Source organism: Labilibaculum sp., assembly GCF_041595635.1.
In the GTDB taxonomy this organism is placed as follows: domain Bacteria; phylum Bacteroidota; class Bacteroidia; order Bacteroidales; family Marinifilaceae; genus Labilibaculum.
The window spans coordinates 1-57,671 of record NZ_JBFHJW010000017.1 but is presented as its reverse complement, the minus strand read 5'-3'; the positions used below and the strand labels follow the sequence as shown (position 1 = coordinate 57,671).

Sequence of the window (57,671 nt, the reverse complement as noted above, 5' to 3'; positions counted from 1 at the left end):
TATGCTTAGTAGAAATCCTTCCTCGAATGGTATCGTGGATTGAGATGGTTTGCTCAAAAATCTCTTTTAACATAAAATGATCGTAGCCACCTTTCTCAATTTGTTCAATATCTAAATCGAGCTTTTGAATGTGCGGAGTTAACTTATCATTCTGAATGGTTTTCAACACTAATTCGTCTCGGCTAATAATAGCCACATCATTGTCGTTCAGATAAATTACACTCTGCGTGTACTCAATAATTGGAGTTGCGTCCGAAGCCAAAAAATATTCGCCATTGCCGACTCCCACAACAAGAGGACTACCTTTTCGGGCTGCAATCAACTGATCTGGCTCATCTTCGCAAATCACAAGCAAACCATAGGCTCCAACTACTTTGGTTAAAGCCAAACGAACAGCTATTTCGGCTGAAACCTCACCTTTTAAATAGATATATTCAATAAGGTTCGCTAACACTTCTGTATCGGTTTCGCTTTGAAAGCAATAGCCCCTTTTGGAAAGCTTTTCCTTTAGTAATGAATAGTTTTCGATAATTCCGTTGTGGATGATCACAAATTTACCATTCATCGATTGATGAGGATGTGCATTTGCATCATTTGGTTCTCCGTGAGTAGCCCAACGTGTATGTCCTATTCCAATTGTCCCTGAAACATCACTCCCTTTGACATGATCTTCCAGATCTTTTACTTTTCCCTTGCATTTAAAAACCTGAGTTTGATTAGTACGAAGTGCAATTCCTGCAGAATCATACCCTCGATATTCCAATCTTTTCAGCCCATTAACAAGTATAGGATAAGCTTGTTTATCCCCAATGTAACCAACTATTCCACACATAAATAAAAATATTTCAGTTTCGGTACCACGCGAAACATATTAAAAAACAATTTAAGAAATAACAACATTAACCTCACTTTAAAAGTCTTAAGCTTTCAATAGTGCATCTCATTAAATTATCATAAATAAAGATAAAAATACGATAAGTTCAAATGCTCTCCAAACTTCTTAACTCATTTTAAGTAAAGGCACAAAAAAAGGTGTATGCGAGCAAAAGCTTACATACACCTTTAAAATATTTTATAGTTCGTAACTATTTCGCTACTAATTCATCGTAAAGATCAGAATACGCTGAAATATATTCATCTTTATTTTTATACTCCATAAAAGTTTTCCCAGAGGCTTTTGCATATGCAAGAACTTCTTCATTCACCTTAGGACTTCCCATGATAATAGCATCACATTGATCAATCGCTAATTTATGAAGAGAAACATAACTCGCATCTTCCAAAATACTTACATCCTCTTTACCAATTCCGTCAATGATTGATTTTTCTTGAAACTTATCGCTAAATTTAGTAGGAAATTCATCATCATAGATCGAAAAAATCACTTTTGTATCCATAAATAATGGATCTTCGTTAAAAGATTTTTTTAAATACAAAGGCACCAAACCAGTAAACCAACCCTGGCAATGTACAACATCTGGAGCCCATCTCAATTTTTTCACAGTTTCAAGCACACCTCTTGCAAAGAAAATGGCTCTTTCGTCATTATCCTCAAAACCATTTCCATCCTTATCAACAAGTACTTCTTTCCTATGAAAATAATCTTCATTATCAATAAAATAAACTTGCATACGAGCTGCTTGAATCGAAGCCACTTTAATAATCAATGGATGATCTGTATCATCAATTATTAAATTCATTCCCGAAAGACGGATTACTTCATGCAATTGATTTCTTCTTTCGTTGATACAGCCGTATCGAGGCATGAAAGTTCTGATTTCTTTTCCTTTTTCTTGGATCCCTTGAGGTAGATATCTACCAATTCCGGACATTTCGTTTTCTGGAAGATAAGGTGTGATTTCTTGAGAAACAAACAATACTTTTGTCTTTTCCATATAGTCGCTAATATATAATACAGATTATCTGCGCAAAATTAATAAAAATAATTAACATACATACCCGAAATCAAAGCATAAAGCACCTAAAATACAATTAAATGCAATTTTAATTTCTCAGATTTGTATTTATTTATTTTATTTGCACTCTCAAATAAAAATCAATTAGATTTTATAGAACTCAATAAAAAGAGATGGAAACAGTAAAACTTGTTGCTGACATTAAAGCAAAAATCAGCAAGTTTAAGGACGAAGGAAAAACAATAGGATTTGTTCCTACAATGGGTGCACTTCACAAGGGACACTTGTCTTTGACCGAAGCATCTGTGAAAAACAATGACATTACCGTGGTAAGCATTTTTGTTAACCCTACGCAGTTTAACAACCCGAATGACTTATCAACCTATCCGAGAACTCTCGAAGCAGATCTAGAACAACTTTCCCATTACAATCCAGACCTGATTTTCATTCCAGAGGTAAGCGAAATTTACCCTGAGCCTGATACCCGAAAATTTGATTTTGGCCTATTAGATAGAGTTATGGAAGGGAAAAATCGCCCAGGTCATTTCAATGGTGTAGCACAAGTGGTTAGTAAGCTTTTTGATATTGTAAATCCAGACAATGCTTATTTTGGGCAAAAAGATTTTCAGCAAGTTGCTGTTATTAAGCAGATGACTCAGGATCTTAAGTTAAACGTAAACATTGTATCCTGCCCAATAATAAGGGAAAAAGATGGTTTAGCTATGAGCTCAAGAAATCTTTTACTATCAGAAGAACAACGAAAAAATGCCTGCAAAATTTCTGAAACCTTATTTAAAGCTCGTAACTTAGCAGCGGAATTAAGCGTACACGAATTGAAGGATTGGGTTATTAAAGAAATAAATAAAAACTCATATCTTTCGGTAGAGTATTTTGAAATTGTTAACGACACAAGTCTTGAGGAAATAAAAGACTGGAAAGAACTAAACAATAAGGTTGGGTGTATTACAGTTCAAGTTGGAAAAATTCGCTTGATTGACAACATTACTTTTTAAATATTAGTTAGATACGATATGTACATTGAAGTTTGTAAATCGAAAATTCACAAAGCATCGGTAACTGGTGCTGATCTTCAGTATGTTGGAAGCATAACCATAGATGAAGATCTGATGAATGCTGCCAATATCATTGAAAATGAAAAAGTTCAAATTGTTAACGTAAACAATGGAGAGCGACTTGAAACTTATGTGATTCGAGGCGAAAGAGGCTCAGGAATCATCTGTTTGAATGGTCCTGCAGCTAGAAAATGTGCAGTTGGCGATGTTATTATTATCATCTCTTATGCATCTATGGAATTCGAAGAAGCTAAATCGTGGGAGCCAAGCTTGGTTTTTCCCGACACAGCGACCAATAAGTTAATTTAAATCACTCCATTCAATAAAATAGAGGGCTGTTCTAACCGATCAGCCCTTTTTTAATGGAATTAAGTCAAGGAGAAAGACCATTCAGGAAAATCCACATTCTATCATAAAAGCTGAACAATTTACGCGCGAATTTTGATACTTTGTTTCTGATCCTTTATACTTGTAACTTTAATCAAATCGAAAAATAAGCCCATGAATAAGCTTGATATTGTAAAAAATAAGATCATAACGAACAAAGAGGATGCCAGCAAAATACTACATACCTGGCGCTTCAAAGAAAATAAAATTGTTTTTACCAATGGTTGTTTTGATCTTGTTCACCAAGGTCATTTGAGTTATCTGGCTTCGGCTGCCTCCATGGGCAACAAACTAATTATCGGTATCAACACCGATGCTTCGGTTCAAAAATTAAAAGGTCCAAACCGACCAATTATTGATGAATATTCACGAGCTTTTCTTTTGGCATCCCTAGGTTTTGTAGATCTGGTTATCTTTTTTGAAGAGCAAACACCTTACGAATTAATAAAATTTGTACAACCAGATATTCTTGTTAAAGGCAGTGATTACAAGGCGGAAGACATTGTAGGCTATGATATTGTAAAAGCCAAAGGTGGAGAAATTAAAACTCTTGATTTTCTGGAAGGATTTTCATCAACAGGTATCATCAAAAAAATAATAAAAACCAGCACTAAATAACTATACGAACTTATGGCCAGTAAAGCAAAAACAAAAAGTGCCTGGTTTTGTCAATCTTGTGGAGTTGAATCTGCCAAATGGGTAGGCAAATGTCCATCGTGTGGAGAATGGAATTCCTTTGTTGAAGAAGTTGTTGTGAAATCAAAAGCTTCGCCAATTGTTGGATCTAACGGACTAGGTAAAAAAAATAAACCTCAAAAAATCTCCGAAATATCCTCTTCGGAAGAATCGAGATTCAATACAAAAAATGGTGAATTAAATCGGGTTTTAGGTGGTGGACTAGTTCCTGGTTCACTTATATTGATTGGTGGAGAACCTGGAATTGGCAAATCGACATTAGCCCTTCAAATTGCTCTCAATCTAAAAAATTATACCACTTTATATGTTTCTGGTGAGGAAAGTGCACAGCAAATAAAACTACGAGGCAATCGCATTAATTCTGATAATGAAAACTGTCTGATTGTAAGTGAAACATCTATGGAGAATATTTTTTCTCACATCAAAAACACCACTCCCGACATTATTGTTATCGATTCCATTCAAACACTTGCCACTGAAAGTATAGAATCGGCTCCTGGAAGCGTTTCCCAGATTCGGGAATGTACATCGCAACTGCTGAGCTTTGCCAAGTCATCCGCTACGCCAGTTATTCTCATTGGCCACATCACCAAAGATGGCAGCTTAGCAGGTCCTAAAATACTGGAACACATGGTCGATACCGTTCTCCAATTTGAAGGAGATCAGAATCATATGTATCGAATTTTACGATCGACTAAAAACAGGTTTGGGTCTACTTCAGAAATGGGAATTTACGAGATGCAACACACTGGACTTCGCGAAGTTTCTAATCCTTCAGAGCTTCTTCTTTCTCATGCAGATGAAAGCCTAAGCGGAGTGACAATTTCAGCTTCTATAGAGGGTATGCGACCTTTTCTGATAGAAATTCAGGCATTGGTTAGCTCTGCGGCCTATGGAACTCCTCAACGCTCATCAACAGGTTTCGATCTGCGTCGATTAAACATGCTATTGGCCGTTTTGGAAAAGCGAGCTGGCTTTAAACTTTCAACAAAGGATGTATTTTTAAATATTGCCGGAGGAATTAAAGTAAACGATCCAGCCATCGATTTGGCTGTTATTCTTGCTGTACTATCATCGAGTACAGATATTTCTATTCCTAAACAAGTATGTTTTGCTGGAGAAATTGGCCTGTCAGGAGAAATTAGACCTGTAAGTAGAATTGATCAACGAATTAGCGAAGCCGAAAAATTAGGATTCAAACAAATTATCATTCCAAAACACAATTCCAAAGGCCTCGACACCTCTAAGTTTACAATCAAAATTCATTTAGTAAGCAAAGTAGGGGAAGTCTTTCAACGTCTTTTCCGACAAAATAACAAGGCTGAAACCTAGGTTTCAGCCTTGAATAAACAGTTACTATGAATTTTGTTGATTCGAGTATGGCATTTCGAATCAGATAGCGTCGGAATAAGAAAGAAATAACTGAATCTTTCCGCTTTTTCCACCCGAAAGCTAAAATCCATGATCGTAGGCAGGTCTTCTGGCTTGCTCCAATTTTAAATCCCTTCCCATCCCGAAGAACAGTGGTTAAATTTTTAAAACATTGATTCGATAAACGAACCGGAGCTTACAGCTGCGGGGACAGCTCCTGCTTGAACAGGATTCCCTATTATTCCCTTTCGGAAACCTAAATCAATTGCAATTTTAAAAAAAATATCTGTATACTCCAATTAAAATTAACGATCATACTTAAAAGAAATCACTCTCATCAGATTCAATTAAGTCATTGTTTTTAGAACCATTAGAAGCATCATCACAATCCAAATTCAAATTAACCCCTCTTGGTTTTTCAAAATCACCTTGAGTAATTCCAAGGCTTTTGTCGGCATATACTTTCTGCATGTAAAGTGCCCAAATTGGCAGAGCCATATTCGCTCCCTGTCCTAGTCTAATACCTTCAAAGTGAATCGAACGATCTTCCGCTCCAACCCAAACTCCAGAAACTAGCTGAGGAGTAATTCCCATGAACCAACCATCGGAATGATTCTGCGTTGTCCCGGTTTTTCCACCCATTGGATTATTCAAACCATATTTATATCGTAATCGAACTCCTGTTCCTCTTTGCACAACTCCTTCTAATAAATTCGTCATTAAATAGGCGGTTCTTTCATCCATTACTTCCCGTTTTCGAGAAACCGATTGTGCCAATAAATTTCCCTTGTGATCTTCTATTTTGGTAATAAAACTTGGCTTGATGTAAACCCCTTTATTCACAAAAGTAGCATAGGCTCCAACCATCTCGTAAACCGATATTTCCGAAGTTCCTAAGTAAATCGATGGAACTGCATCTATTTTACTAATAACACCCATTTTATGAGCCATAGCTGCAACCGATTCAGGTGTAGTTTGTTTCAAAACCCAACCTGAGATATTATTCACCGAATTAGCCAATCCCCATTTTAAAGTTACCATCTCACCTTCGTATTTATCAGTCGAATTTTTCGATGCCCAAGGCGTTCCATCAGGCAAAATAAATGTTTGAGGAATATTCGGAACTTTATCACAAGGACTTAACCCCTCCTGCATGGCAAGTGTGTACAGAAATGGCTTAATGGTAGACCCTACCTGACGTTTTCCAACCGTTACCATATCGTACATAAAATGCTCATAATTAGGTCCTCCCACATAAGCTCGCACTTCTCCAGACTGTGGTTCAACAGACATAAACCCTGCACGTAAAAAGCCTTTCATATAAAGCATAGAATCGTTAGGACTCAAAATGGTATCTCGTTCCCCTTTCCAGGTGAATATTTTCATTTTTCGTGGTTGCTTAAACACCAAACGGATAGAATCCATACTCATTCCATTTTTCTTCAAAACACGATATCTTTCACTTCTTCTCATAGAAATATCAATGTTATTCTCTACATTTTCCTGAGATAAATCATCGGAAAATGGGGGATTCCTATGATGTTCTTTCTCACGATTAAATGCTTTTTGCAAATCTAGTCCCAAGTGCTCAACGACAGCCTCTTCGGCATATTTCTGCATTCGTGAATCAATGGTTGTATAAATTTTAAGTCCATCTTTGTAGATGTTATATGCAGTTCCATCAGCTTTTAAATTTTTATTGCACCATCCATAAAAAGGATTATCCTCCCACTCTGTAGAATCTTTTACAAATTGCTGATAAGCATATGATGGATAATTGTTAACTTCAGGCTTATGCGCCGTTAAGGAAGTGCGTAAGTATTCTCTAAAATACGGAGCCATTCCTCTTTTGTGATCTACCTTTTGGAAATCAATCTCCAATGGAAGACTTTTTATGGAATCAAATTCTACTGTTGACAAATAATTGTATTTTACCATTTGCGACAGTACAACATTTCTTCTGTTCAAAGTCAACTCAGGGCGTCGTAAAGGGTTAAAATAAGATGGATTCTTTGCCATTCCCACAAGCATTGCTGCCTGTTCAATTTTAAGTGAATCAGGTGTTGTATTAAAATATACATTAGCTGCAGATTTAACTCCAACTGCTAAATTTAAGAAATCAAACTTATTAAAATACATAGTCATGATTTCCTCCTTAGTATAGCTACGCTCTAATTTTACAGCAATCACCCATTCTCGAAATTTCCGAAATACAATATCAATCTTTTTCTCAAAGCTCTCCCGAGGAAACAACATTTTCGCCAACTGTTGAGAAATAGTACTTCCTCCCCCTGCACTTCGGTCGCCAGTTACCAATCCCTTAGCAACCCGCCCCAAACCGCGAATGTCAATTCCAGAGTGATCTTTATAACGAACATCCTCTGTCGCTATTAAAGCATCAACCAAATAAGGAGACAAATCAGAATATTCAACAAAAGAGCGATTCTCGAAATAAAATTTTCCGATTAAACTTCCATCCACAGTATAGACTTCTGTAGCCAAACTATTTTTAGGATTTTCCAGCTCTTCAAAAGAAGGCATGAAACCAAAAGTTCCATTTGAAACTCCTATAAAAAATAGAACCAGCGCAACTACACCAAGAACAAAAACAGACCAAAAAATAAGGAGATGTTTTTTAAACATTTGCAATTTCGATTTCTCTTCGATACCTCGAGTAAACTCAGTATTATTTTTTGACATTTTAAAACAATTCATTTAATTAAGTGGTGTAAAAATAGCAAATATTATTCGAACAAATAAGAGAGAGTCTTCATCTAATTATATTGAATTATTTTGGTTTCCGGAATCGTTTAATTTCAAAATAATCATCATAAAATTTTGAAGTTAGCCTCCATATTGTTTTACTTTGCAAAAATTTTAACCTAATCTTTCCAAAGTAAAGATACGCGTATGATAGAGAATTTAGTAATTGTCGAGTCCCCTGCGAAAGCAAAAACTATTGAAAAGTTTTTAGGGAAGGATTTCATTGTAAAGTCGAGTTTTGGACATATTAGAGACCTAGAAAAAAAGGACTTTGGAATTGACATTAAGAATAATTTCACGCCAAAATACATTGTATCTACCGATAAAAAAAAGGTAGTTGCTGAACTAAAGAAATTAGCTAAGGAGGCATCAACTGTATGGATCGCATCCGATGAGGATCGCGAGGGAGAAGCAATTGCATGGCATTTATACGAAGTGCTTAATCTTAAAAAAAAGAACACAAAACGAATTGTTTTTCATGAGATTACGAAAGATGCTATTCTAAATGCAATTAAAAATCCGAGAGAAATAGATGTAAATTTAGTGAATGCTCAGCAAGCACGACGAATTTTAGATCGATTAGTAGGTTTCGAGGTATCTCCCGTATTGTGGAAGAAAGTAAAACCACAATTGTCGGCAGGACGAGTACAATCCGTAGCCGTTCGATTAATTGTTGAACGTGAACGAGAAATTATGGATTTCACCTCCGAATCTTACTTTAAAGTGATTGCTCACTTCACAATAACAGATAATAAGGGCGATCAAAAAACACTAAAAGCAGAACTTCCAAAAAGATTCTCAACAAAAGAGGAAACTCTTGAATTTTTAAATAGCTGCAAAAATGCGGAGTATCGAGTTAATAACATCGAGAAAAAACCATCTACTCGTAAACCTGCTGCCCCATTCACCACTTCAACATTGCAACAGGAAGCTAGTAGGAAGCTAGGCTTTTCGGTAGCACAAACAATGACCGTTGCTCAGCGTTTATACGAAGCTGGAAATATCACTTACATGAGAACTGACTCGGTAAACTTATCAGAAACCGCACTTGCTGCAGCCAAAGAAGAGATCACCCGTCGTCATGGTTCCAAATATGTAAAAATCAGAAAGTACAAAACCAAAAATAAAGGAGCACAAGAAGCTCACGAGGCCATTCGCCCTACCTATTTAAATAAAGATGAAATTTCTGGAGAATCCAATGAAATTCGTTTGTACAATTTAATCTGGAAACGAACCATAGCCTCGCAAATGGCTGATGCGAAATTAGAGAAAACCAATATTAAAATTGGCATCTCAACCAATAGTAGAGAATTGGTAGCATCAGGAGAAATGATCAAATTTGATGGTTTCTTTAAAGTATACATGGAATCTTCTGATGATGAAAATCAAAAAGAGGAAGAAACATTACTGCCCAATGTTAAAGTTGGAGATTCTCTTACCGAGGAACTAGTGCAAGCCACCCAAAACTTTACCTATCGTCCTGCAAGATATACCGAGGCTAGTTTGGTGAAAAAATTAGAAGAATTAGGAATTGGACGACCATCTACTTATGCTCCAACCATTACTACCGTCCAAAATCGTGGCTATGTTACCAAAGAATCACGAGATGGAGTTGAGCGAAAATACGAAGTGCTTGTTCTTGAAAAAAACGACATTACTGAAGAAATAAAAACTCAAATAACAGGAGCCGAGAACAAAAAACTTTTTCCAGAAGACATAGGAATGGTTGTTACCGATTTCTTAAGCAAGCACTTTTCAAGAATCATGAATTACAATTTCACTGCTGAAGTTGAAAAAGAATTCGATGATATAGCCATGGGAAATTTAATTTGGCATGAGATGATTGGCAAATTTTACAATCCATTCCATGCTAATGTTGAAAAAACGTTGGAGGAATCAGAAAGAGAATCAGGAGAACGAGTTCTTGGAAACGATCCGGTAAGTGGAAAAGTAATTTTGGTGCGCATTGGTAGATATGGCCCAATGGCTCAATTAGGAGAAAGTTCTGACGACAAGGAAGCAGAAAAACCGAAATTTGCAAGCTTGCGTACTGGACAACATTTAGAAACGATCACACTTGAAGAGGCTATCGACTTATTTAAACTTCCACGCGATCTTGGTTTGTATGAAGACAAAAAGGTAGTTGTAGCCATCGGTCGGTTTGGACCTTACGTTCGTCACGATGGAAAATTTGCATCCTTAAAAAAAGACATAGATGATCCTATGGAGATTGATTTAGAACGTGCAATAGTCCTAATCGAAGAAAAAAAAGAAAAAGACCGACTAAAACACATCAAATCATTTGAAGAAGATGCAGAACTTCAGATCCTTAACGGACGATGGGGCCCCTATATCTCTTACCAAAAGGAAAATTACCGACTAAGCAAAGAGATCGAAGACCCAAAAATACTTTCTTATGAAGACTGCTTACAAATAATAAAGTCTGCTCCAAAGAAAAAAACTACAAAAAAAGCTCCAGCAACAAAAAAAGCAACGGCTAAAAAGAAAGTTCCAGCAAAAAAGAAGGCTTCTACCTCTAAAAAAATAAAAAAATAAAAAAAATAAAAAAAAATTTAAAAGGGTTGTCTGATTATACAGACAGCCCTTTTTTATGCCCTTATGAAAAATTTCAAACACTTCATAATCCCAATTTATTGTTCATTTATCTAAATTTTTTTTAAAAATTATTAACAAAACAATAAAACCTTCGTAGATAGAGCTTACTGTTACACTATAAATCGTCTGTTTTACATAGAGGACATGCTTTTTTGTTATTTAATTTAATATTAAAAAAGCAAAATTTACATTTTAAATGAAAACATAAAATAATTTGATTAATGCACTCGAACCACTGATAAAACTTGTAAGGAACATTTATTTTTATTTACTTTACTCCTAACAGCTTTTGACCGAATCTGAACCATAATGTTTTACATGAAAAAATTTATTTTCTTCGTAATATTAGTTTGCTTTTCCTTAATAACAAGGGCCCAGCAAGACCCACAGTTCAGTCAAAACATGTTTAACATTCTATTTGTAAACCCAGCATTTGCGGGTACAGATAAAGACATACAGGCATCTGCAATCAATCGCCAACAATGGGTAGGTATTGAAAATGCACCCGTTACAACAGTATTTAATTTAAGCACTCCCATTAAATTTATGGGTTCCGATCATGGTATCGGCTTAACCATTTTGAGTGACAAATTAGGTTTAGAAGAAAATACAGCCATGCGTTTTAATTACGCATATCGCAAAAAAATACAAAAAGGTTCTTTAAATTTTGGTTTCAGTATCGGCTTTCAAAACAACTCCTTACAAGGAGATTGGTACATTCCCGATGGCGATGATTATACAAGTGCAGAAAGCGATTTGGGCTCTGCAAGTGTAGACGACAGCAAATTGGTTTTTGATTTAGGACTTGGAATTTATTACAAAACAAACAACTTTTATGTAGGAACTTCCGTAAGCCATTTGAACAAACCTAATATTGGCTATAACGACGAAATAGAAACATACTTGGCTCGTCATTATTATGCCATGGCTGGATATCGATATGATTTAAATGAATCATGGGAAATTCTGCCATCCGTTTTTTACAAAACAGACGCTACGGTATCTCAAATTGACGTAAATACGAACATCAGATACAATAAAAAGATTTGGGGAGGCGTTTCATATAGGGTTGATGATGCCATTGTTGGAATAGTAGGAGTTTTATTTAATAACGGCATTCAAGTTGGTTATTCTTACGACGTACCAACTTCCAATATTTCAAGTGGATCGCATGAGTTTTTATTAGCTTATCGATTTAATGCAAAATTAGAAATACAAAATCAAAAATATAAAAGTGTTCGATTTTTATAAAGTATAAATGAAAAAACTATACAATTAGTTAGTATAATCTATAAAACCACTATGAATAAACTACTTACTACACTTTGTGTAATTGTTTTATTGTTCTTGTCTAGCTGCGGCAAACGCACTGGAAACGGAGAACTTATAGGTGCGGGGCAGAGAGGAAATTGGTTTGAACCAAAACCTTATGGAATGGTATTAATCCCTCGTGGAAGTTTTACAGTAGGACCAAACGATCAGGATGTTGCATGGGCACTTAATGCTACAGCTAAAACCGTATCTGTTGAATCCTTTTGGATGGATGAAACCGAAATTACAAACAATGAATACCGTCAGTTTGTAAATTGGGTTCGAGATTCTATTGCTCGTGAATTATTGGGACAACAATTCGAAGAGTTTTTAATTGCCGAAGATCAAAACGGCAACCCTATAGATCCTCCATTTCTTAATTGGGACGAGAATCTAGAATGGGACAACGAAGAATACACAGAAATTCTGGAAGATATGTATTTACCCGTTAACGAACGATTTTTCAGAAATAAAGAAATCGATTCACGTAAATTAAAATATCAATACGAATGGGTTGACCTTCAACAAGCAGCAAAAAAATCAAATCGTTACAACTACGAAACTGGAGAATACGAAGGTATGGTTGATGATTACAAAGGAGGTCGCAAGCAAATTGAAGACCGTTCTTCCTTTATCATGAAAGAAGCCCTTAATATTTATCCTGATACTTTGTGCTGGATTCAAGATTTTACCTACTCATACAACGAACCATGGACAAAACAATATTTCTGGCATCCTGGCTATGATGACTACCCTGTAGTTGGTGTTTCCTGGAAACAAGCAACCGCATTTTCTATTTGGAGAACTCGCTTTCATAATTCAGCATTAAAATCAGAGGGAGACTATCCTGTTCAAGATTATCGTTTGCCAACCGAATCAGAGTGGGAATATAGTGCAAGGGGAGGAATCGCATTAAATATGTATCCTTGGGGAGGTCCTTATACAAGAAATGACCAAGGCTGTTTCTTAGCAAATTTTAAACCTCTTAGAGGAAACTATGTAGATGATGGAGGATTAGTTACCTTACCTGTTGGAAGCTACGAACCAAATGAGTTTGGTTTATATGATATGGCTGGTAATGTTGCAGAATGGACTTCTGGAGCTTATGATGAGTCTGCCTACTCCTTTACTCATGATATGAACCCAAATTATGAATACAATGCCTTACCTAGTGATCCACCAGCATTAAAAAGAAAAGTAATTCGAGGAGGATCTTGGAAAGATATTGGATACTACCTGCAATGTGGAACTAGAACCTATGAGTATCAGGACACTGCAAAATCTTATATTGGCTTTCGATGCGTTAGAACTCATTTAGGAAGATAATAATTACTTGCAAATTATAACATTTTAGACCTTTTCAAACTTTACTAATCATGAATATTACCGAACTTGTTCAATCTCCCAAATGGAAGAAATTTATGGGCTATGTATATGGCTGGGGAGCTTCCGTAGTTTTGATTGGTGCCCTATTCAAAATTCAACACTATCCATATGCAGGAGAACTACTTACAATTGGAATGTCTGTAGAGGCAATCATCTTTTTCTTCTCTGCTTTTGAACCGCCACATGAGCAACCCGACTGGAGTCTAGTGTTTCCAGAATTAATTGGTCTAGAACCAAGAGAAGGTACTGGTACTGGTGGTGGTGTACAAGTTGAAGGATTGGATCAATTACAATCTCTATTAGAAAAGATAAGCGTTCAACCAGATAAAATATCAAATTTAAGTCAAGGACTTGCAAAATTAACCAATGCTGCAGATAACCTTTCTAATTTGTCGGAAGCTGCTGTTGCAACAGATGGTTATGTTGAAAGTTTGCAAAAGGCATCGAATTCTGTTGGCGAATTCTCTAATAAATATGCTGAATCCACAGAGGAATTATCGAATTCAGCACAGAAACTAAGTAATTCTTATCAGGAAACTGCTAATACAATTTCTACTTCGGGAGAAAGTTTTGCCAAAAATGTCAACGAGTCTGGAAATAAGTTATTAGAATCCTATCAGGATATTGATAAATCTTTACAAACTGGATTTGATAAAATATCTGAAAACAGTAATGCATTTAATGGTTCAATGTCAACATTGAATAGTAATCTATCTTCACTAAATGCAATTTATGAGTTGCAATTAAAACAGAGTAATGAGCAAATAACTAATTCGAAATCTGTTCATCAGGATTTGGATAAAGTTCTTGAAACATTAACAACAACTCTACAAAATGCACAAGCTTATAAAAAAGAAACCGAACAGTTAAACCAAAACCTTGCAGCACTTAATACCATTTATGGCAATATGTTAAGCGCTATGGATGTAAGAAAAAAAAAATAATTTAACTGTCAAGCTGAGCTGAAATGGGAGCAACAAATTGTAAAGAAACACCACGGCAAAAAATGATTGGAATGATGTATTTATTCCTAACAGCAATGTTAGCGATAAATGTATCAAACGAGGTACTTGATGCGTTCTCGATTATTGACAATGGTTTATCAAAAACCATTCAAACATTCGAAGAAAAAAATAAAATCAAATACTCGGATTTCCAAATTGCTCTGGAAGCAAACGAAACTAAAGTGCAGGGTGCATGGGATAAAGCAGATAAAATTCGTATTGAATCGGATAAATTATCGGCTTTAATCATCGAACTTAAGGACCGAATGGTAAGGAGAGCGGATGGTGAAGAATATGATATCAATAATATCATTAGCAAAGATAACCTTGATGTTCCACCAGAAGTTATGATTGTTGGCGGACAAGGTAAAGTTCTAAAAGAGGCGATAACAGCCTATCGTGAATTAATAATTAGTCATATTGAAGAAAAAGACTCAACCCTGCGCAATGCAGTTTTGGAAACTTTAAATACCAGTAAACCTCCAAAAGAAAAAAAAGGAGATCCAAATTACACATGGGAATCTCAACAGTTTTCACACACACCTTTAATTGGAGCCATTACTTTACTCTCTAAGATTCAGACTGACATTCGAAATACAGAATCAGATATCGTAAGTTATTTATTCAATCAAATTGAAGCTGAATCATTTAAATTCAATAAATTAAGAGCTGAAGTGTTTTCAAAATCGAATTATATTTTAAAAGGAGACACATATGAGGCTCAGGTTTTTCTTGCTGCTATTGATACAACACAAAACCCGAAGATCGTTGTAGATAGAACAGGGCCTATAAAAACATTCAAAGATGGCCGAGGTATTTATACTGCAAAAACAGATAAGGTTGGAGAAGTTAAATGGGGGGGCGTAATTACCTATACTAGCCCATCAGGTATCGAAAAACCATATGAATTTGAATCTAGTTATATTGTAGCAGAACCTAACGTGGTTGTATCAGCTACTAAAATGAATGTATTTTATTTAGGTGTAGACAATCCAGTTAGCATATCGGCACCAGGTTTTTCCTCGGACAGAATTCGTGCGACTATGACTAATGGAAACTTAGTTAAACAAGGTAATAGTTATATTGCCAAACCTAAAGCTGCATTTAAGAATTCTAGAGTAGCAGTTGAAGCGCAATTTGAAGATGGATGGAGACCTTTACGCACTGTTGATTTTAGAGTAAAACCTATTCCTGACCCAGTAGCCAAGGTTGGTGGTTTAAGCGGTGGAAAAATAAAGAAAAATCTACTTTTAGTACAAACCGGAGTAGATGCAGTAATGGAAAATTTTGATTTTGACTTGAAATTTAAAATTACAAGTTTTACGGTTTCTACAATTGTAAAAGGCTTTACTGTTGATCAATCTTCGGGTTCGGATATGTTTTCCCAGCAACAAATTTCGATGTTCAAAAATTTACGAAGAGCTCAAAAAGTATATATTGAAGACATTAAGGCAGTGGGACCAGATGGAGAGACCAGAGACTTGCCTACAATTTCGTTTAGAATTGAGTAATAAAATTTAGAGATGATGAAAAAAAGCTTATTACTAATCATTGGCGTTATTCTTATATGCTCTGCATATTCGAATGCACAAACAAATGCAACTAGCGTTTATAAGAAAGAGCATATACAAAATAGAAAGCCTATTCCCTATTCCAACATTCGCGAATCGGATGTGATGTGGTCGAAATTGGTGTGGCGATTTATTGACTTGCGGGAAAAGATGAACCTTCCGATGTATTATCCTTCGACTCCAGCAGATGATCGTTATAGTTTAATCGATTTATTACTGTATGGCATCGAAAACGAAGGCTTAACAGCCTACGATACCAATGACGATGAGTTCAAGGTTCCTATGACTATGGATCAAATCCGAACTAAATTTGATGCACAAGATGAGACCAGAAATGTAAGAAACCGTTTAACTGGTGAACTTGAGCCCCAAGTGCTAATTGGTGAAATGCATACTGATGAAGTAAAAAGGTATATCGTTAAAGAACAGTGGTTCTTCGATAAACAAACATCTACTTTACAAGTTCGAATAATTGGAATTTGCCCTATTCGTGAGTACTTTAAAGATGGGGATTCTGAATTAGATGGAGTTCAAATGAAAAAATTATTCTGGATTTATTTTCCTGAAGTAAGACCATTACTTGCTTCACATGAAGTATTTAATCCAAATAACGATGCAGCACGCTATTCCTTTGATGATCTATTCTTAAAAAGACATTTTTCAAGTTTTATTTCTCAAGTTTCCAATGTGCATAACAATCGTCAAATTAACGAATATACAGTTGGTTTAAATTCGATGTTAGAAGCTCAACGAATTCAGAACGAAATATTTACCTACGAGCATGATCTTTGGGAGTTCTAAGGATCACTATAGATATAAAAAAAAGACCTTCGATGAAGGTCTTTTTTTTTTAAATAAACTTTTCGCCTGTAGTGATTTTTACATCATTCACTATTCTTCGTATTTCCTGTTCATCCCCTTTCCGACAAATTAATAGAGAGTCTTTAGTATCTACTACGATATAATCTTTTAAGCCCTGTAAGACTACTAATTTATCCTTAGGAACACTAACTACACAATTTTTAGATTCATAAAGCAAAATATCTTCTCCATGAATCACATTCTGATTACTATCTTTAGCAGAGTGCTCATAAAGTGCCCCCCAAGACCCTAAATCAGACCAACCAAATTCCGAACAGTAAACGTACACTTCATCCGATTTTTCAAGAATCCCATAATCAATAGAAATGTTCTCACATTGAGGATAAATCTGATTAATACAATCTTGTTCCTCGCCCGTATCTAGCTTATCTAAGCAAGATTCAAATAGAGAACTTATGTCTGGTAAAAAATTGGTGAAAGCTTCCTGAATAGCAGACAATTTCCATACAAATATTCCTGAATTCCAGAAAAACTCACCCGATTCCTGAAATATTTTTGCCAATTCGAGCTGAGGTTTTTCCGTAAAAGTTTTTACTGGATACACGTTTGTATACTTATCTACTGCCTTATTAGAAACTTGTATGTAGCCATAACCTGTTTCGGGGCGAGACGGATGAATTCCAAGCGTAAGTAACTCCTTACCTCCTTGCACAAATTCAATCCCTCCTGATAATACCCTTAAAAATTTCTTTTCATTTAAAATTAAATGATCAGCAGGTGTTACAATTATCGTAGCATCCGGATTTTTCTTTTGTATTTTATAATTAGCATAAGCAATACAAGGAGCTGTATTACGTCGAATTGGTTCCAAAAGAACTTGATTTTCTTTAATTTCAGGGAGTTGTTGAAGAACTAGATCTTTGTACTTCTCATTAGTCACCACCAAAAAATTCTCGACAGGACATATGGAAACAAAACGTTCAAAAGTCAATTGAATCATTGTTTTTCCGGTACCTAGAATATCAAGAAATTGTTTAGGTTGTTTATCTTTACTCAAAGGCCAAAATCGAGAACCTACGCCTCCAGCCATTATCACACAATAATTATTTATATCCATTGAAAAATAGTTGTCAGAATTTCTGCTAAGAGCATAAATTCAAGAGTCATAAAATTATATCCTAAAATACTCAAAAGCCTTCTGAAATCAAAAGAGAATGGAAAATACAATAGATCCATTTCTCCTAGAAGATGATAAAAAAATAATTAGTAATTTTATCGTAAACTAAAATTAGATATGAATCTGTTCGAAAACGTAGGAAAATTCTCCAGATTTTTAGTGTTGGTATTTTCAAAACCTGAAAAGGGGAAAACATTATTTTCACAAATTATACGTGAGATCGATAAACTTGGAATCAATTCCATAGGTATTGTAGTGATTATATCTTTGTTTATGGGTGCAGTAATTACACTTCAAACAGCTTATAACATGTCAAACCCTTTGCTTCCCGATTATTTGGTTGGCTACACCACACGCGAATCGATGATTCTAGAATTTTCATCCACCATAGTAGGCTTAATTTTAGCTGGTAAAGTCGGGTCAAATATTGCCTCAGAAATTGGTACCATGCGCATAACCGAGCAAATAGATGCATTAGAAATTATGGGCATCAACTCGGCAAATCATTTGGTTTTGCCAAAAATTATAGCTGCTATATTTATTAATCCTTTTTTATACGTGTTAAGTGTATTTGTAGGAATCAGTGGTGGCTTACTTGCAGGATATCTTACTGGAACGGTAAATTTTAGCGATTTTATTGATGGTGTTCAATACGCATTTATTCCCTACTACATTACCTATTCCTTAATAAAAACAGCAGTATTTGCGTTTATTATTACTGCAATACCTTCTTTTTATGGCTATTACGTTAAAGGTGGAGCTTTGGAAGTGGGTAGAGCCAGTACGAGAGCTGTTGTAAATAGTAGTATTTTAATTCTACTCACTAATGTAATACTCACTCAAATTCTGTTAAAATGATCAGACTCGAAAATATAAATAAGTCATTTGCTGAACAAAAGGTATTGCATGACATTTCGCTTACTTTTGAATCGGGCAAAACCAATTTAATTATAGGACAAAGTGGATCAGGGAAAACGGTTTTACTAAAATCGATTGTAGGACTGCATGGTGTTGATTCTGGTACTATTCTCTATAATGATAGAAATTTTACCGCAATGACCATGAAACAAAAAAAAGAAGTTCGCAAAGAAATAGGTATGGTATTTCAGGGAGGAGCTTTATTTGATTCAATGACAGTAGAACAAAATGTACTTTTCCCTTTAAATATGTTTTCTAATTTAAATGAAAAAGAAAAATTAAATCGTGCTAACTTCTGCTTAGAGCGTGTCAACATTAAAGATTTTAATCAGTTATTTCCATCGGAAATTAGTGGAGGAATGCAAAAACGTGTTGCCATAGCCCGAGCTATTGCCCTTAATCCGAAATATTTATTTTGCGATGAGCCCAACTCAGGCTTAGATCCTGTAACGGCAATACTCATTGACAACCTGATTCAGGAGATTACAAAAGAGTACAACATAACAACCATTATAAACACTCATGATATGAATTCGGTAATGGAAATTGGGGAAAAGATCGTTTTTATAAATAAAGGTCAAAAAGCCTGGGAAGGAAGTCATGAAGAAATATTTGATACCGGTAATAAAGCAGTAAATGATTTTGTTTTTGCCTCGGAATTATTCAAAAAGATTAAAAAAATAAGCTAATAAAATTCCTGGCTTCACATTCTACACGATTTACTATCTTTGCATCAAGATCAACAAGAAAATTATTCATGAATAAGATATTATTTTTCACCCTTTGCTGTGGAATCACCTTTCTACTTTCCTGTAAAAAGAACACAAAACCAGAACCTGCACTAAATAAAGATCAGTTCACTAAAATGCTGATTGATATTCACATTACAGATGGATCACTGAGTACAAAAAATATTTTTCGCTCAGGAAATAATTTTCGTCCCAGCTATTACTACAATTCAATATTCGAACGATATGATATCACCCGGGAGCAATTCGATTCCTGTTTATCCTATTACTCTAGTGATACTAAAAAATTCACCAAAATGTATGATGTAATTATCGATTCGTTAAACCGACTCGAGACTAAATATCGTATTGAACTTAAGGACCAAAAAATAGAACAAGATACAGTGGACCTTTGGTCGAAAAAAAAGCATTGGAGAATTCCTTCCCGTGATAAAAACAATTTAACCTTTGCAATTCCTACCTCACAAACAGGAATTTACACCATAAAAGCAGACATTAGAATTTTCCCTGATGACCAAACTGATAATCCAAGAATAGAAGCATATTTTTGGAAAAAAGATAGCTTAGGGAAAGACAAAAAAATATTTTTCGAACCTCAAGAAATCGAGAAAAGTAATCGGTTCAACACCTATGAAATTCAGATGGAATATCCTGATTCGAGTTACACCGAACTACGAGGTAACTTATTTGCTGGGGATAATGATCTCGAAGAATACACTGAACATTTTGAAATTAAAGACATTCTAATTTTCAATCCGCAAATTAGACCAGATTCAGTAGAAGTAATGAAGGAATTAAATAAAGAATTAGATTTAAAACACCAACGGCGTAAATGAGAAAGCTATCTGCAAATTATATTTACCCCATTAGCTCATCTCCTTTAAAAAACGGAATTCTGATTCTGGATGAGAACAATTACATTGTAGACCTTATAAACACCAATGGAAAGATAAAGGAAATTGAAAATTTGGAATTTTATAGTGGAGTAATTGTTCCGGGTTTTGTAGATGTGTTTACTCTTTTAGGTTTTCCGGGCTTTACAAAAAATGATTTTCTAGCTTGTGCGGCTGTTAATTTTGAATCTGCTTTAAAAGAAAAACTTCTACAAAAAAAAGAAACTTTTGCTTTGGTTCAAAAAGGTATTAACCAACTGGAAGCCTACGGAACTAAAGTAGCTGCTGATTATCATTTAGAAAGTAATTTTGCCGTACAAAAACAAAAATCAAAACTTCACTTTCAGAATGTGAATTTACTTCATTCAAATCCTACATTTACTGCCCCAACCATTAAAGAAAAACGAAATAGCCTGGAATCCATTTTAGTAAACCGAATTCTACTTGAAAACCAAGCAACTTCATGCATTTCAATAAATGAACAAAACCAATATTGCATTGGAACAGGATCCTTAGGAATGACACAAAAGTTATCTGTCTTTGAAGAATTAAAATCGCTTCAGGTTCTTTTGCCTGAACTTTCTTTTGGAGATTTATTGAAATGGGCAAGTTATAATGGAGCCAAACACCTAGGCATAGAACATGAATTTGGAAGTCTTGAAATCGGCAAAAAACCAGGTATAAATTTACTTTCTCATTTGGACTACACAAATGAAAAATTTAAAGCAACTAGTGAATTAATAGTCCTAGCATAGACATAGTTCTCTACTTTCTGAATTAAAAACCCTCATTACTGCACATTCCAAATAGGATTTCCTAAATTTGCTTTTCAAAAATTAAGAAATTAATGGCAACTTTTCTCTTCGACAAAATAATATTTGGCCCTGTAAAAAGCAGAAGACTCGGCGTATCCTTAGGCATCAACTTATTACCTAATGATTGTAAACTATGCAGTTTTAATTGTATTTACTGCGAATGCGGATGGAATCCGGATAAAAAGGAGCAAAAGATCAACTTTCATCCTAAAGATCAAGTAAAGCAAAGTTTATTCGAGAAACTAAGCTCCATGAAAGCCAACAACGAAGATTTGGATGTAATTACATTTGCTGGAAATGGAGAACCCACACTTCATCCGGAATTTAGCGAAATAATTGATTATACAATCGAGGTAAGAAATCAGGTTTTTCCACAAGCACGAATAGCAGTTCTCTCCAATTCGTCAATGATACACAAAAAGTCAGTGTTCGATGCATTGAATAAGGTCGATGATAACATCTTAAAACTTGATGGAGGAACAGAAGAAACCATACTTAATTTAGATCAGCCAGTAGGCAAATTTAACCTAGAAAAACTAGTTGATCTCTTATCGAAATTTAATGGTAATTTAATTATTCAAACTCTTTTTATCAGAGGAGAGTACGAGGGAAAAATTATTGACAACACCAGCGAAAAAGAGATTTCTGCATGGATTGGTCACTTGCAAAAAATTCAACCTAAAGAGGTAATGATTTATACGATTTCGAGAGATACACCCAGTGATCAACTGGAGAAAATATCGAAAAAAGAGTTGGAAAAAATAGCTAAAAAAGTGGAAGCCGCAGGTTTTACTACTCAGATTAGTGCTTAGCCTATTTTTAGCAAAACTTTTCCCTCTGAAGTTAGCTTGCTAAAAAATATTCTTCTAATTTTTGGTTGGCATTCAGCCGAATTTTTACGTCAATAAAAATGTTTTGTTTCTACTAATAATGTGTTTTTTTTTAATCCAGCTATATCTTTATATTTAGTTTGGATTTACTACCTAAAAGTATAACTTTAAGAATATTACAACTTAACACCCACGAGAAAATAATAAATCTATGTATACAACAACTATGAAAATAAGCTGTTTACTTCTTTTTATAACAACTTCGGTTTTATGCTTGGGTTGTCAGAATAAGAAAACATCGGTAGAAAAACAAGCTGAGATAGAAGCTCCACAGCAACAAAATTTTAAATCAGTTAAAACATTATTTTACAATGTTCCCAGTCCAATAGAGGTAAGTGAAATCATAAAAACAATGGATCTTCCCTACCAACCTGATTTGATGAATTCGGTTAGCAATTCGGACAACTATTTATCGCAGGCGGATATTGCCATTAACATTGGTATTTATGGGGCAGACCTAAGTTACATCCGAATTTACGAACAGTTTCAGGATGCAGCCAGATATTTAGCCGTTATCAAAAAATTCACACGCGAATTGGGAATTCCTGAAGAACAGGAAAAAATTACCGCCCAAAGAATGGAGAAAAATATTGAAAACCAAGATTCTTTGCTAAGTATTATTACTGAAACCTTCACCAAGTCGGATAGTTATTTAAAAGAAAACCAAAGAGGTGGAGTTGCTGCTCTTATTGTTTTCGGAGGTTGGGTTGAGACTTTATATTTAGCAACCAACATTGTTGACTTAAACAATCCACAAAAAGAAATGGTCGATTTAATTTCTCAACAAAAACATTCTGTCAAAAATTTAATTGGCTTACTCAATCAATATCGAAACAATTCTAAAATCAATCAGATTCTTCCAGAATTGAAGAAATTGGATGCAAAATTTCAAGAAATATCACAAAGCAAATCAACAGCATCGAGTATTAAAAATAAAGATGGTAAAACGATCATAAGAAATAAAGTAACTCTAACAGCCTCGAACCAAACCATTAGAGAAATAAAGGAAATAAACGATACCATTAGAGAGACAATTACTGAATTATAGGATATTGCGAGCACTAAAACGAATAGAATGAAAAAAATTATAACAGCCACTTTACTTATTTTTTACCTACTCGCATTGCCAAACTTATTGCTTGCGCAGTGCAATGAATATACCAAGAAAGAATGTATTCCTGCGCTTACTCCATACACATTTAACGGACAGTTAAACAACGCCGTTTTATCGGAAGGCGAAACCGCTGAGTTGCAACTTACCTTTTACAAGGATCAGGAATATCGTATTTTGGTGGAAGGTGAAAATAATCTGGGTAACATACAATTTCAACTTTTTGATACAGATTACAACATACTGTACGATAATTCGGATGAAGATTATACCAATATATGGGATTTTATGGTAGAAAGCACCGATGACTTTATATTGCGTATTTTGGTTTCGAAAGATGAAAGCAAAGAAAAAATTGAAAGTGGATGCGTTTCCATTTTAGTAGGATTTAGAGCATTCGGATCGAGAACAATTTTTAAATAATACACTACTAAGAAATACAAAAAAACCATCCAGAAAGGATGGTTTTTTTTGTTTTACGATGAGTCGGATCTTGAAGAGTTATTTCAATATAAATTTAGAAGAACCAATATGATTTCCTTCGGCAAATACGTCAATTTTATATTCTCCTTCAACCAAGCTTCCATCGTTGTCCCAAAAAATAGCAACATCAAGTTGTTGGCCTTCGTACTCAATTTCACGTTTAGCCGAATAGCTCAATTTTGTATTCTCAAAATCAAACAAAAGATTTTCAGGGTTACCTAAAACAACTTCGTCGGGACGACTAATTCGAACAAAAATTTCTTTTACACCTGTAGAAGCAGTCACATTCTTTTGAAGAGTAAAATTGGTCACCAATTTCTCAGTTTTAGAAATCTTTTTCACCTCTTTCCCTTTTCTGTTAATGGGTGTACAATAAAGATCTGTAAGCGACAAAGTTGCAGCTTTACTAATCACTTCCTTCATCGATTCGGTAGATTCTTCCAACTTAATATTCCGATCTTTTACCCAATTAATTTGTTTTTTTACTCGAGCATTTTCGGCAGTAAGCAACTGATTTCTTGTGTTTAGAGAATCTATCTGAACAATATAATCTCTTAGAACGCCCTTTAAAGTTCCCAGCTCTCTTTTGTATTTGTTAATTTCGAAATATGAATTGTTTCTGAAAACCTTCATACGCTCCAATAATTCGCTAATCTTTTCCTGTTCCATTTTTAGCTGAACATTTAAGGTATCGTTATTGGTTTGTAAAGAATCATAATCCTGAGAAAGTGATTTTAATTCATTCTCAAGATTTATTTTCTCAATTGTAATTTCAGATATATAACGTTTGTTATCGCGGTGTTCCATAAAATACATTACCGCTACAATTACAAGAATTACTCCTAATGAAGCCAAGACTCCGATATAAATGTTGTCTTTTTTACCGTTGTTACCTCTAGTTTCTGCCATAAAAAAAATCTACTTAATTAATTCGCACAAATTTACTTATCTTTTTTTTAAATCGTATTGTCTGATTTATTTTTGTTTAAGCCTCTTTTCAGCTTTTCCTACGTGCTTTATAAATCCTGGTTAGATTCAAACACCTAGAACAAGCACAGCAATAAGTAAACCAAGCTTAGAATCTAAGCTAAACAATAAAAGAAAACGGAGCTAATATCCTGTTAAAGAAATTGCTCCGCTACTTAATACAATCTGTATCTAACTTTCTAATTAGTAGATTTTTTCTACAATACGTTCCCTAACTTCACACCAAAATGAAGAGTTCTTGGCTGCATTGGACCATAAACATAACCTGCATCTCGTCCAGATCCGTAATCAAAATCGTCCTGGAAAGAATTAAACATATTCTTCACACCAAGGTCGAATTGCAACTTCACATCTTTTCCCAAATCAAAATGATAGGATAAATTAACGGACACATCCATAAAATCATCCGTTTTTACCAGGCTTTCTTGAATTTCATTTCCGAATTCATCATCCCCTCCACCTAAGTGAATTAAGTTCATGGAACCAGTGTAGCTTCCCGAAAGGGTAGCAGTAAACTCATGCAAGGGTTTCCAATTAAGAGCAAAATAGCCATAGGTTTCAGGCGTTCTTAGAATCTCGTCGGTACTTGAATTTTCAGTATCATCATCTTCACCCTGGTCAACAACATCGTCATATTTACTCGATTGAAGCGTTAATCCCATTTGAAAATCGAGCTTGTAGCTAGGAGCCAATTTAAACTCAAAATTCATTCCTTTTACCAGTGCACCATTGGCATTCGATTTAACACTTACTAGGTTTCCATCATCATCAATGTCGCTGTACTCACTTAAAAATGGATCGATTAGATCAGTGTAAAACCCTTCGGCTAAAAAATAAGTCTGTATATTTCCAACAGATTTAGAATAATCCCAGGATAGAGTATAACTGTTTGATTTTTCTTCAGTTAAATCATCGGCCAACACATGAACAACTCTTCGCGCTGTTGATGCTTCGATATGTAAATCTTCATCGAAAAGTTGTGGGGCTCTAAAACCTCTAGCATAACTCAAACGCATTTGAGATGCCTTCGAAATATTTAATAAAACATTTGCACGAGGACTAAAAACAGTATTAGAAAATTCATAATCATCAGCAGTATTTTTAATTTTGTAAGAATCCATTCGAACCCCTAGTAAAAATTTCACTGTATTTAAATCCCATTTACTTTGGGCAAAAATTCCCACTGTATTAGAGCTTTGATCAGCAATTGTCGTAGTCTCTACATATTCATTATTCTCATAATCGTAATAACCCAACTTATCGTCTTTTATGCTATTATAAGAATTCTCTGCGCCCAAAGTGATATCAGCAGGAGAAAACAAGAGATTATTCATTTTTGTGAAAAACTGTGCTCCAGTGGAAAGAGAAAAATCATCGGTTTGTCCGTAAGCACTATAATCAGGAATTGCTGTTTCCAATTCATTTCCATCCTCATCTTCGACAGTAGCAGCACCGTAGTAACTCTCCCTATCAACAGTTTGTGCCGATGCATAAACAGCTAGTTTGCTTATCCTATCCTCGTTAAAATATTGATCCCACGAAACTCCTCCTGAGTTAATTCGATGAGAAACTTCTTCGGCAATGATTGCTTCATGTGCTGGCAAATCCAACTGATCACCACCTCTTCGGTACTCATCAATCACATGGTATTCTAGCGTTATTTTTCCAAGATCATTTATTCTATGATAGGCACGCAAACCGGCACTAAGATTTTCCAATTTAACGATATCAGAAAAACCATCATCATTCGCATCCCAAGCATCGCGCTCGTGATTCATTCCAAAAATAAAAATACCACTTTTAAAATCATCCGAAACAACAGAAGCATTAAAATCGGCTGAAATATCGTTCGCGAAACTTCCGCTTCCGTCCACACCAAGACCGAGAGCTCCGTATTTTACACCTGCCTTAAAAGAATTGCTAATGGGATCTTTAGTAATAACATTAATCGTTCCCGCAATTGCATTCCCACCAAAAAGAGCGGAACCACCACCACGAACCACTTCAATTCGTTCAATCATATTTGCAGGGATGTGTTCCAAACCGTAAACACCTGCTAAACCACTAAAAATTGCTCTGCTGTTAATTAAAATCTGAGTATACCCCCCCTCAAGACCATTCATTCTTACTTGTGAGAATCCACAATTTCCACAATCATTTTCTACTCGCAAGCCTGGAGAGAAAGCCAAACCATCGGCTAAAGTAGCGGCAGAAGTCTGTTTTAATAGTTTCGTTGAGATCGAATTCACAACTACAGGAGCATCTTTACGCTGAATCGTATTTCTATCGGCAGTGACCACGACCTGATCGAGGCCGATAAAATCTTCTACAATTTTGAATTCAATGTCATTATTACTTCCGACTTCAATATTTAATTCTTTCTTATCTAACTTATATCCAACACAAGAAGCTATTAGGTGATGATGTCCGACAGGAACCTGATCGATAACAAATTCTCCCTCGAAATTGGTTACGGCTCCCAGACTAGAACCTTCAACTGCCACACTGGCGTAAGGGATTGGTTCATTACTATTTCTATCGGTAACTGTACCTTTTATGCTTGTTGTTGTATTTTCGGCAAAAGTAGAAAAAGTTAAACTTAGGAGCATAACAATGCCCGCAACTAAATGCATTAGTAGTTTCATTATAAGTGTTTTAGATTAAGATATTTGATTAAATTTTAGGCATACTAGCACCTACCTCTACAAATTTGAAGAAGCAAAAGCATCTGCTTACTAATGAGCAGTATTAGGCATTAAATATTAAGAATAGATGGGAGGAGCCCGATTAGGCAAAAGAAATTCGAGAATACTACTCTTCACCAATAAACGGTACACATTATCGATGATGAATGCTTTACTAAAAATCGCGGCTAAATAAAAACCAGCAACCAAAGAAAAAAAGAAAGCCGTAATTTGTTGTAATGAAAAATACTCCTGACCAGAATGATGATGATGTCTTGTTCCTTCGGCACTTCCGGATTTATGGTAGGGATGTGCATGCACAAGTACGGTTCCGTCAGCCTGCTTATGAACGTGCCAATTATAAACAGCATTGGCCGCCAACATAATCATTGCTGGAAGCAGAATACTAACAAATGCTATTTTAAATTTTCGAAACGCTTTCATTCAACCTTTAACTAGGACTAAAATTACGACACAAAAATAGGATCTACTCCAGCATCAACCAATACCTATATGTTGGTATTTAAGAAAAACCAACCTAAATACTAGGCTTCTTTATCATTTCGAAAAAATCTACCAAAAGATCCTCCGAAGCAATCAAATCAGAATCAAGAGCAGGTCGTCCTCCCTGAATTCTATTCAAATAATCCTGAGGAGAACAAATCATCTCATTTTCGTACAGATACCAAAACTGAACGTAAACCCACAAATCATGTCCAGGTCCGAATTTAGGTCTCAGTTCGTAAGCTTTTTCGGTTAAAACCTCAATTTCGGAACCAAAGCGATAAAACATATTTTTAAAAGGAAGGGGATGAATTCCTGTCTGTTTGGCCTCATCGAAACGATAATCTCCAAACTCAATCAACTGCTGAATTTCTGTTTTTCCCTCAAAATTGGCATCCTTAGCAGAAAAAGTAGAAATCCATTTCAGCAATTGAGAGGAAGAAATACCCAGTTTCTTTTGAGCCATTTTGGCCAATTCATCCAAGTGATTTTTTAGTGAATGATCTGCTCTTGTTTCCACAATATCGTAGCTTATGATATCATCTGAACAAAATTTTCCTTCCCAGTTTACCAATCGATTTACTTCCTGTAAAATTTCAGATAGAAAGCTTTCCTTATCGTTTTGTAAATCACAAATTAGTAGGTAGTAATCTTGGTATCTTACCATTCTTACCAAAATACCTCGAACAGAAAACTTCAAACTCCGCTTTAAAAACAAAGTTTTCTTTTGCAAGTAGATATGAAATTCGTACCTGCACTCACTTTCTTTTATCTCTGAAAAGGAAAGTAAGGAATTGAATGAAATGGGAACGGATTTATCTCCTTTTATTGCACGATCGTGAAGAACAGCTTCCTGACATCCCCCTTTTTCGAAATGCGTATGGTTTAGAACCACTACCCCTTTTTCAACCGCATATTTTAGAAGAGAAAGAAGCAAACGATGAGTCGATATTTTAAATTCTTTTTCGATAAAAACAGCATCTCCTGCCTCTACATTCAGGGCTGATTCATATTTTGAAATGTCCTTACTTCGAACTTGGCCCGAAAAAAGATGCTTCCATTTCGTAGTATTCCGCTTTAGGTGTAAATATTCATCTGGCAATACTAGATGAGGAAACTGCTTTCGAAAAGCAAGAAGCAAAGAGTGATTTCGATCCAAAGAATCAACAATTTGATGTAAAGATTCTTGAAAATCATTAGGAATGAAAATTGCACATTTGCAAGCTTGATTTGCTGCCAATATCGAAAACATAATCTCCTTTATTCCAGCATCTAACATCACAAAATCAAATTTTGTTTGAGCTGCTATTTCATAAAACTCATTTCTTTTTAACAAGGAATATTGCAAGGAATCATCCATTTTACTTTTATTAACTTATTTTTGTTTTGAATCTTTGTAATTTTGTGCGCAAATATCAATTATCAAAACCAATTAACTTGAAAAAATTAGCTTTAAATATCCTTTTAGGAATTGCAACTTTAACTTTTATATATTCCTGTGCAAGACAAGGTACGCCTAACGGCGGTCCGATTGATCGTGTAGCACCCAAAGTTATAAATACTCTGCCTAAAAATTATTCCACCAACTACAAAGGTGGAAAAATAGAGGTATTCTTCAATGAATTTGTGAAACTTAACGACATAAGTAACAATTTCATTATATCACCACCCTTAAAAAAGAAACCCAGTGTAAAGTTAAAAGGTCGTTCTATTTATATCAAATTAGAAGAACAGCTTCGTGAAAACACTACTTACACACTCGATTTTGGAGACGGATTAAGCGATAATAATGAAGGAAATGTACTTGAAGGTTTTCAGTTTGTATTCTCAACTGGAGATCAGCTAGACTCCCTGAGTATTAAAGGAAAAATAGACAATGCCTTTACCGAAAAGCCCGTTGAAGATGTCATGATTATGGCCTACTTAAACACCAAAGACTCTATTCCTTACCAAGAAATAGCAAGCTACATAGCCAAACCCGATTCGTCTGGTTATTTTCAACTGAATAACCTAAGCAAAGGAGACTACAAAATATTCGCATTGGTTGATGGAAATCAAAACTACCTTTACAATGGTCCAGGAGAAATGATAGGCTTTAAGAAAGATTTAGTCACACCAAGCATACATACTTACGAGCAAATAGACAGCATCAGTAAGGATTCTATTGTGATCCGAAAAATACACTCACCAGAACCAACAAATGTTCATATAAGAATGTTTGATGAGATCAACCCTCTTCAATATTTAACCACCTACAAACGTGACAGAAGAGAAATGATTTATTTTGAATTTAATACCAGCAGAAAAGATAGTTTAAAAATTGACTTCTTAGGTATGGATGAAAATCCAAATTGGTATCTGCTAGAAAAAAACAGAACCAACGACACTCTATCCTACTGGATTACTGATTCTCTTATCTACAAAAAGGATACTCTTTTGGCCAAATTACAGTACCTAAAAAGCGATTCATTGGGTCAGCTTGTTGGTTTCATTGATACTGTCAAATTACGTTATTCAGATCCTACAAAAGCGAAGGAGTCGAAGAAAAAAAAGAAGCAAATTACGATTAAAGCCCCAACCTATAATTTCAAGCTAAATGCTAGTGGAGCCCAGGATTTAAACAGATATGCTAAAATAGTTTTTAATGAACCTTTGGCTGAAATAAACAAGGACAGCATCCAAATTTATCGACTTCAGGATACCTTAGAAATTCCTATTGATTATAAAATAGAACAGGACCCTACCAATATTCTTACTTACAATCTGAAAATAGATTGGAAACCTGAAACCCAATATAAAGTAGAATTTGATTCCACAGCATTTCGTAATATTTATGGTATTTACAGCGATAAATACAAAGGAAAAATTACAACCCAAGAAGAAGACTATTACGGACGAATTTTGCTAAGTGTGGGCAATGTAAAAACTCCTTTGTTGGTTCAATTACTGAAAAACAGTAAAAGTGAAACTCTTCTTCAAACAAAAAAAGTTGATTCCGACCAAGTTGTTGTGTTCGACTACTTGGCTCCCGACAGCTATTTTTTTAAAATTATTATTGATGAAAACCGCAATGGTAAGTGGGATACAGGAAACTATCTCGAAGGAATTCAACCCGAACTGGTTATTTATTACAAAAAAGAATTAAAAGTTCGTTCCAATTGGGATGTTGAAAGCCAGGTTTCCATTTCTGAAGAAGGAAAAGAAATCAATTTCAATAAATATCAAATTGAACTTGAGCTTAAGAAAAAAGAACTACTCGAAAAAGCTTTACAAAAAGAAGCAGAGGGTAATAAAAGAACAAAAAGATCAGACGATAAATAAAAACATAAAAATATGTCAGTACTCATGGAATTTGCTATTTTCCCTACCGATAAAGGAGATAGTGTAAGCAAACAAGTTAGCAAGGTTGTTGAATTGATCCGTGAAAGCGGGATTTCCTACCAGTTAACGGCAATGGGAACACTTATTGAAACAAATGCATTACCCGAAGCTTTGGCTCTGATAAATCGCTGCTACGAAGTTTTAGAGGTGGATTCGGATCGTGTTTATTGCACAATGACAATGGATATTCAAAAAAACAAGAACAACCGCTTGACGAGAAAAGTAGAATCTATCGAAAACAAAATTGGCCAGGTTAACAAATAAATTTCAATTCCTTAATGTGATTCAAAAACTCCATATTCTATTGCTTATGTTGTTGATTTGCTCTTCAAAAAACACAACAGCGCAATGTATCCCTGAAAATTTTGCTTTTCAAGCAGGTGAAAAATTGGTTTTCAGAGGCTACTACAATTGGGGTTTTATTTGGGTAGCTGCCGGAGAAGTTGAATTATCGGTGGAAGCTGAACAGTTCCAAAATCGGGATGTTTTTAAAATAAAAGGAGAAGGCAAAAATACCAAAGCTTTCGATTGGGTTTTTAAACTAAGAGATACACTTACCTGCTATGCTGACCGACAAACACTTTCTCCGCTTTATTTCGATCGAAGAACTCACGAAGCCAACTACAATGCTCATCACGAATATTGGTTCGATGAGTCCAATAAGCAAATTTTTTCGAAAATTCAGAAGCGTGAAAAGCCAGTCAAGCTGGATACACTAACCAATAAACCCTGCACTTTCGATATTTTATCGATTGCTTACTATGTCCGCAATTTAAATTTTTCGAAGTATAAAAAAGGCGATAAGATTCCAATATCGATACTAATTGATAATGAAATTCATTCCTTATACATTCGGTATCAGGGCTTAGAAACTATCAAAACGAAATCGGGAGAAAACTTTGAATGCCTAAAATTCTCCCCTCTTTTAGTAGAAGGAACCATGTTTAAGGGCGGCGAAGACATGACTGTTTGGTTAAGTAACGATAACAATCGAATTCCTATTATGGTAGAAGCTAAAATTTTAGTAGGAAGCGTAAAAGGTGTTTTAGATTCTTACGAAGGTCTACGAAATACCCAAAACTCCCTTTTTAAACAGGGAAACGGTAAACTTGATATCGCAGAATAAGATTTCTTACGCTTCCATCGGCTCGAATTGTTTTTTCTACTTCTTATCAATCTTTATTTCGAAAAGCTTAGGCCATCTTTTTCCTGTAACAAATAAACGTCCGTTAGTGGAATCCCAGGCAATCCCGTTCAAAACCTCATCACCTTTTATCAATTGGTTCTTTTCAGATGTATTTAAGATAGATCCCAAGTTCAAATTTCCTTCCACACGACCAGTCTCAGGATTAATAATCACAATACGATCGGTCAACCAAACATTTGCAAATATTTTTCCATTGATATATTCCAATTCATTCAGGTTGGTCACTTTTCCTTTGTTGTCGTAAACCTCCACGATTCTTGTAGTAGAATAATTGTTTGGATCGATAAATGAAAGAACATTGGTACCGTCCGAAACAACCAACTCATTGTTGACACTCGTAATTCCCCAAGCCTGGCCATTACTAGTTAATGGGGTAAAAACATCTTCTTGCTCAAAGGTTTCTGGGTTAATCACAAAAGCTTTTCCCGAAGTCCATGTTAGTTGAATAATTTTATTGTTGTACAAAGTAATTCCCTCACCAAAATATTCCTGTTCCAAATTTTTAATGGAAAGAGCTTCACCATTCTCAATTTTCACCTTACGCAAACTCGATTCTCCTTTTTGTCCGGTTCCCTCATATAAAAATCCATCATGATAAAATAAACCCTGCGTGTAGGCTCCTCTATCGTGAGAATATTCATTTATGATTTTGTACGAATACTCATCGGGAAGCAATTCGGTTTTTACATTTATATGGGTCGAAACAATACCAATGGTTCCATCTACATGGTAGGCCATTACCTTTAGAGTATGTTTACCCATTTTCTCATTTCTGAAAACGCAGCTCATTTTCCAGGGCTCATCAGTAAGACTTCCAATTAAAGAATCATCAGCCCAAAATTGTACCGAATCGATATCAGCAGCTTTTTTTCTGGGCGTCATAATAATGTCGAACTTTTCACCCATGGTGAATAAATCATTGCGATGTGGCTGTTTTAAACGCAAACTATTCACAATCTGATTTGCTTCCTGTGTCGGCTCTACCTCTTTTTGCGAACTTGTTTTATTTTTATTCGCCGCATTATTATTGCACGATAACAAAAGGAAAATATACAGTAAGGGTACAAAAGAATAAAAATTCATAGTCAGTCTTTTTTAATCTCGAACCGATTGTAAAAACCGATTTGATAATAGATCAGAAAATAAGATTAAAATTAGGTAAAAAAAAACTGTCCTGATCAATCAGGACAGTTCCAATTTATTTTACAATTTCCCATTCATGACCATCCTTGGTGTCTTTTACAACAATTCCCAAATGGGTTAGTTCATCTCTAATTTTATCGGCAGTTGCCCAATCCTTATTTTTTTTAGCTTCGTCTCGAGTCGAAAGAAGCAAACGAATTACCTGATCGAGTATTTCATTGTTTCCACCTTCTTCGCCTTCTTTTTTCAAGCCTAACACATCAAAAACCAATTCGTTATACAATTTTTTCAGACTTCCCAGATCGCTAGCGCTTATCTTTTCTTTTCCGCTTGCTAATGAATTAATCATCTTCACACCATCAAAAAGATGAGCAATCAAAATTGGCGTGTTAAAATCATCACTTAAAGCTTCGTAACATTTCGTTTTCAATTCTTCAATTGAATTGGAAGAAGAATCCGAAACCTTAATTTTATCCAAGGTTTCAATGGCTGTCATCAGTCTTTTAAAACCCTTTTCGGCTGCCTGAAGCGCATCATTTGAAAAATCGAGTGGACTACGATAGTGAGCCTGAAGCATGAAAAAACGTACTGTCATAGGACTGTATGCTTGCTCCAACACATCATTTTCGCCTGAAAACATTGCTCCTAAATTCACAAAATTTCCCAATGATTTCCCCATTTTCTGTCCATTGATGGTAATCATGTTATTGTGCATCCAATATTTTACAGCTTCATGTCCATTAGAACCAGTTGATTGAGCAATCTCACATTCGTGATGTGGAAATTGCAAATCCAATCCTCCACCATGAATATCAAATTTGGCGCCCAAATATTTCTGACTCATAGCCGAACATTCTAGATGCCATCCTGGAAATCCATCGCTCCATTTCGAAGGCCAACGCATAATGTGTTCCGGACTCGCTTTTTTCCATAAGGCGAAATCGAAACTATTTTTCTTTTCACTTTGTCCTTCCAAATCGCGAGTATTCGAAATTAACTCTTCAATTTTTCGTCCAGACAATTTTCCATAGTCGTATTTTTTACTGTATGCTTTAACATCAAAATATACCGAACCATTGCTTTCATAGGCAAATCCATTGGCAAGTAATTTATCGATCACCTCCATTTGCTCAATAATGTGTCCCGATGCACGAGGTTCAATACTTGGCCTCAATACATTCAAATCATCCATATCCTTATGATATCGATCGGTAAAATATTGAACAATTTCCATTGGCTCAAGTTGTTCCAAACGAGCCTTTTTTGCAATTTTATCTTCTCCTTCGTCGGCATCATTCACCAAATGTCCTACATCAGTGATATTTCTCACGTAGCGAACTTTAAAACCGATGTGTGATAGGTAACGAAAAACCAAATCGAAAGTAATTGCGGGGCGTGCGTGACCTAGGTGCGCATCACCATAAACCGTAGGACCACATACATAAAGCCCAACATGAGGCGCACTGATGGGTTCAAACAATTCTTTCTTCCGACTTAGTGTATTATAAATGAACAACTTATTTTCCATAACTGTAATATAATTCCAAATTCTACTGGGAGTGTAAAATTATAAAAAATAATTGCTCTCCATAAAATATATTGCGAATAACTATATAATTCTGATAGATAGCCTCCATTTAATCTTATTCCTAATCTTTTCAGCCTATCAACAAAGCCCAAACAAGTCACATTTCATTCAATAGTTACAGAAAAATAGCAAGATTAGTGACGTATCTTTTTCATAAGCGTTTTTTTTTATTGTCTATATAGATTCCTTCACTATCTTTGTGCAGTAAATTATTCTATCCAATATCCTTATTTGCACTTAGCATCATCAGCAATATTATTAGAATACATTCATCTTCCTCATTGAATGTAAAGGAAAATCAACAAAGAAAATAACAACGAAATTTTATATAGAAATTGATCTAATTTAAATAGAATAAATGCCGATCTTATGCTCATAAGAAAATCTTAATCATGTATTATTGTTATAGACAATCAAAATACATTTTTTATTCTTACTTTAAAGCTATGAACTTATACTAGATCAATTGAATAGTGGAATTACAAAATTAAAGAAATGTCAAAAAAAAATAAAAAAGAACATAGAAAAGGAAGTCCAAAATATAACCGCCAAAATCTAGCAAAACTGATTGATGGAATATTCGCTCAAAATCCTACAAAAACATTCAACTACAAACAAATTTCAAGCGAATTAGGAATTAAAGACATGGGCACAAAACAGCTCGTAGTTGGAGTTCTTAGCGATTTGGTTGATTTAGACCTTTTAAGTGAAGTCTCAACAGGAAAATATAAATCCAAATCGAAAACTGGCCATATAACAGGTAAAGTAGACATGACTGCTCGCGGAGCTGCATTTATCGTATCCGAAGAAATTGAAGAAGATGTTTTTGTATCGCAAGCTAATTTAAACAGAGCTTTGCATGGCGATATTGTTAAAGTTTCTCTTTATGCTCGTAAAAAGAGCAAGCAGCCAGAAGGAGAGGTTATTGAAATTGTTAAAAGGAAAAAGACCTCATTTGTTGGTATTATCGACCTTTCTAAAAACTACGCATTCCTAGTTTCATCTGGAAAACAAATGCCATACGATATCTTTATTCCCTTGGCCAAGTTAAATGGCGCTCAAAATGGCGATAAAGCAATTGTGCAAATCATTGAATGGCCTAAAAAATCGAAAAATCCGGTTGGTCAAGTTACTACAGTTCTAGGAAAACCAGGCGATAACAATACCGAGATGCATGCCATCTTAGCCGAATTTGATCTGCCTCATATTTTCCCCGAAAATGTAAACGAAGCCGCCGAGCATATTTCTGATGAAATTAGTGCAGAAGAAATTGGTCGCCGTCAGGATTTTAGAAATGTAACCACTTTTACTATCGATCCACATGACGCAAAAGATTTCGATGATGCTCTGTCTATCAGAACACTTGAAAATGGGAATTGGGAAATTGGTGTTCACATTGCTGATGTAACGCATTACGTGCGAAAAGGAAGCATTATTGAACAGGAAGCATTCGATAGAGCAACTTCTGTTTATCTGGTTGACAGAGTCGTTCCTATGTTGCCTGAACGTTTATCCAACGGAGTTTGTTCTTTGCGTCCTAATGAAGAAAAGTTAACCTTTTCTGCTGTTTTCGAGATGAATGACAAAGCTGAAGTTATTTCAACCTGGATTGGTAAAACAATTATCAACTCGAACCGCAGATTTACTTATGAAGAAGCTCAGGAAATTATAGAAACAGGTCAGGGAGATTTTCAGGAAGAAGTTCTAGAGCTAGATAAATTGGCTAAGATTCTTCGCAAAAAAAGATTCAAAAAAGGAGCCATCGATTTTGAACGTTTCGAAGTAAAATTTGAAATTGACGAAGATGGAAAACCAACCCGCGTTTACTTTAAAGAATCGAAAGACTCGAATAAGTTAATTGAAGAATTCATGCTTTTGGCAAACCGTCGTGTAGCCGAAACAATAGGCCGCGTTGCAAAAGGAAAAACAGCCAAAACCTTTGTTTACAGAACTCACGACCAACCAAACCCTGAAAAACTAAACTCTTTCAATCAGTTCATACAAAAATTTGGTTACGGACTTAAAACCAGCAGCGCCAGTGCAATATCGACATCATTAAATACTTTACTGCATGACGTTAAAGGAGAAAGCATTCAAAATTTAGTAGAAACTCTAGCCATACGTTCCATGGCTAAGGCCGAATATTCAACTGTAAACATTGGCCACTACGGATTGCATTTCGACTACTATTCGCATTTTACCTCACCAATTAGAAGATATCCCGACATGATGGTTCACCGATTGTTGGAAAAATACTTCTCGGGAGCAAAATCGGTAAACAAAGATAAATACGAAGAATATTGCCAGCATTGTAGTGAGATGGAGCAAAGAGCTGCTCAAGCCGAACGAGCTTCTATCAAATACAAGCAAGTAGAATTCATGCAGGAACATCTGGGACAAGAATTTATTGGAACCATATCAGGAGTAACCGAATGGGGATTTTACGTAGAATTAGATGAAAATAAATGCGAAGGAATGGTATCCATTCGCGAATTGGAAGATGATTTCTACGAATTTGATGAGGACAACTATTGCATTGTTGGACGCAATCACCGGAAAATATATCAATTGGGCGATAAAGTAAATATTTTAGTTGCCAAAGCCAATTTAATAGCTAAACAACTGGATTTTGTACTCGCTGATTCTGAAAAAAAATATAATTCTTTTCTGTAAAAAAAGAGAAGGTCGGATTCAGCAATGATTACCGACCTTTATTGCATTGTAAATCTGGCAAACGAATAGAGTTTACTATTATTGAATTAAAGAGGAGCATTTCATTCATCCACTCTTTTTATGTAATTTTGATTAAAAGATACATTAACCAGCTTACCACTAGCATGAAGAAGATTTTAGTAATTGATGATGATCCAACGATATGCATGATGCTTCAAGCTTTACTTAAAAGGAAAAGCTTTGATGCTGATGCAGTATTCTCGGCTGGCGAAGCGTTAAAAAAGTTAGAAAACAATCAATTTAATCTTGTTTTAAGTGATTTTCGTTTACCCGATTTTGATGGATTAGAACTTCTGCAAAAAATTAAATCCATGCATCCTCAGATGCCTGTTATTATCATGACATCCTATGCTGATATTAGAACAGCTGTTAATGCTATTAAAATGGGTGCCTACGAATATGTGACCAAGCCGCTTAATCCTGATGAAATTTTATTGCTAATTAATTCAGCTCTAGAAAAATCATCAGAGCAAAAAAGCGCTCAAAAATCAAAAGAAAAAAAGAAGAACGAAGAAGTAAATTTTGTTCGTGGGAAAAGTTCTAATTCCCAGCAAATCGATCAATACATTAAATTAGTGGCTCCTACTGATATGTCGGTAATTATAGAAGGAGAAAGTGGTACAGGAAAAGAAATTGCTGCACAACGAATTCACTACGATAGTAAGCGCAAAAAGAAAGCATTTGTTGCTGTCGATTGTGGTGCTTTATCGACCGACTTGGCTGGAAGCGAATTATTTGGTCACATAAAAGGCTCATTTACGGGAGCAATAAACGACAAAGAGGGTCAATTTGAAGCAGCTGAGGGCGGCACTTTGTTTTTAGATGAAATCGGGAATTTATCGTACGAAATTCAGGTGAAACTTTTACGAGCATTGCAGGAACGAAAAGTTCGCCGAATAGGAAGCAATAAAGATATAGACGTTGATGTTCGCATTGTAGTAGCAACTAACGAAGATCTTTCTGTATCGGTAAACAAAGGCAATTTTAGGGAGGATTTATATCATCGCTTAAACGAATTTAAAATTACGGTTCCTGCGCTGCGAAACAGAATTGAAGACATAGAATTGTTTGCCAATTATTTTCTCGAATTATCAAATGAGGAACTCAACAAAACTGTTGCTGAATTTAGCCCTGAAGTAATTGAAAAATTCAAATCTTACTCCTGGCCAGGAAACCTTCGAGAACTCCGAAATGTGGTGAGAAGATCTGTTTTACTGAGCCCGGAAAGAAAGGTAGAAATAATTAGTTTGCCTAACGAAATTTTAAATGAAAACAATAGCAATACGGCAATTTTAGAAGGTTCCGATTTGAAATTAATTCAAGCCATCAATGAGAAAGAACTAATCATTTCCACCCTTCAAAAAGTGAACTACAACAAATCAAAAGCTGCACGAATGCTGAATATCGACCGCAAAACCTTATACAATAAAATAAAGCAATACAAAATTGATATGTAAATCATTAGGCTGACATCTCCTCCTGAATGGAGGATGTTACCTTTTTCGTGTTGACAATAAGCTCATCAATCCATTTCTTTACCTGTTCGTGTGAAATCTTAGCCTCTTCTTTTTTATGAAGAAAAGCTTCTAATTGCAATAGAATAGGAACCACTTTTATTACTTTAAGCTGATTGAAAGACGACAACATTTTATGAGCAATTTCCCCTATCATTAAATAGTTTTCTTCCCGCAAGGCTTTGCTCATTAATTCAATATTTTCATGAGCCGATTCAATAAACTGTGCCAAAACCTGATTCAATAATTCCTCATCCTCAGCAGTAAATTGCTGAATCTGACTTAAATCAAACAGTTGATTAGATTTTACAGCAGAAGAAGTATTTTGCACCTCAATATTTTCCCCATCATCGGAGCCAAACAAATCGTGAAGCATTTTAATAAGTAATAGCTCGTCAAATGGTTTTACCAGACATTCGGTCATTCCCGAAGCAATGTATTCCTGTAAATCCGATTCTCTTACATTAGCAGTTAAGGCAATAATTGGGACTTCCGATTTATTGTTTTGATCTAATTTTCGGATCCTTCTACAAAGTTCAATGCCGCCCATTTCAGGCATATGAATATCGGTAAGAATCAAATCATAAACCTGCTGATTTACCAATTGGAAAGCCTTCACTCCATTCTCCACAAAATCGGCTTTCAATCCCCAATCTGAGAAAATACTTTTTAACAAGAGCAAACTATACGGATCGTCATCAGCTACCAGAAATGATTTGTTTTTCAAAAAATCTGGCATTTCTTTTTTCTTTATTTCTTTACGATCGACGACCTTTTTTTTCGATTCCATCAATGGAATTTTTAAGCTGAAACAAGATCCTTCGCCCAACTTACTTTCCACATTCAAATCGCCACCTAATAATCGTGCTAATCTTCTGCTTATGGCAAGTCCCAATCCTGTACCGCCATATTTTCTAGCCGAAAAAGAATCAGCCTGACTAAAATCCTCAAAAATAGTTTCCAATTTACTCTCCTCAATTCCAATTCCCGTATCCACAACATCTACTTCAAATGAAAAGAGCTTTCCTTTGGGAGTCACCGATACTTTAATGCTAACAGAACCCTTATTGGTAAATTTAATGGCATTACTTCCTAAATTTAGTATAATCTGTTTGATTCGAAACGGATCACTCTCCAAATTTATTTTATCGTTTCCTTCATAGTCCAAGCTAAAGTCAACCTTCTTATTATCAGCATTTATTTTTAAAATGTCGTAAGCATCAAAAACCAGTGAATAAGGATGAAATGGGATTTTTTCGATGTGTAGCTTTCCAGCTTCAATTTTCGATAAATCGAGAATTTCGTTCACTATACCCAACAAATGAGTCGATGAATTTTTCAAAACACGAACAAAGCTTTGCTGCTGGTCTTCCAATTTTGTTTTCGTAAGCTGATTGGTAAAACCAATGATAGCATTTAGAGGAGTTCTAATTTCATGACTCATTGTTGCTAAAAAGTCCTCCTTCACTTTGGCCAATTTTTCGGCTTTTCCCTTCGCTACAAAAAGTTCTTTTCGATAAAAATTACTTTTCGTGATATCGGTAAGAATAAAAATAATGAATAAGATTCCCAGTACAAATCCTACAATAATAATGATTGAAATCAAAAAAATAGAACGATTTGCAATCTCCTTTGCACTTTCCGATTCATGAGTTAATTGCTGAAGTCGTTCTTCCTCTAACTGATGAAGTAAAACTTTAATTTGATCCCACATCAAAGAATTTTCCTCTACAAGGCGCAATTCTTCATTCGAAACAATCTCTCTATTTAATCTCTCCTTAGCCTGAGCAACGAGTAACATATTCTCCAAACTTCTCAGCAAACTATCAGACTGTGGCAAATAACTGGTATCTATTTTTACTTGCGTGCGCTTAATAACAGTCTCTATGGAATCAATTTTTGTTTCTACTTTCTTTCCACTAAAAAGACGAGCTACAAAGCCCTTTCTTTTTTCATTTTTCACCTCAGACGGACTAAGCACCGTATCTAGAAAGGTAGTAGTGGTAGTTGTGGTTTTAATTTTTGTTTTTGCCGCATCAGAAACTTCACTAAGCTGATCGATGGCTTTTTGTGATAAATTCTCCTTCTCTTTGGATCGCTTAAGTTCAACAAACTTTTCCAATTTATCAGCTCGCTCCTCCAATAAAAAATTCATGGAATCAATTAATAAAAAAGACTTACTATCGACGCTAAAATTCCGTAACGAATCCAAATCATTCTGAATGTCAATAATATTTTCGGCGTAATCAGCCAAGTAGCGTTCCTTTTTAGTTAATGAATAAATTCTAATCTTATTTTCGGCCTCTGATAAATTGGTAAGAATTCGATTCATTCTAGCGATTTCCGCATCTGGTTTCGATAAAAACACTACCGAATCGAGAAGTCTATTATAAGACTGGTAAGCAATAAACACAGATGCTATAATTGCCAAGAATACAAATATATACCCTAAGACAACCTTTACTTTAACATTACTTTTACCCTCTGTTACCATCTTAATATGTATGGACTAATTTTAGTGCTATTCTACTTACTTTCAGTAGGCTAAAGTTAGTAAGAATTTTTAAGTCAATTTCAGATGATTTGAATTCAAAACTTCTAAATACTTATTGTAAACTGTGTATTTTATCCCCGAAAATGGGGATGTATTCCCCATAGCCCTTTTACTAATTAAAACAATTTGTGCGATACGTAGAATCATTAAAGCAATTTAAACACTATAAATCTGACACTTAAACCTATTTCTAAGAAAAAAATGAATGAAAAAAAGTTCTTGGCATGATATTCACATATGTAAAGAAAAAGACACGAAACAAAATCTCTAAAAAATAACTTATGAAACGTATTTTTATAGCACTGTTGATTGTTCCATTTTTCATCTCATGTAACCAAAAAGAGTTGAAACAACTTCGAGAGCAAAATCAACAACTAACTGTTATGGCTCAGGAAAAAGACTCTTCTATTAATGAATTCATTGGATCATTAAATACGATTGAAGAAAATCTTGAAATTATTAAGCAAAAAGAAAATATTATTGCAGTTAACTCGGAGAATCCAAATCAATCGCAAAAGCAAAGAATTGCAAGTGATTTAACTTCGATTAATAATTTAATAGAGCAGAATAAATTAAAAATTGAAGAACTAGATAAAAAATTAAATAATAGCTGGTATCAAAATTCGAAGCTACGCAAATTAACCGATCGTCTGAAAACAGAATTACAGACTAAAGAAGGTGAAATTGTACAATTGAATGAGAAAGTTGCGAAACTAAACATAGAAATTGACAATTTAAGCGGACAAGTTACTGAGTTAAGTGGAACTGTATTAGCTTTAAATACAGAAAATGAGAATAAAACGAAAGTAATTGAGAATGCAACAAATGAACTAAATACTGCATACTATGTATTTGGAACCAGCAAGGAATTACAAGATAAAAACATCATTTCGAAAGACGGTGGCTTTATTGGAATTGGAAAAACTGCTATTCTTAATAAAGATTTTGATACAAGTGAATTTGAAAAAATTGATATCACCCAAACAAACACAATTCCTGTAATCGGGAAGAAGATTAGTTTTGTAACCAATCATCCAAGTAGCTCTTATAAGGTTGAGGGAGCTGAAACAGTTGAAGGAATTACGATTCTTGATCCAGTAGAATTCTGGAAATCTTCAAAATATTTGGTTGTAGCGGTCAGATAATCAATACATGGTTGAGTTTTAAGGTTGTCCAAGAAAGGCTGTCAGGAGTGGCAGCCTTTCTTATGCTTTATCATTTCTAAAAATGATAGCCTCTAAAGCTCTTTTGAATGTTAATGAGTTTTTGTAATTTAGTATTTATATTTAATTTAAATAAAAATAAGACTCATGAAAGAAACTTACCAAATCAATAAGATTTATTCAATAATCCTTTTAATAGTAGGATTACTCGGATTCACTGCAAGATATCTGGAAGTTGGAGATTGGCAATTTACAGCCTTAATTCCTACCTTTTTTGGACTGATACTCTTTTTTTGCACTGCAGGAATTCAAAAGGAGAATGCAGCTATTGGACATGTGGCAGCTTTAGTTACAAGTTTACTAATTATCATGTCGGTTGTGATGTTGCTAAAGGGCGTTTTAGGAGATGCCGGATGGGGACGCAAACAATGGATTTTTCTATTAATTATTCTGGGTGGAATTTGGAGTTTACGCAGCCAAATACTGTATTTTAAAGCACAACGAAAAAGAAAAGCCGCTAAGGCTAAATCCTAAAAAAGCCCTAACGGGCTTTTTTTATTTGTGTTCTTTAATGAAATATTTTCGTTGAAACAGGAGAATAAAACTAACTCCTATGGTAATGTAAGAATCTGCAATGTTAAATACCGGGCGAAAGAAAATATAATGTTCACCCCCCCACAAAGGTAGCCAATCAGGAAATCTTCCTTCCAACAAAGGAAAATAAAGCATATCAACTACCTTACCATGCAAAAAGGATGAATAACCACCTGCTTCAGGCAGAAAGGTTGCAACCTGATAGTAGCTATCATTAAAAATTAATCCATAAAATGCGCTATCGATAATATTTCCCATGGCTCCTGAAAAAATCAAGGTAATTGAAACAATGAGTCCTAAAGGAGCTTTCTTGCTACAAATATCGTAGAGATACCAACCAATACCACAAACGGCAAAAATCCGAAACAAACTCAAAAGTATTTTGCCCCATTCGCCTTCCAATTCCATTCCAAATGCCATTCCATTATTTTCAATAAAATGAACAAGGAACCAATCTCCAAACACCGAAAACTCTTCGCCGAGCATCATATGTGTTTTGATCCAAATTTTTACTACCTGATCCAAAACCAGAAGTACCACAATAAGTGCTACCGATTTCTTAAATAAAGACATGTTGAATATTTAAACGTTTACTGCAAATCTATTTTTCAGAATCAAATAAAATCTGAGTGCATTAAATAAAAATGATTGGAAGAATATTCTTCCAATCATTAATTATATTCTATGCTATATCTTACTGCTTGTTTTTAGCCTCAATACTTAATGTAGCATGAGGAACAGCACGTAGTCTTTCTTTAGCGATTAAATTACCTGTTTCGCGGCAAATGCCATAGGTTTTATTTTGAATACGCAATAAAGCTAATTCCAGATGAGATATAAACTTAGCTTGGCGCTCGGCCAAACGTCCAGCTTCTTCCTTCGACATTGTTGATGCTCCTTCCTCTAACACTTTAAAGGTTGGTGAAGTATCTTCAGTATCGTTTCCTGAACTATTCGAGATTACGGCTTTTAATGTCACGTAATCTTTTTTCGCTTTTGCAAGTTTTACATTGATCAATTCTTTGAATTCCTGCAATTCCTCATCTGTATATCGCTTCTTTTCTGCCATTGTTTCAATTTTTTTTAAAGATAACAAAAAATCGATTATTCGCTAACTTTTTCAATCTTAATAAAGCTCTCTACACCTGGCTCAATCTCTACTGCTTTAGCTTCATTTTCCGATAACTTTTCTATCAATTCCACACTAATCGCAAGAGTCTGGCTTCCAATATATTCCTTGTGAGTTAGAACCGCTTCATTAATCGATTCATGCTTCATAATTTCAAGTTTTATTTTATCAGTTACATCAAAATCACTGTCTTTTCTTAGATTTTGAATTCGATTGATAAACTCACGAGCAATACCTTCTTTATGTAATTCATCAGTAATATTTACATCCATTGCAACGGTCAATTTGCCTTCATTAGCCACTAACCAGCCTGGAATATCCTCTGAAATAATTTCAACATCTTCGAGTGTTAAGCTAATGTTCTCGTCATTTACAGTGATGTCAAAACTTTCTGCTTTTTCGAAAGCAACAATATCTTCCTGAGTCATTTTACTGATAGCAGCTGCAATTTGTTTCATAATCTTACCATGTTTAGGACCTAAAGTCTTAAAATTAGGCTTGATTTTTTTCACCAAAACACCTGAAGTATCAGTAATGAACTCCATTTCTTTCACATTAATTTCGGACAGAACGATATGTTTAATGGCTTCCAATTGAGGAACCATTGTTTCATCCAAAATAGGAATGATGATTTTCTGCAATGGCTGACGAACACGAATCTTCACTTTACGACGCAAGCCTAAAGACATAGAAGAAATCTTCTGAGCCATATCCATGCGCTCTTCTAGAGCTTTATCGATAACTTCGGCATCGTACTTAGGAAAATCTACCAAATGAACAGATTCCTCGGTATAACGACCTGTAGCAGCATTCAAATCTTGAAACAACTGATCCATGTAGAAAGGAGCAATTGGTGAAGCCAAAACAGAGATGGTTTCTAAGCAACGGTAAAGAGTCTGATAAGCAGAAATTTTATCGGTAGAATATTCTCCTCCCCAATATCTCTTACGACACAAACGAACGTACCAATTCGATAGGTTTTCATTCACAAAATCCTGAATTAATCTACCTGCACGAGTTGGCTCATAAGCTTCGTAACACTCCTCCACTTCCTTAATCAATGAATTCAATAGAGAAAGAACCCAACGATCAATCTCAGGACGTTCTTCCATTGGAACATCAGCTTCGGAATAAGTAAATCCATCGATGTTAGCATATAATTGAAAGAAACTATAAGTATTGTATAGAGTACCAAAGAATTTACGACGAACTTCTTCAACACCACCTAAATCAAATTTCAAGTTATCCCATGGTTGAGCATTGGTAATCATATACCAACGCAATGGGTCTGATCCATATTTTTCAATGGTTGTAAAAGGATCGACTGCATTTCCATGACGCTTCGACATTTTGTTTCCTTTTGCATCCAATACCAATCCGTTAGAAATGATGTTTTCGAAAGCAACACCATCGAAACACATGGTTGCAATTGCGTGCAAGGTAAAGAACCATCCACGAGTTTGATCGACACCTTCAGCAATAAACTGAGCTGGGAACAACTTGTCGAAATTCTCTTTATTTTCAAATGGGTAATGTTGCTGTGCATAAGGCATAGCTCCTGAATCGAACCAAACATCAATTAAATCGAGTTCACGAACCAATTTTTGTCCTGTTTCACTTACCAGGAACAAACCATCAACATAAGGACGGTGCAAATCGAATTTTTCGTAGTTCTCTTTGCTGTTATCACCCTCTACGTAATCAGCTAAAATATTTTCGGTCATGAAACCTGCAGCTATCGATTTCTCGATTTCCGCTTTTAGTTCAGCAACCGAACCAATGCATTTAATTTCAGTACGATCTTCGCTCACCCAAATTGGTAACGGAGTTCCCCAGTAACGAGAACGAGAAAGGTTCCAATCTTGTAGGTTCTCTAACCATTTTCCAAAACGCCCCTCACCAGTTGATTTAGGTTTCCAGTTAATGGTTTTATTGAGTTCGATCATGCGATCGCGAACTTTTGTTGTTTGAATAAACCAAGAATCCAATGGATAGTACAGAATTGGTTTATCGGTTCTCCAACAATGAGGATAGTTGTGGACGTGTTTCTCTACTTTGAAAGCCAAGCTCTCTTTTTTCAAGGCTACAGCAATATCAATATCCAAAGTAGCATCCTTATCGGTTAAGTTTGGATCGTAAGCATTCTTCACAAAACGACCAGCATACTCACCATAAGCTTCTACATCTACAAAATTCTTCACGAATTCCTCATCAAGATCTTCGATATTGAAGAATTTACCCGTACGATCAACCATTGGTTGCATTTTTCCATCTTTATCGCGAAGGATAAGTGGAGAAATACCAGCAGCTTTGGCAACTCTATCATCATCGGCACCAAAAGTTGGCGCAATGTGAACAATACCCGTACCATCTTCAGTAGTTACAAAATCACCTAAAATTACACGAAAAGCGTCACCACCCTCTGGTTTCACCAAAGGCATAATTGGTTCGTATTTGATTCCTTCTAAGTCGGTTCCTTTGTGCTCCGAAAGGGTTTTATAAGTCAATCGCTTATCGCCCGCTTTGTACTCTCCCAACTCAAGACCTTCATATTTTTTATCGAAGAAATTGTGGAATAAATCTTTGGCAATAAGTACAGCACAAGGTTTTCCAGTGTATGGATTAAAAGTGCGTACACGAAGATAATCTACTTTAGGACCAACGGCCAAAGCTGTATTCGATGGAAGTGTCCATGGAGTAGTTGTCCATGCAATAAAGTAAGCATCGCAATCTAAACCTTCATAAAGGAACTCACTCTTTGCATCGCGAGCTATTTTAAACATACCAACCGCGGTAGTATCTTTCACATCCTTATAACAACCTGGCTGATTTAACTCGTGGGTTGATAAACCAGTACCTGCAGCAGGCGAAAAGGGTTGGATGGTATATCCTTTGTAAAGCAAATCTTTTTCGAACATTTGCTTTAACAACCACCAAAGTGTTTCAATGTAACGATTATCGTAAGTAATATATGGCTCTTCCATATTTACCCAATAACCCATTTTTGAAGTCAACTCTTCCCACTCACGGGTGTATTTCATCACATTGGTACGACAAGCATTGTTGTAATCATCAACAGAAATTTTCTTTCCAATGTCTTCTTTTGTAATACCCAATTCTTTTTCAACTCCTAGTTCTACAGGTAAACCATGAGTATCCCAACCCGCTTTACGGTTTACCTGAAATCCTTTAAGAGTTTTGTATCTACAAACAATATCTTTAAGAGCACGTGCCATAACATGGTGAATACCAGGCATACCATTCGCAGAAGGGGGTCCTTCGTAAAAAACAAAAGTAGGATTCCCTTCACGAGTTTCCAAACTCTTCTCAAATGTGTTTTTTTCCTTCCAATCTTTTAGAATATTCTTGTTGATCTGTGAAAGATCAAGATTCTTGTACTCTGGGAATTTCGTGCTCATTTACTTGTAATATTTATCTTGAATTCGCTAATATCGATTCTCAATTGTTAACGCTTTTCTGGATACTAAACAGGTACTGACTAACAAATGATTATCGTTACTATTCCGATTTAAATTATCGTGTTTTATTTAAAAAGTTTACAAATATAGAAAAAATACAAGAATTGACGGGCATAGTGATTGCAGAATCAAGGGAGTAGGAGTAAAATAATCAATTCACAAAAAGGAAGTTCGTTAAGCAACCAACCAATTGCCCATAATCCGAAATTATTAAATATATTTAGCTTTAAATTCTAAATAAAAATCAAGATGCCAACTATAAAATCAAAATACCTGGGCAATTTACGAACTGAGTGTATTCATTTGCAATCGGGCAACAAAATTTTCACCGACGCACCTACTGATAATCAAGGCAAAGGAGAAGCATTTTCGCCTACTGATTTATTGGCTACCTCGTTGGGATCCTGTATCATGACCATTATGGGAATTGTGGCTCGCGATAACAACATAGATATTGTTGGCACCGAAATAGACATTACAAAGATCATGGCCAGCGATCCGAGAAGAGTATCGGAGGTAATTGTAGAGTTCAACTTTCCAGACAAAAAATACACCGCCGAAGAAAAAAAGATTATTGAAAGTGTAGCAGGAACCAGTCCTGTGCCCTTAAGTGTTCATTCGCAAATGACGCAAAGCATCAAATTAAATTGGCCAAAATAATTCTTATCAGAAGAAAATAAATGTATCATTATTTTTTGCCACTTTCACAATAAACCTCATTCATTATAATGATTTTAGTTACTGGAGGAACGGGTCTTGTAGGCTCGCATCTTATATTTGATTTGCTTTCGAAAGGGAAAAAAGTTCGCGCTTTAAAAAGACAAAGCAGTAATACTGAATTGGTGCGCAATACTTTTGCATACTACACCAAAAATGCAAACGAACTTTTCGAACGCATTGAATGGTTCGATGGCGATGTATTGGATCCACTTTCGCTGGAAGATGCACTTAAAGATATTAAGGAAGTTTACCATTGCGCTGCCCTGGTTTCCTTTAAAAAAAATGATTTTAAAAAACTTCAGGATATTAATGTGTTGGGTACCCGAAATATTGTAAATGAATGTTTGGAAGCAAAAATCAGAAAATTTTGCATGGTGAGTTCCATTGCTTCTTTGGGCTCGCCCGAAGAAGGTGAAAATACAGTTAACGAGCAAACACCCTGGACTCCGGAAGAAAAGCGCTCGAGCTATTCAAGCAGTAAGTTCAATTCTGAATTAGAAGTTTGGAGAGGTATTGAGGAAGGCTTGAATGCTGTAATTGTAAATCCATCGATTATTTTGGGTCCCGGACAATGGGAAAAAGGAAGTTCTCAGCTTTTTAGTTCGGTTGCCAAAGGTTTAAACTACTACACCAAAGGTGTTACTGGCTATGTTGATGTTCGTGATGTGAGCAGAGCCATGATTGAATTAATGGATAGTGAAATTAAAAATGAACGTTTTATTCTGAACAGCGAAGACTGCAGTTTCGAATTCATTTTAAAAAGCATTGCCAAAGCATTAAACATTCCTGGTCCTAAAAAGTATGCTAGTAAAAAAATGACCGAAATTGCCTGGCGACTGGCTTACCTGAAAAAGATCTTCCTATTTCAGCAGGACAGTTTTACCAAAGAAACAGCACGCGCGTCGCACAATGTAAAACACTACTACAATCGGAAAATAACCGAAGCTTTGGGTTTTGAATTTATTTCCATTAAAAAGAGTATTGAAGATACTTTAAAACATTATCCACAATAAAAAACCATCATTAATTAATGAACTTTTCATTTGAAAAATGAGGCTTAGAAATTGAGAAGGAGTTGGAACAAAAAACCCGATCTGAAAGGAAAGCCCAAAATAAATAATACTACGAGAATTGGCATAAAAAAGCCACTCCAACAGAATTGGAATGGCTTTGAATATATTGTATTTGTTTTTGTTACAAATTGAAGGCTTTCTTCACTTGTTCCTGATAATCTAACTTTTCCCAGGTAAACAGTTCAACTTCCAATTCAACACTATCGAAATAAGGAGAGTCGAATTTTTTAAGAACAGTACGAGGTGTTCGTCCCATGTGACCATAAGCCGCTGATTCTTCATAAATAGGATTCCGTAATTTTAAGCGCTGCTCGATAGCTGCTGGACGAAGATCGAATAATTCTTTCACTTTCTCGGCAATTTCACCATTGCTTATCGATAAATTAGAAGTTCCATAGGTATCTACAAAAATCCCCACAGGCTCGGCAACTCCAATTGCGTAGGAAAGTTGAACCAAAATCTCTTCGGCTACTCCTGCGGCTACCAAATTTTTGGCAATATGGCGAGCTGCATAAGCTGCAGAACGGTCTACTTTCGAAGGATCTTTTCCTGAAAATGCACCTCCTCCGTGAGCACCTTTTCCACCGTAAGTATCCACAATAATTTTACGACCAGTTAATCCTGTATCGCCGTGAGGTCCACCAATTACGAATTTTCCTGTTGGATTTACGTGCAAAATAAAATTATCATCGAACATGGCTTGCACGCGCTCTGGCAATTGCTTGATAACACGTGGAATTAGAATATTTCGAACATCTTTCTTGATTTTTGCCAACATCAAATCGTCATTCGGACCAAAATCATCGTGCTGAGTTGACACAACAATGGTATGTACTCTTTCGATGGTATTGTCATCGGCATATTGAATTGTAACCTGCGATTTTGAATCAGGACGAAGATAAGTCATTTCTCTGCCTTCGCGACGAATGGCAGCTAACTCGATAAGTAAACGGTGCGATAACTCAAGCGATAAAGGCATATAATCATCGGTTTCTTTACAAGCATAGCCGAACATCATTCCCTGATCGCCTGCTCCCTGCGACATTGGATCTTCGCGAACAACACCTCGGTTAATATCAGGAGACTGCTCATGAATAGCAGACAAAACGCCACAAGAAGTACCATCGAACTGGTATTCGCTTTTGGTGTAACCAATACGATTGATTACTTCGCGAGCAACTTCCTGAGCATCGATATAACAATTTGTTTTTACTTCGCCAGCAAGAAGTACCTGTCCGGTAGTAACCATTGTTTCACAAGCAACTTTCGAATTTGGGTCGAAAGCTAAAAACTTATCCAATAAAGCATCAGAAATTTGATCAGCAACTTTATCTGGATGTCCTTCAGAAACTGATTCTGATGTGAATAAATATCCCATAATGTTTAAATAATAATTAGTTGTAATGCCAATGGAATGAATTGAATTCATAAAATCGACAAGCATTGTTGTTTAAATCCGATAACTAAATAACGGAGTAGACGATACGGGAAAGCAATGGTTGGTTGTCTACATGCAGAAAAGCACAATAGTTCACCATTTAGCATTTTTTTCCGTGGTTGCAAGCAGCCAAATCTTTCCACTTAATTCGGTGCAAAGGAAAGTATTTTTTTGGAAAGAAACAAAACTAAGCTCTCGCTTTTACAACATTTTAACAAAAAGTACAGCTGAGAAACAGGGACTTCCAACCCAATAAAGAGCTGCAAGTCTTAATTATAGGGTTAACTCATGGAAAATATCTTCTAAGTTTTTCGATTGGGTTTTCATTTCCAAAATCACCAACTGATTAGAAACAGCAAATTCAAAAATATCTTTTCGGATGTCTTTTGCCGAAACAATGGAAAAACGATTCTCACCAACCAACTTATACGAATCAACACCAACAATTTTCTTTAATAAATCAGTCGGAAAATTAGATTCAAACTCCACTTCAACAATTTTAGAATCTTTTAAATTTGAAAGAAAATCAATGTTCCTATCGGCAACCAAATTTCCCTTGTTTACAATCAAAACCCGCTGGCAGCAGGCTTCTACTTCCTGCATAATATGGGTAGAAAGCATCACTGTTTTTTCTTTACCAATTTCTTGAATGAGCTTACGAATTTCCAACAGTTGATTTGGATCCAAACCAGTAGTTGGTTCATCTAGAATCAGAACTTTCGGATCATGAATTAAAGCCTGAGCAATTCCAACTCGCTGGCGATACCCTTTTGAAAGAGAGGCAATTTTTTTATTCTGCTCAGGACCTAATCCTGTTTGCTCAATCATTTCAGCAATCCGTTTGACCTTGTTCTTTCCCAACTTATAAATCGATGCAACATAATCGAGATATTCCTTCACATACATCTCCAAATACAAAGGATTATGCTCAGGCAGATATCCTATTTGCCTGCGAATTTCCAGTGAATTACTGCTAACATCTAAACCATTTACCTCTACCAAACCTGAAGTTTGCGGAATGGAACCCGCAATAATTTTCATCATGGTTGACTTCCCAGCTCCATTGGGACCCAAAAAACCAACTATTTCACCTTGCTTAATTTCAAAACTCAAATGATCCAAAGCTTTTTGCTTGCCATACAACTTGCTTACTTCCTGAACGTTTATCGACATATCGTTAAATTCATGATTTTACCCAAAGGCATTTCAAGTTGCTCAAAAAACACATTCTCTCTGCACTCTTTCTGCAACCTTTGTAAGGATCATCAAATTTATAAAATTTATCCCTTACCTTTGTCATTCAAAATTAAAACCTAAGAAATGAGTTTCTCGAATCACAAACATTTTTGCAACGATCTGTTTAACTACTCTCGCCGCCACTCATCAGAATCGAAAATAGGCACCACTCCTCTCGGAGGAAGCAATCCCATCCGCATTCAATCGATGACCAATACAGATACCAATAATATTGAAGCCAGTGTAGAACAATCCATCCGAATGATTGAATCGGGAGCAGAATATGTTCGATTAACCACTCAAGGTACCAAAGAAGCAGAAAACCTTAAGTTTATTAAAGAAGAGCTTGTAAAAAGAGGCTACCATACTCCTTTGGTTGCTGATATTCATTTTAATCCCGCGGCAGCTTTAATTGCTGCTAAATATGCCGATAAAGTTCGGATCAATCCGGGAAACTATGCCGACAAAAGAGCTGATTTTACCAATACAAACTATAGCGAAACAAAATATCAGGAAGACCTTGAAAAAATTAAAAGCAAATTCATCCCTTTGCTTCGTATTTGCAAGGAACACAATACAGCAATTAGAATTGGAACTAACCATGGCTCTCTTTCCGATCGAATTATGAGCCGATATGGCGATACGCCCCGGGGAATGGTAGAAGCTACTCTAGAATTTCTGCGCATTTGCCAAGAGGAAAACTTCCCCAACGTTGCCATTTCCATTAAATCGAGCAATACCGTAATGATGGTGAAAACCGTACGTTTACTCGTTCGCGAAATGGAAAAAGAAAGCATGCACTATCCTTTACATTTAGGAGTAACAGAAGCTGGAGAAGGAGAAGATGGTAGAATAAAATCGGCCGTAGGAACTGGTGCTTTGTTGAATGATGGAATTGGAGATACCGTTAGAATATCGCTCACTGAAGATCCTGAAGTTGAATCGCCAGTGGGAAAAAAATTAGTCGATTACATCGCACAAAAAACTGGACATAACATTATAAAACCAGTAGATGCAGATGTTGATCTTTTCGATTTTTACAAACGATCAACCCATTTGGTTGGCAATATAGGAAGCACGAAAGTTCCGGTTGTTGTAACCGATGCCAGTCACGAAAAATACATTACTACCGATCTACCAGAGGCTGCAGGTTTTCAATTAAATCCTGAAACTTTAGAATGGAAAAAAGGCAAACTAGCTAGTGATTATCTTTTTGTGAACGGATTTGATCCTGTTTTTGCCGATTATCCAAGAGAATTGGGAATTATTGTAGATCATGAATATTGGGAAATGGCCAATAATTTTGCCGAAAATACCTACCCCCTTTTTCAGGCAAAAAAATTTATAGCAATCAATCTATATGCTTTTCAAAGCGATATTTTCTTTATTGAATGCTCTTATTCCGATCTTACAGATGATTTTCTTCAACAAATAGCAAAGAATAAAAAAGTAATATTGGTCAGTTCATCGAATCATCAAAATGCTTTCGCCGAACAACGAGCTTTTGCCTTTCGGCTAATTCAAGCCAATTGCAAAGCTCCCGTTATTTTCAAACGCAACTTTACAGAATCGAATCTTGAAAACATTCACATTAAAGCTTCCGCTGATTTGGGAAGTCACTTTTTTGATGGACTAGGCAATGGAATTTGGCTCGATAATGATGGCGAACTTACACATGAAGAGATCAATTCAACATCCTTTGGTATTCTTCAGGCTGCACGTGTGCGAACCACAAAAACAGAATTTGTATCTTGTCCCGGTTGCGGAAGAACTCTTTTTCAATTACAAGATGTTGTTGCCGAAGTGAAAAAGCAATTTTCTCACTTAACTCATCTAAAAATTGGTGTTATGGGTTGCATCGTAAATGGTCCAGGCGAAATGGGAGACGTAGATTATGGATATGTAGGTGCTGGTCCTGGAAAAGTATCTTTATACAAAAATCGTGAAGTAATTAAGAAAAATATTCCTAGCGAAAATGCCATTCATGAACTTACAGAGATAATTAAGGGAAATGGAGATTGGATTGATAAATAAGTAATTGCAAATTTATCTTATCAATATATATTTTATACCTTGCATATAGATCAATTTTTAAGGCAAAATGAAGCACAAAATTACATTACTTATATTTCTTTTCCTTTTTAATTTTGCATATGCTGACAAACTCGAATTAAGCGGAATTTTTCTAGGTAAGAATGTTTACGTAATGAATCCTTTTTCCGATTCTGGAGTTGGCTTTTGTGTCTTTGAGGTCAGTGTAAATGGTCAGACCACTTCTGATCAAATTAATAGCAGCGCTTTCGAAATAGATTTATCGAAATTTAATTTTCCGATTGGAACAAAAATAATCATAAGCTTAAGCTATAAAAATGGCTGCATTCCTAAAATAATTAATCCTGAAGCCATTAAACCCAAAAGTTCTTTTAGCTTACAAGAGTCTCATGTTAATGAAAGTGGATTGCTGAAATGGACAACGAAAGGTGAATTAGGTTCCTTACCATTTATCGTCCAACAATATCGCTGGAACAAATGGATTACCATTGGACAAGTAGAAGGAATTGGGTGTCCGGGAATTCATAACTATGAACTTGATGTTCGTCCACACTCGGGAAAAAATAGGTTTCGAATTTACCAAGTCGATTACACTGGGGAAGCTCACTATACTAAAGAATTTGAATACCAATCGAATAGGGCAGCAATTAAATTTGGACCCGAAAAAATAAAAAACGAACTGCTATTCTCACATGAAACTTTGTATGAAATTTACGATAACTACGGAAATATTGTTTTTAAAGGTTTTGGGCAGAAAATAAAATTAGACGAATTACAAAATGGTTTGTATTATATCAATTACGACAATAACATGGGCAGTTTCCGTAAAAAATAGTTACCACTCATTCAAAATAAATCCAAAATAGATTCTCCCTTCTCTAAATCCAAATAATGTGTTTGCAAGCCCAGTAATCGAGCTGCATCTATATTTGCTCGCATATCATCTACAAAGAGCGTCTCTGAAGCTTTTAGTCCCTCCTTTTCAAGCAGAGAAGTATAGATTTTTGGATCTGGCTTTCTTAAACCCATATTATGGGAATAGTAATCTTTTTCGAAAAAATCAGAAAGACAGGTTCCATGTACTTTTTGAATCATTCCCATATAGGCTTCCCAATGTATAATATTTGTGTTGCTCAAAAGAAACAAGCGGTGATTCTCTTTTAATTTTCCTAACAATTCTAAACGCTCATAGGGAAGATCTAAAAGCATGGAATTCCATGCAGAATCAATTTGTTCATCACTTACCGTAGCATTGATATGCGTTCTTATTTCAGTACGGAATTCATCGGCACTTATCATTCCTTTCTCCAAGCGGTCGAACAAGCCATTTGTTTGATATTCTTTTTTCACAAGAGAGGTATCTGATAAGCCAATTTCTTTAAAACTCTTAACTGCCTGATCCGTATTGATATTGAGGATAACTCCGCCAAAATCAAAAATTATATTTGGGATTGAATTGTATTTTTGCATAAAAAATCTGTTTCAAGTGTTGAATAATTCAATACAAATATGTAATATTGCACACCGAAAACAAAGGTAAAAGCTTGCTTTTATTATATTTGTTTTTCGAGGGCCTATAGCTCAGCTGGTTAGAGCACCTGACTCATAATCAGGGGGTCCATGGTTCAAGCCCATGTGGGCCCACCCCCAATATCAAGCAGTTACGATTATTTCGTAGCTGCTTTGTTTTTTCTGATACATACAAATATTGGATCAATTCAAATTGCAGATAATGTAAATCTGCTGGAGTAAAACTTTATATCACTTATATTTTTAAGGTCTAAAAGACAAAAATTACGAAATTGTAATTTCAAATAAGTGGATGATCAAATTGTAGATCATACCAGTAATTAAAAAATTAGCAAATAAGCTGATTTAAAGACTTTATTAGTGCAATAAATAATAAGTTACCTATTTACTGTTTTGGAACCTAAAACTGCATCAAAATAACTTTCTGTGTAATAAAAACGATCTGCTTAGAATCTTTAGATTTAAAAATAGAGGAAATAAGTTTTTACAAACATACACAACTCCTATCCTGATAAACATCGAATCAATTAGGAAGTAAAACTTGTATCTAAAGGTGATTTCTAGAAGAATGAAACATCTGTAAACGTGTTAAAAATTTTCCATGAATCAACTCTCTAAAATTTTTTCCAAAAAAAAAAGAGTTTTACTCCATAAGGAATAAAACTCTTTTGAAAGTTGGCGTCGACCTACTCTCCCACATCTCTGCAGTACCATCGGCGCTAATAAGCTTAACTTCTCTGTTCGGAATGGGAAGAGGTGGAACCTTATTGCAATAAACACCTAAAAAAGGTAAATTCTAATTAACTTTTTCGTTTAATTAAGAATTTAATATTTAATGATCAGGATTACTCCTTACAAATCAATCTTACAAAAAAGAGTCTCACTCCACAAGGAATAAGACTCTTTTAAAGGTTGGCATCGACCTACTCTCCCACATCTCTGCAGTACCATCGGCGCTAACGGGCTTAACTTCTCTGTTCGGAATGGGAAGAGGTGGAACCCCGTTGCTA

Annotated in this window: 45 protein-coding genes, 1 tRNA gene, 2 rRNA genes and 1 riboswitch (1 of these 49 running past the window's edge); of the genes, 29 read left to right on the top strand and 19 right to left on the bottom strand. The window is 35.4% G+C overall.

The window, feature by feature from the left end; all coding sequences use genetic code 11:
* Together glmS and ABYT26_RS07210 are read right to left on the bottom strand one after the other, a co-directional pair.
* Positions 1-832, bottom strand: partial view of a glutamine--fructose-6-phosphate transaminase (isomerizing) gene (glmS, locus tag ABYT26_RS07215; RefSeq protein ID WP_372752352.1) — the start only. Its footprint begins 1,004 nt before the window's first position; only the first 832 of its 1,836 coding nucleotides appear in the window; its start codon is at positions 830-832; the stop codon falls past the left edge of the window.
* A gap of 253 nt (positions 833-1,085) precedes the next feature.
* Positions 1,086-1,895: a glycogen/starch synthase gene (locus ABYT26_RS07210; RefSeq protein ID WP_372752350.1), complete on the bottom strand. Its 810-nt coding sequence runs from the start codon at positions 1,893-1,895 to the stop codon at positions 1,086-1,088.
* A gap of 194 nt (positions 1,896-2,089) precedes the next feature.
* Between ABYT26_RS07210 and panC the strand changes: the two genes are divergently transcribed.
* The 4 genes from panC (at position 2,090) to radA (ending at position 5,404) form a co-directional block, all read left to right on the top strand.
* On the top strand, positions 2,090-2,929 hold the full coding sequence (gene panC / locus ABYT26_RS07205; RefSeq protein WP_372752348.1) for a pantoate--beta-alanine ligase: 840 nt from the start codon (positions 2,090-2,092) through the stop codon (positions 2,927-2,929).
* Positions 2,930-2,947: 18 nt separating this feature from the next.
* Positions 2,948-3,298 (top strand): aspartate 1-decarboxylase, encoded by a 351-nt coding sequence (panD, locus tag ABYT26_RS07200; RefSeq protein ID WP_372752346.1) that lies wholly within the window; start codon positions 2,948-2,950, stop codon positions 3,296-3,298.
* A 192-nt stretch (positions 3,299-3,490) separates the two neighbouring features.
* Entirely contained in the window at positions 3,491-3,994 is a 504-nt protein-coding gene (gene rfaE2 / locus ABYT26_RS07195) for a D-glycero-beta-D-manno-heptose 1-phosphate adenylyltransferase (protein ID WP_372752344.1), read from the top strand.
* Between the two features lie 12 nt (positions 3,995-4,006).
* Positions 4,007-5,404 carry a DNA repair protein RadA gene (gene radA / locus ABYT26_RS07190; RefSeq protein WP_372752342.1) on the top strand — a complete coding sequence of 466 codons (1,398 nt, stop codon included), beginning with the start codon at positions 4,007-4,009 and terminating at the stop codon, positions 5,402-5,404.
* A 120-nt stretch (positions 5,405-5,524) separates the two neighbouring features.
* Positions 5,525-5,718: riboswitch (cobalamin riboswitch) on the bottom strand.
* A 43-nt stretch (positions 5,719-5,761) separates the two neighbouring features.
* On the opposite strand, the gene ABYT26_RS07185 is transcribed toward radA, so the two are convergent.
* Positions 5,762-8,143 carry a penicillin-binding protein 1A gene (locus ABYT26_RS07185; RefSeq protein WP_372752340.1) on the bottom strand — a complete coding sequence of 794 codons (2,382 nt, stop codon included), beginning with the start codon at positions 8,141-8,143 and terminating at the stop codon, positions 5,762-5,764.
* 210 nt (positions 8,144-8,353) lie between these two features.
* On the opposite strand from ABYT26_RS07185, the gene topA reads away from it, so the two are divergent.
* From topA to gldN, 6 genes are all read left to right on the top strand, one after another.
* Complete coding sequence (gene topA, locus ABYT26_RS07180; protein ID WP_372752338.1) at positions 8,354-10,762, top strand: type I DNA topoisomerase; 2,409 nt, start codon at positions 8,354-8,356, stop codon at positions 10,760-10,762.
* A 369-nt stretch (positions 10,763-11,131) separates the two neighbouring features.
* Positions 11,132-12,073 carry a type IX secretion system membrane protein PorP/SprF gene (locus ABYT26_RS07175; protein ID WP_372752336.1) on the top strand — a complete coding sequence of 314 codons (942 nt, stop codon included), beginning with the start codon at positions 11,132-11,134 and terminating at the stop codon, positions 12,071-12,073.
* 51 nt (positions 12,074-12,124) lie between these two features.
* On the top strand, positions 12,125-13,459 hold the full coding sequence (locus ABYT26_RS07170; protein WP_372752334.1) for an SUMF1/EgtB/PvdO family nonheme iron enzyme: 1,335 nt from the start codon (positions 12,125-12,127) through the stop codon (positions 13,457-13,459).
* A 50-nt stretch (positions 13,460-13,509) separates the two neighbouring features.
* Positions 13,510-14,463 carry a gliding motility protein GldL gene (gldL, locus tag ABYT26_RS07165; RefSeq protein ID WP_372752332.1) on the top strand — a complete coding sequence of 318 codons (954 nt, stop codon included), beginning with the start codon at positions 13,510-13,512 and terminating at the stop codon, positions 14,461-14,463.
* A gap of 23 nt (positions 14,464-14,486) precedes the next feature.
* Entirely contained in the window at positions 14,487-16,034 is a 1,548-nt protein-coding gene (gldM, locus tag ABYT26_RS07160) for a gliding motility protein GldM (protein WP_372752330.1), read from the top strand.
* Positions 16,035-16,049: 15 nt separating this feature from the next.
* Positions 16,050-16,895, top strand: coding sequence for a gliding motility protein GldN (gene gldN / locus ABYT26_RS07155; protein WP_372752328.1), 846 nt, complete (start codon positions 16,050-16,052; stop codon positions 16,893-16,895).
* Positions 16,896-16,944: 49 nt separating this feature from the next.
* On the opposite strand, the gene ABYT26_RS07150 is transcribed toward gldN, so the two are convergent.
* A complete protein-coding gene (locus tag ABYT26_RS07150; RefSeq protein WP_372752326.1) occupies positions 16,945-18,033 on the bottom strand; it encodes a mannose-1-phosphate guanylyltransferase in 1,089 nt (362 codons plus the stop codon).
* 177 nt (positions 18,034-18,210) lie between these two features.
* On the opposite strand from ABYT26_RS07150, the gene ABYT26_RS07145 reads away from it, so the two are divergent.
* From ABYT26_RS07145 to ABYT26_RS07115, 7 genes are all read left to right on the top strand, one after another.
* Positions 18,211-18,951, top strand: coding sequence for an MlaE family ABC transporter permease (locus ABYT26_RS07145; protein WP_372752324.1), 741 nt, complete (start codon positions 18,211-18,213; stop codon positions 18,949-18,951).
* On the top strand, positions 18,948-19,700 hold the full coding sequence (locus tag ABYT26_RS07140; RefSeq protein ID WP_372752322.1) for an ABC transporter ATP-binding protein: 753 nt from the start codon (positions 18,948-18,950) through the stop codon (positions 19,698-19,700). The genes ABYT26_RS07145 and ABYT26_RS07140 overlap by 4 nt, the downstream gene beginning before the upstream one ends.
* A gap of 68 nt (positions 19,701-19,768) precedes the next feature.
* On the top strand, positions 19,769-20,596 hold the full coding sequence (locus ABYT26_RS07135) for a DUF4296 domain-containing protein (protein ID WP_372752320.1): 828 nt from the start codon (positions 19,769-19,771) through the stop codon (positions 20,594-20,596).
* Positions 20,593-21,408, top strand: a complete 816-nt coding sequence (locus ABYT26_RS07130; protein WP_372752318.1) for an amidohydrolase family protein — start codon at positions 20,593-20,595, stop codon at positions 21,406-21,408. Before ABYT26_RS07135 ends, ABYT26_RS07130 begins: the two co-directional genes overlap by 4 nt.
* 92 nt (positions 21,409-21,500) lie before the next feature.
* The gene (locus ABYT26_RS07125; RefSeq protein ID WP_372752316.1) at positions 21,501-22,280 is read left to right on the top strand and encodes a radical SAM protein; all 780 of its coding nucleotides are present in this window, start codon (positions 21,501-21,503) and stop codon (positions 22,278-22,280) included.
* A 229-nt stretch (positions 22,281-22,509) separates the two neighbouring features.
* Positions 22,510-23,406, top strand: a complete 897-nt coding sequence (locus ABYT26_RS07120; RefSeq protein ID WP_372752314.1) for a hypothetical protein — start codon at positions 22,510-22,512, stop codon at positions 23,404-23,406.
* A 27-nt stretch (positions 23,407-23,433) separates the two neighbouring features.
* Positions 23,434-23,892 (top strand): hypothetical protein, encoded by a 459-nt coding sequence (locus ABYT26_RS07115; RefSeq protein WP_372752312.1) that lies wholly within the window; start codon positions 23,434-23,436, stop codon positions 23,890-23,892.
* A gap of 78 nt (positions 23,893-23,970) precedes the next feature.
* Here the strand turns inward: ABYT26_RS07115 and ABYT26_RS07110 are convergent, their stop codons facing one another.
* The 4 genes from ABYT26_RS07110 to ABYT26_RS07095 all read right to left on the bottom strand — a co-directional run bounded on the left by ABYT26_RS07110 (position 23,971) and on the right by ABYT26_RS07095 (position 29,487).
* The gene (locus ABYT26_RS07110) at positions 23,971-24,861 is read right to left on the bottom strand and encodes a hypothetical protein (protein WP_372752310.1); all 891 of its coding nucleotides are present in this window, start codon (positions 24,859-24,861) and stop codon (positions 23,971-23,973) included.
* A gap of 275 nt (positions 24,862-25,136) precedes the next feature.
* A complete protein-coding gene (locus ABYT26_RS07105) occupies positions 25,137-27,584 on the bottom strand; it encodes a TonB-dependent receptor domain-containing protein (RefSeq protein WP_372752308.1) in 2,448 nt (815 codons plus the stop codon).
* Positions 27,585-27,701: 117 nt separating this feature from the next.
* Entirely contained in the window at positions 27,702-28,067 is a 366-nt protein-coding gene (locus ABYT26_RS07100; RefSeq protein WP_372752306.1) for a hypothetical protein, read from the bottom strand.
* A 94-nt stretch (positions 28,068-28,161) separates the two neighbouring features.
* Positions 28,162-29,487 carry a hypothetical protein gene (locus tag ABYT26_RS07095; protein ID WP_372752304.1) on the bottom strand — a complete coding sequence of 442 codons (1,326 nt, stop codon included), beginning with the start codon at positions 29,485-29,487 and terminating at the stop codon, positions 28,162-28,164.
* Positions 29,488-29,564: 77 nt separating this feature from the next.
* Here ABYT26_RS07095 and ABYT26_RS07090 point away from each other — a divergent pair, with 77 nt between their 5' ends.
* Genes ABYT26_RS07090 through ABYT26_RS07080 form a run of 3 tightly spaced genes read left to right on the top strand, consistent with a single transcriptional unit; the run spans position 29,565 to position 32,634 of the window.
* Positions 29,565-31,448 carry an Ig-like domain-containing protein gene (locus tag ABYT26_RS07090; protein WP_372752302.1) on the top strand — a complete coding sequence of 628 codons (1,884 nt, stop codon included), beginning with the start codon at positions 29,565-29,567 and terminating at the stop codon, positions 31,446-31,448.
* Between the two features lie 12 nt (positions 31,449-31,460).
* Positions 31,461-31,772 (top strand): MTH1187 family thiamine-binding protein, encoded by a 312-nt coding sequence (locus tag ABYT26_RS07085; protein ID WP_372752300.1) that lies wholly within the window; start codon positions 31,461-31,463, stop codon positions 31,770-31,772.
* 46 nt (positions 31,773-31,818) lie between these two features.
* Positions 31,819-32,634 (top strand): DUF3108 domain-containing protein, encoded by an 816-nt coding sequence (locus ABYT26_RS07080; RefSeq protein ID WP_372752298.1) that lies wholly within the window; start codon positions 31,819-31,821, stop codon positions 32,632-32,634.
* Between the two features lie 36 nt (positions 32,635-32,670).
* Here the strand turns inward: ABYT26_RS07080 and ABYT26_RS07075 are convergent, their stop codons facing one another.
* Together ABYT26_RS07075 and cysS are read right to left on the bottom strand one after the other, a co-directional pair.
* Positions 32,671-33,798: a glutaminyl-peptide cyclotransferase gene (locus tag ABYT26_RS07075; protein WP_372752296.1), complete on the bottom strand. Its 1,128-nt coding sequence runs from the start codon at positions 33,796-33,798 to the stop codon at positions 32,671-32,673.
* Between the two features lie 115 nt (positions 33,799-33,913).
* Positions 33,914-35,386 (bottom strand): cysteine--tRNA ligase, encoded by a 1,473-nt coding sequence (gene cysS, locus ABYT26_RS07070; protein ID WP_372752294.1) that lies wholly within the window; start codon positions 35,384-35,386, stop codon positions 33,914-33,916.
* Between the two features lie 555 nt (positions 35,387-35,941).
* Here cysS and rnr point away from each other — a divergent pair.
* Together rnr and ABYT26_RS07060 are read left to right on the top strand one after the other, a co-directional pair.
* Positions 35,942-38,119, top strand: a complete 2,178-nt coding sequence (gene rnr / locus ABYT26_RS07065) for a ribonuclease R (protein ID WP_372752292.1) — start codon at positions 35,942-35,944, stop codon at positions 38,117-38,119.
* Positions 38,120-38,283: 164 nt separating this feature from the next.
* The gene (locus tag ABYT26_RS07060; RefSeq protein WP_372752290.1) at positions 38,284-39,636 is read left to right on the top strand and encodes a sigma-54-dependent transcriptional regulator; all 1,353 of its coding nucleotides are present in this window, start codon (positions 38,284-38,286) and stop codon (positions 39,634-39,636) included.
* A 4-nt stretch (positions 39,637-39,640) separates the two neighbouring features.
* Here the strand turns inward: ABYT26_RS07060 and ABYT26_RS07055 are convergent, their stop codons facing one another.
* The gene (locus tag ABYT26_RS07055; RefSeq protein ID WP_372752288.1) at positions 39,641-42,124 is read right to left on the bottom strand and encodes an ATP-binding protein; all 2,484 of its coding nucleotides are present in this window, start codon (positions 42,122-42,124) and stop codon (positions 39,641-39,643) included.
* A 404-nt stretch (positions 42,125-42,528) separates the two neighbouring features.
* Between ABYT26_RS07055 and ABYT26_RS07050 the strand changes: the two genes are divergently transcribed.
* Complete coding sequence (locus ABYT26_RS07050; protein WP_372752286.1) at positions 42,529-43,392, top strand: hypothetical protein; 864 nt, start codon at positions 42,529-42,531, stop codon at positions 43,390-43,392.
* Positions 43,393-43,557: 165 nt separating this feature from the next.
* Complete coding sequence (locus ABYT26_RS07045; protein WP_372752284.1) at positions 43,558-43,944, top strand: hypothetical protein; 387 nt, start codon at positions 43,558-43,560, stop codon at positions 43,942-43,944.
* 21 nt (positions 43,945-43,965) lie between these two features.
* Here the strand turns inward: ABYT26_RS07045 and ABYT26_RS07040 are convergent, their stop codons facing one another.
* The 3 genes from ABYT26_RS07040 to ileS form a co-directional block, all read right to left on the bottom strand.
* The gene (locus ABYT26_RS07040; RefSeq protein ID WP_372752282.1) at positions 43,966-44,577 is read right to left on the bottom strand and encodes a lipoprotein signal peptidase; all 612 of its coding nucleotides are present in this window, start codon (positions 44,575-44,577) and stop codon (positions 43,966-43,968) included.
* Positions 44,578-44,698: 121 nt separating this feature from the next.
* Positions 44,699-45,073, bottom strand: a complete 375-nt coding sequence (locus tag ABYT26_RS07035; RefSeq protein WP_372752281.1) for a TraR/DksA family transcriptional regulator — start codon at positions 45,071-45,073, stop codon at positions 44,699-44,701.
* 35 nt (positions 45,074-45,108) lie between these two features.
* Positions 45,109-48,552 (bottom strand): isoleucine--tRNA ligase, encoded by a 3,444-nt coding sequence (ileS, locus tag ABYT26_RS07030; RefSeq protein WP_372752279.1) that lies wholly within the window; start codon positions 48,550-48,552, stop codon positions 45,109-45,111.
* A 309-nt stretch (positions 48,553-48,861) separates the two neighbouring features.
* On the opposite strand from ileS, the gene ABYT26_RS07025 reads away from it, so the two are divergent.
* Positions 48,862-49,272 (top strand): OsmC family protein, encoded by a 411-nt coding sequence (locus ABYT26_RS07025; protein WP_372752277.1) that lies wholly within the window; start codon positions 48,862-48,864, stop codon positions 49,270-49,272.
* Positions 49,273-49,340: 68 nt separating this feature from the next.
* Positions 49,341-50,345 (top strand): NAD-dependent epimerase/dehydratase family protein, encoded by a 1,005-nt coding sequence (locus tag ABYT26_RS07020; protein WP_372752275.1) that lies wholly within the window; start codon positions 49,341-49,343, stop codon positions 50,343-50,345.
* A 181-nt stretch (positions 50,346-50,526) separates the two neighbouring features.
* Here ABYT26_RS07020 and metK read toward each other — a convergent pair whose 3' ends face one another.
* Positions 50,527-51,783: a methionine adenosyltransferase gene (gene metK / locus ABYT26_RS07015; protein ID WP_372752374.1), complete on the bottom strand. Its 1,257-nt coding sequence runs from the start codon at positions 51,781-51,783 to the stop codon at positions 50,527-50,529.
* Between the two features lie 333 nt (positions 51,784-52,116).
* The gene (gldA, locus tag ABYT26_RS07010) at positions 52,117-53,016 is read right to left on the bottom strand and encodes a gliding motility-associated ABC transporter ATP-binding subunit GldA (protein WP_372752273.1); all 900 of its coding nucleotides are present in this window, start codon (positions 53,014-53,016) and stop codon (positions 52,117-52,119) included.
* 147 nt (positions 53,017-53,163) lie between these two features.
* On the opposite strand from gldA, the gene ispG reads away from it, so the two are divergent.
* Together ispG and ABYT26_RS07000 are read left to right on the top strand one after the other, a co-directional pair.
* Positions 53,164-55,113, top strand: coding sequence for a (E)-4-hydroxy-3-methylbut-2-enyl-diphosphate synthase (gene ispG / locus ABYT26_RS07005; protein ID WP_372752271.1), 1,950 nt, complete (start codon positions 53,164-53,166; stop codon positions 55,111-55,113).
* A gap of 67 nt (positions 55,114-55,180) precedes the next feature.
* Positions 55,181-55,966: a hypothetical protein gene (locus ABYT26_RS07000; RefSeq protein WP_372752269.1), complete on the top strand. Its 786-nt coding sequence runs from the start codon at positions 55,181-55,183 to the stop codon at positions 55,964-55,966.
* A gap of 11 nt (positions 55,967-55,977) precedes the next feature.
* On the opposite strand, the gene ABYT26_RS06995 is transcribed toward ABYT26_RS07000, so the two are convergent.
* On the bottom strand, positions 55,978-56,601 hold the full coding sequence (locus ABYT26_RS06995) for an HAD family hydrolase (protein WP_372752268.1): 624 nt from the start codon (positions 56,599-56,601) through the stop codon (positions 55,978-55,980).
* A 100-nt stretch (positions 56,602-56,701) separates the two neighbouring features.
* Between ABYT26_RS06995 and ABYT26_RS06990 the strand changes: the two genes are divergently transcribed.
* Positions 56,702-56,775: transfer RNA gene (locus tag ABYT26_RS06990), tRNA-Ile, on the top strand.
* A gap of 559 nt (positions 56,776-57,334) precedes the next feature.
* Here ABYT26_RS06990 and rrf (ABYT26_RS06985) read toward each other — a convergent pair.
* Together rrf (ABYT26_RS06985) and rrf (ABYT26_RS06980) are read right to left on the bottom strand one after the other, a co-directional pair.
* A 5S ribosomal RNA gene (gene rrf / locus ABYT26_RS06985) occupies positions 57,335-57,445 on the bottom strand.
* A 126-nt stretch (positions 57,446-57,571) separates the two neighbouring features.
* Positions 57,572-57,671 (bottom strand): 5S ribosomal RNA (rrf, locus tag ABYT26_RS06980); the annotation flags it as partial.

Coding starts and splice junctions, on each gene's coding strand:
- panD (WP_372752346.1), top strand. CDS start 2,948: ATGTACATTGAAGTTTGTAAATCGAAAATTCACAAAGCATCGGTAACT.
- ABYT26_RS07000 (WP_372752269.1), top strand. CDS start 55,181: ATGAAGCACAAAATTACATTACTTATATTTCTTTTCCTTTTTAATTTT.
- ABYT26_RS07185 (WP_372752340.1), bottom strand. CDS start 8,143: ATGTCAAAAAATAATACTGAGTTTACTCGAGGTATCGAAGAGAAATCG.
- ABYT26_RS07035 (WP_372752281.1), bottom strand. CDS start 45,073: ATGGCAGAAAAGAAGCGATATACAGATGAGGAATTGCAGGAATTCAAA.
- ABYT26_RS07125 (WP_372752316.1), top strand. CDS start 21,501: ATGGCAACTTTTCTCTTCGACAAAATAATATTTGGCCCTGTAAAAAGC.
- ABYT26_RS07210 (WP_372752350.1), bottom strand. CDS start 1,895: ATGGAAAAGACAAAAGTATTGTTTGTTTCTCAAGAAATCACACCTTAT.
- ABYT26_RS06995 (WP_372752268.1), bottom strand. CDS start 56,601: ATGCAAAAATACAATTCAATCCCAAATATAATTTTTGATTTTGGCGGA.
- ABYT26_RS07100 (WP_372752306.1), bottom strand. CDS start 28,067: ATGAAAGCGTTTCGAAAATTTAAAATAGCATTTGTTAGTATTCTGCTT.
- ABYT26_RS07170 (WP_372752334.1), top strand. CDS start 12,125: ATGAATAAACTACTTACTACACTTTGTGTAATTGTTTTATTGTTCTTG.
- ABYT26_RS07040 (WP_372752282.1), bottom strand. CDS start 44,577: ATGTCTTTATTTAAGAAATCGGTAGCACTTATTGTGGTACTTCTGGTT.
- panC (WP_372752348.1), top strand. CDS start 2,090: ATGGAAACAGTAAAACTTGTTGCTGACATTAAAGCAAAAATCAGCAAG.
- rfaE2 (WP_372752344.1), top strand. CDS start 3,491: ATGAATAAGCTTGATATTGTAAAAAATAAGATCATAACGAACAAAGAG.
- ABYT26_RS07115 (WP_372752312.1), top strand. CDS start 23,434: ATGAAAAAAATTATAACAGCCACTTTACTTATTTTTTACCTACTCGCA.
- ABYT26_RS07095 (WP_372752304.1), bottom strand. CDS start 29,487: ATGGATGATTCCTTGCAATATTCCTTGTTAAAAAGAAATGAGTTTTAT.
- ABYT26_RS07025 (WP_372752277.1), top strand. CDS start 48,862: ATGCCAACTATAAAATCAAAATACCTGGGCAATTTACGAACTGAGTGT.
- topA (WP_372752338.1), top strand. CDS start 8,354: ATGATAGAGAATTTAGTAATTGTCGAGTCCCCTGCGAAAGCAAAAACT.
- ABYT26_RS07085 (WP_372752300.1), top strand. CDS start 31,461: ATGTCAGTACTCATGGAATTTGCTATTTTCCCTACCGATAAAGGAGAT.
- ABYT26_RS07050 (WP_372752286.1), top strand. CDS start 42,529: ATGAAACGTATTTTTATAGCACTGTTGATTGTTCCATTTTTCATCTCA.
- metK (WP_372752374.1), bottom strand. CDS start 51,783: ATGGGATATTTATTCACATCAGAATCAGTTTCTGAAGGACATCCAGAT.
- gldM (WP_372752330.1), top strand. CDS start 14,487: ATGGGAGCAACAAATTGTAAAGAAACACCACGGCAAAAAATGATTGGA.
- ABYT26_RS07145 (WP_372752324.1), top strand. CDS start 18,211: ATGAATCTGTTCGAAAACGTAGGAAAATTCTCCAGATTTTTAGTGTTG.
- gldL (WP_372752332.1), top strand. CDS start 13,510: ATGAATATTACCGAACTTGTTCAATCTCCCAAATGGAAGAAATTTATG.
- ABYT26_RS07020 (WP_372752275.1), top strand. CDS start 49,341: ATGATTTTAGTTACTGGAGGAACGGGTCTTGTAGGCTCGCATCTTATA.
- cysS (WP_372752294.1), bottom strand. CDS start 35,386: ATGGAAAATAAGTTGTTCATTTATAATACACTAAGTCGGAAGAAAGAA.
- radA (WP_372752342.1), top strand. CDS start 4,007: ATGGCCAGTAAAGCAAAAACAAAAAGTGCCTGGTTTTGTCAATCTTGT.
- gldN (WP_372752328.1), top strand. CDS start 16,050: ATGAAAAAAAGCTTATTACTAATCATTGGCGTTATTCTTATATGCTCT.
- ABYT26_RS07080 (WP_372752298.1), top strand. CDS start 31,819: ATGTTGTTGATTTGCTCTTCAAAAAACACAACAGCGCAATGTATCCCT.
- ABYT26_RS07120 (WP_372752314.1), top strand. CDS start 22,510: ATGTATACAACAACTATGAAAATAAGCTGTTTACTTCTTTTTATAACA.
- ABYT26_RS07130 (WP_372752318.1), top strand. CDS start 20,593: ATGAGAAAGCTATCTGCAAATTATATTTACCCCATTAGCTCATCTCCT.
- ABYT26_RS07150 (WP_372752326.1), bottom strand. CDS start 18,033: ATGGATATAAATAATTATTGTGTGATAATGGCTGGAGGCGTAGGTTCT.
- ABYT26_RS07110 (WP_372752310.1), bottom strand. CDS start 24,861: ATGGCAGAAACTAGAGGTAACAACGGTAAAAAAGACAACATTTATATC.
- ABYT26_RS07105 (WP_372752308.1), bottom strand. CDS start 27,584: ATGAAACTACTAATGCATTTAGTTGCGGGCATTGTTATGCTCCTAAGT.
- rnr (WP_372752292.1), top strand. CDS start 35,942: ATGTCAAAAAAAAATAAAAAAGAACATAGAAAAGGAAGTCCAAAATAT.
- ileS (WP_372752279.1), bottom strand. CDS start 48,552: ATGAGCACGAAATTCCCAGAGTACAAGAATCTTGATCTTTCACAGATC.
- ABYT26_RS07135 (WP_372752320.1), top strand. CDS start 19,769: ATGAATAAGATATTATTTTTCACCCTTTGCTGTGGAATCACCTTTCTA.
- ABYT26_RS07060 (WP_372752290.1), top strand. CDS start 38,284: ATGAAGAAGATTTTAGTAATTGATGATGATCCAACGATATGCATGATG.
- ABYT26_RS07140 (WP_372752322.1), top strand. CDS start 18,948: ATGATCAGACTCGAAAATATAAATAAGTCATTTGCTGAACAAAAGGTA.
- ispG (WP_372752271.1), top strand. CDS start 53,164: ATGAGTTTCTCGAATCACAAACATTTTTGCAACGATCTGTTTAACTAC.
- ABYT26_RS07075 (WP_372752296.1), bottom strand. CDS start 33,798: ATGAATTTTTATTCTTTTGTACCCTTACTGTATATTTTCCTTTTGTTA.
- ABYT26_RS07045 (WP_372752284.1), top strand. CDS start 43,558: ATGAAAGAAACTTACCAAATCAATAAGATTTATTCAATAATCCTTTTA.
- gldA (WP_372752273.1), bottom strand. CDS start 53,016: ATGTCGATAAACGTTCAGGAAGTAAGCAAGTTGTATGGCAAGCAAAAA.
- ABYT26_RS07175 (WP_372752336.1), top strand. CDS start 11,132: ATGTTTTACATGAAAAAATTTATTTTCTTCGTAATATTAGTTTGCTTT.